Source organism: Pseudomonas asplenii, assembly GCF_001293465.1.
In the GTDB taxonomy this organism is placed as follows: domain Bacteria; phylum Pseudomonadota; class Gammaproteobacteria; order Pseudomonadales; family Pseudomonadaceae; genus Aquipseudomonas; species Aquipseudomonas fuscovaginae_B.
The window spans coordinates 1-56,332 of record NZ_JSYZ01000005.1 but is presented as its reverse complement, the minus strand read 5'-3'; the positions used below and the strand labels follow the sequence as shown (position 1 = coordinate 56,332).

The following is a 56,332-nucleotide window of genomic DNA, read 5'->3' as shown; positions in this document are numbered from 1 at the left end:
ACCACCGGTGTCAGCCAGATCAATACCGCCATGAGCCAGTTGAGCGAGATCACACAGCAGTCGGCCTCGTCCTCCGAAGAACTGGCTGCCACCGCCGAGGAGATGAGCAGCCAGGCCGAACAACTGCAACAGTTGATGGATTTCTTCAAGGTCGGCTCTTCGGGCAAGGCCAGCCATGAAGCCGGCGCCAAGGGTAAGGTCGGCATCGCACGCAAGGCTCCCCGCCGCGTCGTGGAAAGCAGTGACGACGACCTGTTCGATGACGCCGTACCCGCCGGGTTCGTCCGTTTCCAGCACTGATTCAACCCCTCGATCCCGTGACCGGGGCACCCGCCCGTGCCCCCAGGAGCGCAGCATGTCCAGCTTCTTCAGCCGCTCCGGCGACGCCGCCCTGCCGGATGCACCCCAGCAGTACCTGACCTTCACCCTGGCCAAGGAAGTCTTCGCCGTCGGCACCCGTAGCGTACGCGAGATCATCGAGTGCGCCAGCCTGACCCCCGTCCCCATGATGCCGTCGTGCGTTCTCGGGGTGATCAATCTGCGCGGCGGCGTAGTACCTATCATGGATCTGCGCCAACGCTTCGGTGCCGGGCAGACCACCCTCAACCGGCGCAGTTGCATCGTGATCCTGGAGGTGGAACGCGATGATCTGCGCCAGGTGATGGGTATCGTTGTCGAGGCGGTCAATGCCGTCATCGAGATCAATACCCAGGACATGGAGCCTGCTCCCAGCTTCGGCGCCCACATCCGCACCGACTTCATCCACGGCATGGCCAAGCTCGACGGCCGCCTGGTGGTGATGCTGGACATCGGCCGGGTGTTGTCCCTGGACGATCTGCAGGGACTGGTCGAGGTCGGCCGGGCCGGCAACATGCCGCTGTCGGCCTGACCAGGAGCCCGCCATGACCGAACTCAGCCTCTCCAACCCCGAATTCCACCAGTTCCGCGCCATGATCCACGAGATCGCCGGCATCGCCATGTCCGAGGCCAAGCGCCAGTTGATCGCCGGTCGGCTAAGCAAGCGCCTGCGCCACTTTGGTCTGGGCAGCTACGGCGACTACTACCGGTTGTTGATGAAGGACAAGGACGAGTTGCAAATGGCTGTCGATCTGCTCACCACCAACGAGACCTACTTCTTCCGCGAGCCCAGGCATTTCGACTTTCTGCGCGAGAAACTGGGCACGGAGCTGCAGCGTGGCAGCGGTCCGCTGCGTATCTGGAGTGCGGCCTGCTCCAGCGGAGAAGAACCCTACACCCTGGCCCTGCTGCTGGCCGACACCGTTCGCAGCCGGCCCTGGGAAATCCTGGCCTCGGATATCAGCACCCGCATCCTGGACAAGGCCCGCGCCGGTCTCTACCCCCTGGACGATGCCCAAGGCATTCCAAGCGACCTGCGCCAGCGCTTCTGCCTGCAGGGCACCGGTCGCAACGACGGCCTGTTCACCCTGGAGCCGGCGCTGAAGCAGCGCGTGCAGTTCCGCCAGATCAACCTAAACCGCACGCTGCCGGAAGTCGGAACATTCGACGTGATCTTCCTGCGTAACGTGATGATCTACTTCGACGCCGACACCAAGCGCCAGGTAGTACAGCGCCTGTGCGCGCGCCTGCGTCCGGGCGGTTACTTCCTGATCAGCCATTCGGAGAGCCTCAACGGCATCTGCGATGAGTTGCAGTCGGTACGCCCTTCGATCTACCGGAGGTCCCATGCGTAAGCCCAAGGGCATCATCGAGGTGTTCCTGCAGCCGGGCGAATTGTATTTTGGCGACCGCTACACCCGCTTGCGCACACTGCTGGGCTCTTGCGTCTCCATTGTGCTCTGGCACCGCGCGGCGCTGCTGGGCGGGATGTGCCACTACCTGCTGCCGACCTGCAGCCATCCGAATCAGAAACCGGATAGTCGCTACGCCGATGTCGCCCTGCATCAACTGCTGCAGGAAGTGCGCATGAGTGGCACGCACGCCAGGGACTACCGGATCAGCCTGTTCGGCGGCGGCAACATGCTGGAAAGCCGCAGCCGCCAGCACATCGGGCGCAAAAACATCGAAGCCGGCCTGGTACTGCTGGCCGCCCATGGCTTGACCTGCCACGCACGCGATGTGGGTGGCGAAGGCTACCGCAGCCTGATCTTCGACGTGTGGAGCGGCAACATCGCATTGCGCCAACCCCATCCTCAACAAGTTGCCAGTCGGCATGACGAGGCCCGCTCAACATGAAAAACATCAAGGTGATGATCGTTGACGACTCAGCAGTCGTGCGTCAGGTACTGACCGCCAGTCTGTCAGGCCACAATGGCATCGAGGTGATCGGTGCCGCCGCCGACCCGCTGTTCGCACTGGAGCGGATGAACCGGAACTGGCCGGACGTGCTGGTGCTGGATGTGGAAATGCCGCGCATGGACGGCATTTCCTTCCTGAAGAAGCTGATGGTCGAAAGGCCAACCCCGGTGGTGATCTGCTCGACCCTGACCGAAAAGGGCGCCGCCACCACCATCGAGGCCCTGGCGGCCGGCGCAGTCGCCATCGTCACCAAGCCCCAGGGCAACCTGCGCCAGTTCCTGATCGAGGCCACCGAAGAGCTGGTGAATGCCATCAAGGCTGCGTCCCAGGCGAGCCTGGGGCGAATGGTCGGCACGGCAGCGCACACCTCGGCCGCCGTCCCCCCCAAACTCACAGCCGACGCGATCCTGCCCGAGGGTGGATCGGCGGCCATGATCCGCACGACCGAACGCATCGTCGCCCTGGGCACCTCCACCGGTGGCACCCAGGCCCTGGAATATGTGCTGACCGCCCTGCCGCGGGTCTGTGCCGGTATCGTTATCGTCCAGCACATGCCAGAGAAGTTCACCGCCGCCTTTGCGGCACGCCTGAACAGTCTGTGCCAGATCGAAGTGCGCGAGGCGCGCCACGGTGACCGTGTGATTCCCGGCCGCGCCCTGGTCGCCCCCGGCGGCCGCCACATGCTGCTCAAACGAAGCGGCGCACAGTATGTGGTGGATATCGTCGACGGCCCTCCGGTATCCCGGCACAAACCCTCAGTCGATGTCCTGTTCCGCTCCGTTGCCCGTTCTGCCGGCGCCAATGCCACCGGCATCATCATGACCGGCATGGGCGACGATGGCGCGCGCGGGCTCAGGGAAATGTACGACGCCGGTGCCTACACCCTCGGTCAGGACGAGGCTTCCTGCGTGGTCTATGGCATGCCCAAGGAGGCTCGCAAGCTGGATGCGGTGCACCGGGAGATTCCTCTGGAGCAAATCCCGGCCTACATCCTCAAGGGCTACCATCCCTGAGTTCAACGCTCGGCGCCAGCCCCCCCCCAGGGTGGTTGAAAGCTGTCAGGAGGGTTGAGGCACCCCATCCGTCACGACTGGCAGCACGTCCATTCACTTATGCAGAATCGCCTGGTGAATGTCCTGCAGCGCCATGATCCGCTGCGCGGCATTGAGTTTGATCGCCTCCTTGGGCATCCCGAACACCACGCAGCTGGCTTCGTCCTGGGCCACCGTGGTGGCGCCGGCGTCGAGCATTTCCCTGAGGCCGCGCGCGCCATCGTCGCCCATGCCGGTCATGATGATGCCGGTGGCGTTCTTGCCGGCGAATTTGGCCACGGAGCGAAACAGCACGTCCACCGACGGACGATGGCGGTTGACCAGGGGGCCGTCGATGACCTGGGCGTGGTAAAAGGCACCGCTACGGGTCACCATCAGGTGTTTACCGCCCGGAGCGATCAGGGCCAGGCCGGGCAGGATGCGGTCGTTGTTGCGTGCTTCCCGGACTTCGATCTGGCACAGACTGTTGAGGCGCTCGGCGAAGGAGGCGGTGAATTTCTCCGGCATGTGCTGCACCACCACCATCCCCGGGCACACCCGCGGCAACGCCGTCAGTACGGTTTCCAGAGCCTGGGTCCCGCCGGTGGAAGTGCCGATGGCGACGATGCGTTCGGTGGTCTGTGCCATGGCATGGCCGGTGGCCGCGGGCAGGATCGCGTCCGCGCTGAGTTTGCTGGCGGGCACCGGCGCAGGCGTTACGGGGGCGCTGCGTTTGCCCAGGTTCCTGACGTTGGCATTGGCCGCCGCGCGAATCGCCCCGACCAGCTCGGCCGCCGAGTCGATCAGGAAGTTCTTCAACCCGGTGGTCGGCTTGGTGATGATCTCCACGGCGCCGGCCGACAGCGCCTGCAGAGAGGTTTCCGCGCCCTTCTGGGTCAGGGACGAGCAGATCACCACCGGCGTCGGCCGTTCGCTCATGATCTTGCGCAGGAAGGTGATGCCGTCCATGCGGGGCATCTCCACGTCCAGCACGATCACGTCCGGCCATTCCCGGGCGAGCTTGTCCATGGCGAAAATCGGATCGGAGGCGGCCCCCATGACCTGGATATCCGGCGTGTCGTTGAGGATCGTCAGCAGCACCTGGCGCACCACGGCCGAATCATCGACCAGCAACACGCTGATTTTTCTGTTAGGCATGTTCTAGAGGGTTCCCATTGGTTGATGCCGGACCCAGACGTTGCCGTTCCACAGGTCGAATACAATCGTGCGGTAGCCGGTACTGCCCATGTCCTGGGCAGCCAGGTGCAACCGATGCTGCTCGGCCAGGTCCAGCGCCGCGCGGATGTTCAGACGGGCCACGTCCTGCGTCGACACGGCGCGGCGCTGCTCGGGGAACATCTCGCCACCGCCGAACAGCTTGACCTGGTAATCCTGCGGCGTGGTGCCGTGGGCGCGCGCGTGCCGCAACAGCAGCTCGACCGCCTCGTCGGCATAGCGGCCGTCCAGACACTGGCCGCGGCGCAAGCGTGCCGGCAGCATGAAATGGCACATGCCGCCGATCAGCCGTTGCGGGTGCCAGAACGTGAACGCCACGCACGATCCCAGCAAGGTACGCAGGCGCGTCGCCCGGGAGGCAAAGCTGACCTGCCCTGGCGCCAATATCACTTCACTCACATCTACGGGCTTTTTCATGGTTTGCGATAAATCGACGGAGCCACCAGCTTGAGCGTGTCATTCACGCCGTGGAGGCTTTCCGAATGGCTGATGATGAAGTAACCACCGGACTTCAGGCGCGGCAGCAGGCGGGCCACCACTTGGCTCTTGGTCTTCTGGTCAAAATAGATCATGACGTTACGCAGGAAAATCACCTCGAACTCACCAAGCTCGGGCAGGCTTTCATTGAGGTTGACCTGGACAAAATTGACCCGGTTGCGCAGGGCCTTGTCGATCAGGAAGGTGCCCTCCTGGCGGCCAACACCCTTGAGGCAGTACTTGGTCAGCAGCGGCGTGGGCAAGGTGCCAGCGCGCTCCATGGGATAATGCCCGGTGCGCGCCCGAGCCAGTACCTGGGTGCTGATGTCCGAGCCGACCACCTCCCAGGGCGTGGTCCCCAGATGTTCGGCCAGGGTCATGGCCAGGCTGTAGGGTTCCTCGCCGGAGGAGCTGGCCGCGCTCCACACGCGAAACACCTTGCCTGACGCGGCCTTGGGCAGGACCTGTTGACGCAGGAAGTCGAAGTGCTTGGGTTCGCGGAAAAAATAGGTTTCATTGGTGGTCAGCAGATCCAGCGCGACCTGCCGCTCCCCCATATTCTGATCGCTCATGATCAGCCTGAAGTACTCGCCGTAAGTCTCCAGTTCGAAATGCTTGAGGCGTTTGAACAGGCGCCCGGCCACCAGGGCCTTCTTGGCGACCGACAGATTGATACCGGCCGCGCGGTACAACCAGGATTGGAACTGGCCGAACTCACGATCATCCAGAGAAGCGGTGTCTGACATGTTCGAACCTTAACGCGCGTCCAGGTCGAGCCCCGGTGCCTGGGCGACCTCGGCGAGGCTGGACATCTCGTCAATCGACAACACCTTGTCCACCGCCAGCACGATCACGAACTTGCCGTCGACCTTGGCCATGCCGCTGATGAAATCGGCGCGAATCCGCGCACCGAAGCTGGGTGGCGGTTCGATCTGGTCGGCCGGTATGTCCTGCACCGCGGAGACGGTGTCCACCAGCAACCCGATGTCCTGGGGCTCACCCTCCTCGCTCCGGGCCTCGATGATGATCACACAGGAACGCCGGGTGATCGTCGAGGTTTCCCGGCCAAAGCGGGCCGACAGGTCCACCACCGGCACCACGGCACCGCGCAGGTTGATCACGCCGCGCACAAAGGCGGGCATCATCGGCACCACGGTGAGGCTGCCGTACTCGATGATTTCCTTGATGCCCAGAATGCCGAGGGCGAACATCTCGCCGCCGAGTATGAAGGTCAGGTATTGCGCATCCTCGTCTGTCGCGATCGCAGTGTGGCGGGTGGTCATTACAGCGCCCATGTCATTCTCCCTTTGAGCCGGCCTCGATCCTGCGATCAGAAGCGGGTGAACTCCGATTCGTCCAAGGCTTCGGCCATGTTGTGGGCGAACGCCTTGCGCGGTGCCTGCGCCACTGGCCGCGTAGCCTGGCGGTCGGACACGTGGCCGGGGTTGTCGGGGCTGCGAACCTGAGCGGCCCTGGCGGTGGAATCGAGCACGAAGAAGCTCATGGCCTGCTGCAACTGCTCGGCCTGGCTGCTCATTTCTTCCGCGGTGGCGGCCAACTCCTCGCTGCTCGAGGCGTTCTGCTGGGTGACCTGGTTGAGCTGGGTCATCGCCATGTTGATCTGCGAGACACCGGCGGCCTGTTCCTCGGAGGCGGCGCTGATTTCCTGCACCAGGTCGGAGGTCTTGGTGATCGACGGCACCATTTCATCGAGCAGCTTGCCGGCCTTCTCGGCCATGTCCACGCTGCTGGAGGACAGCTCACCGATCTCCTGGGCGGCCACCTGGCTGCGCTCGGCCAGCTTGCGCACCTCGGCAGCCACCACCGCGAAGCCCTTGCCATGCTCGCCGGCCCGTGCGGCCTCGATGGCGGCATTGAGGGCAAGCAGATTGGTCTGGTAGGCGATGTCATCGATGATGCTGATGCGCTGAGCGATCTTCTTCATCGCCACCACGGTCTGCTGCACCGACTCGCCGCCCTCGGTGGCTTCCTTGGCAGCCTTGCTGGCCATGCCATCGGTGACCTTGGCGTTCTCGGTGTTCTGGTTGATGCTGGCACTCATCTGCTCCACCGAGGCACTGGTTTCCTCGACGCTGGCCGCCTGTTCGCTGGTGGCCTGGCTCATCGATTGCGCGGTGGCGCTGACCTGCTCCGAAGCGCTGGCCAGGTTGTCGGCCGCGTTGCGTACGTCGCCGATGATATGCGCCAGTTTGCCGACCATGTTGCGCATGGCATTGAGTACCATGCCGGTCTCGTCCTTGGCGCCCGGTTCGATATGGGCGTTGAGGTTGCCCTGGGCCAGATGCTCGGCGACAGCCGCGGCATGGCGCAACGGACGCGAGATGATCCGGGCGATGAACAGGGCCAGCCCCAGGCCGACCACCAGCGCCACGATCAGGGCCGCAACGATCGACAGGCGTGAGCTTTCGTACAACGCCGCCCCCTTGTCACCCGCCGATGTGGCGCCGGCGTCGTTGAGCAGGATCATTTTCTCCAGGCGCCCCGTCACCTCGTCAAAATGCACCTTGGACTCGCCGCGCAGCACGCCACGGGCCTGAGCCTCCTCATTCTGCCGGGACAGCTCGAACACTTTCTGACTGCCCGCCAGGTAAGTGGCCCAGGCGCTCTTGACGCTATCGAGAAGCTGACGGTCCTCGTCGTTCGAGACCAGTTTCTCGTAGGTGTCGAGCCTGGTTTCGAACTGCTGGCGCGCCTCGGCGGCTTCGCGTTCCGCCTGGGCCTTTTCCTCGGCCACCTCCGTGGAGATGTGGCGGTTTTCCTTCAGCCGGTAGTTGGCCGCATAAAAGCGCATGCCTGCCGCGGCGCGCATGGAGGGCATCCAGTTGCCCCGGATGTCCTGGGCCGCCTGGTTGACGCTGCCCAGTTGGACGATGGCGAAGGCTCCCATGGCCGCGGTCAGCGCCAGGACCACCAGGAAAGAGCTGATCAGCTTGATTGAAATTTTCAGATTGTAGAACCATTTCATCGGGGAACCTCCATGGAAATGCAAAGACTTCAGCGACCAACGACAGGAGACGACAAAGGTGCCTGGGCCGTACGGGCTTCCAGTTGTACGATCTGGCTGAGCAAGGCCGGTATATCCAGAATCAGGGCCACCGCACCGCTGCCCAGGATGGTCGAGCCGCTGATACCACGCAGTGCGCCAAAGAGCTTGCCCAGGGGTTTGATCACGATCTGGAACTCACCGAGCAACTCGTCCACCACCAGGCCGGCCTTGTGTTCGGCATAGCGCACCACCACCACGTTCTGCCGCCGGGCGGCTGGCCCCTCGTGCCTGAAGTGTTCGCGCAGGTCCACCAGGGGCAACACCTCGCCTCGCAGGTCCAGATAGCCCTGCCTGCGGCTGGATTGGCGCTGGTGCTCATCCAGCTCGACGCATTCCTGGACCATGTCCAGGGGGATCACGTAGGTCGCGTGGTCCAGGCCCACCAGGAAGCCATTGATGATCGCCAGGGTCAGCGGCAGGCGAATGCGCACCACGGTCCCCTCGCCAGGACGACTGTCCAGGTCGACGGTGCCCCGCAGCAGGGTGATATTGCGCTTGACCACATCCATGCCTACGCCGCGCCCGGACAGGTTGGTCACCGCCTCGGCGGTGGAGAAGCCGGCCTCGAAGATCAGGTTGTAGATTTCCTGGTCGGTGAGCACCGCACCGCTGGCGACCAGCCCACGCTCCTGGGCCTTTGCCAGGATGCGCTCGCGGTTCAGGCCGGCGCCGTCGTCGGCGATTTCGATGACGATGCTCCCCGAGTCGTGATAGGCATTGAGGCTCAGGTGGCCCTTGCTCGGCTTGCCGGCCACACGCCGGGCTTCGGCGCTTTCGATACCGTGGTCCATGGCATTGCGCAGCAGGTGCATCAGCGGATCGCCGATTTTCTCCACCACCGTCTTGTCCAGCTCGGTTTCCGCACCGTTGATGATCAGCTCGATGTCCTTGCCCAGTTCCTGGCTGACGTCGCGTACCACGCGCCGGAAGCGGTTGAACGTGTCGCCGATCGGAATCATGCGCAGGTGCAGCGCGCCATCGAGGATTTCCTCCACCAGCCCCGACACGCTCGAAGTGGCCTCCTGCAACGGATCGTTGTTGCAGGAGCGGGCCAGCAGGCTGGCGCCGGCGCTGGCGATCACCAGCTCGCCGACCAGGCTGATCAACTCGTCGAGCTTGTCGGCATTGACCCGCACATAGTTGCCATCCAGGGGTTTGGATTTACTGGCCGCCGGCAGGCGCTGGGGGACGGCAAGCGCGGCTTGCGGCTCAGACAGCGCGACATCCCTGCCAACAGGGTCCCCGGGGGCCTCATCAACCATGAAGATGCGCACTTCGCACTCGTCACGCACGAAGTCGAACACTTCATTGAGGGTGGCATGACTGGCGGCGGTGGAATACAGGTCGATCTCGAAACCCAGGTAGCAGCTCTCCGGATCCCAGCTTTCCAGGGCCGGGATGCCATCGGTCAGGGTTGTCACCTGGGTCATCCGCCCCAGGGTATCGAGGTAGCGCAGGAACGACAGGGGGTCCATGCCATTACGGAACACGTCCACGCCGAAGCGCAAGGAGATGTGCCAGGGCACCTCGTCGTGGGTGCCCGCATCCGCTTCGGCTGCAGCGACTTCAACGTGCTCGACGGCCTCGGCAGGCGCCTGGTAGACACTCAGCGCCGCCCGCAAGGCCGCTTCCCGCTCCAGCGCCGCCGGTTCGAGCGCCTCGCCGCGGTTGGCGACCACCTCGATCAGCTCAAGCATATGGTCGCCGCACTTGAGCAGCAGCGCGATCAGCGCGGCGTCCACGGCCACACTGTCATCGCGCAGGCGATCGAGCACATCCTCGACGATATGGGTAAAGCTGACGATTGGCGTGAGGCCGAACAGGCCGGCAGAGCCCTTGATGGTGTGCGCCGCGCGGAAAATCGCGCCGATGGCATCCTGATCGCCAGGCTCGCTTTCCAGTTGCAGCAGGGATTGCTCCATGGTCTGCAACAGTTCACGCGCCTCCACGATGAAAGTCTGCTGTGCCTGATCGAGATTGATGCTCACCTGGACGTTCCTTGTCGATCGATAAACGGTCGCGGCGCCGGCTACAAGGCGCTGCGGCGACAGAGTTGAAGCGTTTGCATGACCGTCTGACTCTTGCCGGTCAGGCTCAGGGCCGTACCGCCGAGGCCGGCTTCACGCTCGATTACCGCCAGCAACTGCAACCCGGCACCGTCCATTTCGGTGACCTGCGACAGGTCCAGCTCCAGGCGCGGCGCCGCGCCAATCTTCGGCAACAGCACAGACGCCAGCTCGGCGACCGTGTAGATCGTCAGCTCGCCTTCGATGCCGACACGAGCTGTATCGTCGACGATTTCATGGGTGACGGACATGGCAGCCTCCTCACGATCGGAGTGTCAGGGCAGGATCAGTTTGGAAACCGCCGCCAGCATCTGCGCCGGCTGGAACGGTTTGACCACCCAGGCCTTGGCACCGGCGGCCTGGCCTTCGGCCTTCTTCGATTCCTGCGATTCCGTGGTCAGCATGATGATAGGCGTGAACTTGTAGTTGGCCAGTTTCTTCACCTCCTTGACGAAGGTGATGCCGTCCATGTTCGGCATGTTCACGTCACTGATGATCAGGTGCACCTTCTGCCCGGTGAGCTTGCTCAGCGCGTCCTTGCCATCGCTCGCCTCGATCACCTCGTAACCGGCGCCTTTCAGGGCGATTCCAACCACTTGCCGCACACTGCTGGAATCGTCGACCACTAATACGTTCTTCGCCATGATGGGCTCCTAAAAGAAGGTAATGTCTTGTGAAGTCTGCTGAGTGGCGACCGCACCATGATGCGTGCGCCGCTGTTCGTCGGTGGCGTAGGTGGACTCCATGCTCGCCAGCCACTGCCGCACGTCGATGGCCTCGGCCCGTTCCGGCGCCTGGCTGACCTGCTGCAGGTGATCGTGCAAGGCGTTGATGTTGTCGCGCACGTGGCTGAGGATCTGGCTGACCCGGTCCTGGAATTGCAGGTTGACCAGCACATCGGTCAACTCGTCGCGAATCCCGTAGCTTTCCTGCTTGAGCAGGTCGGCGGAGTCGGCCAGGCGCCCGGTGATGTTCTGGAAGCGTTCGAGTACCAGCTGGATGCTCTGTTCGGACTCACCCACCGAATGGCTGTCCTGGTCGGCGCTGCTGGAAGCAGCCTCCACCAATTGGGTGATGGCGTTATTGATGATATCGACCTTGGCCGACATCTGCTGGCCGGTCTCGCTCGACTTGCTCGACAGGTTGCGCACCGCATCGGCCACCACCGCAAAACCTCGGCCGGCCTCACCGGCACGGGCCGCCTCGATCGCGGCATTGAGGGCCAGCAGGTTGGTTTGCGCGGCAATCGCCGCGACATCGGCGGCCATGGTGCGCAATTCGCCGGTATAGGCGGTAAGCCCCCGCACCTGGCCGAGCATCTGGTCCCGGCTGGTCTGGGTGGCCTTGAGCGAATCGATCACCTGGCTCAGTTCGCTGTCGCTGCGGGCCAGTACCTTGAGCGCGCCGTCGGCGGCCTGGCCATCGAGTTCGCCAGCCGCCTGCTGCGAGGCTTGTACCGTTTCCTCCAGGCGCGTGGCGATACCACTGAACCGATTGACCAGGCTGACAATCGCCTCCTCTGTCTGCAGGCGCGAACTTTCCACCTGCTTGGCCCAGATCGGCATGGCCCCCAGCAACACCTCATCCAGCTTCGCCCGCGAAGCCATGAGGTCTTGCTCTGCATTTTTGCTGCCCTGCTCCGCCAGGCCCCGCGCAGTGGAACGACGCAGCACCTCGCGCACCGAGCCGGCACTCCAGGCGCAGGCCCCCAAACCGATCAGCACCAGCACCGCGCAGGCCGCCAGGTTGGCCGGGGACGTTGATTGCAGAAGAATCCAGATAACGGCAGGTATCACCGGGATGAACGCGAACCAGCGAAAACGCGGATGACCAGAAACGGAACCAAGGCTGGACTGAGGTGGGGTCATGAGTTCGATCCTTGAATATCACTGCCGATGCAGACAACATAGAAGTTATCTGCGAGATATGCCTCCACTTTAGCCTTTTCCCTGTACCTTCCGTCTGGTTTATGGCCATTGGACAGCACGGCCGACTGCTCCGGGGCACGGAAGCGAACCTCGTGGCCGCCACGGCCAAGTCCTTGAAAACCTTGTACTGACGCGGTTGTCCGGCAGCCGGTAGCCGACCTGTGGAACGCCCTGTCAGGGCATCCAGCATGGACAAAATGCCAGTAACCGGCCTGAGCCAGGCGGTAGTAGCGTTATGCAGTCAGACATCATCATATGAGGGATCGAAAGATGGCCATGGCACTTCTGGGTGACTCGGACGAGTGGAATCTGAGCTACGAATTCGACGCTGCAGTCCCGGTCTCCGGTATCTATCTCTGCACCGGATGCGGCAAGGAACTGAGCGCCCGCAAGGGTGACCACTTCCCTCCCCGGAACCAGCACCGGCACTCGGACCACAAGGTGGGCGTGCACTGGCGCCTGGTGGTCAAGACCGCCCACTAGCCTGGCGGCTGCTACGGCCTGCGGCCGGGCAGCATGCTTGAGCAGAGCACCCACCGGGAGGCATCGGCAGGCCGGCCGGGTTCTTCGCCAGTGGATTTCGCCATGGGCCTACGCCCTCCTCCGCGGGGACCTCAAGCGACTGGCTATTGCACTCAACGGCCCGCCAGGTTTTCCCGAGCCCACGCCTCGGCGGTGGTGACTCGAATCGACTGCTGCTCGTTGAAAGTGCCCGCTTTGGGCCATGACACGCCCCTGCCCTGGGCGAACACCGCGCGGTACTTCTTGATGTGATGAGTGGGGTCTTTCTCCAACGCCTGAAGCAGGTACGGAACCGTCCACACGTTACGTTTGAATGGGCGTCCCAGTACGTGTTCGAGCAGACTCGCAAGCTCGGCGTACGTCACAGTGTCGCCGGATAGGTAGACGATCTGGTTGCGCAAGCGAGGTTCGAAGAAAACGATTTCCGCTGTCAGCGCACCAATGTCGTCTGGCGTCGTGAGCGTCACACTGTTGGCAAGACTGCCCAGCGCGTTCACCGTGTCGTTTTCGAAGTCGACCACCTCGAATACAGGCTCGAAAAGGAAGCTGGTGAACATGCCCGTCGAGATGATGACCCATTCCGTCTTGTCCTGGGCGCGAAGCAACTCGCGCACATCGAGCTGGGCATCGAACAGGTCCTGCGGGCTGCCCCGGCCGATCACCTCGAAGTCGACGCCAAACTGCCACGGGAAGTAGCGCTTCACGCCGGACTTGAGGGCTGCCGTCGCTAATTTCATCGGGGTTTCCCTACCTGCGACCATGCCGGCGCAGCCGATGACGGTATCGAACCGTGCGAACACTTCAGCCAACTGATCGATTGAATCATTCACCAGGTCTGCGGCGACCATCTGGATGCCCAGGTGCCGAAGCTCATCGATTTCCCGCTTTTTCTCAGCCACCTGGGTGTGGATGGTCGAATCCCTGAGCAGGACGCTGAGGGTGGAGCCGGGTTTACGCTTTGCCACTCGCGCGAGATTGCGCAAAACCGGAAGGCCAAGTTCGCCGGCGCCTAGAACAAGAATGGATTGGGGGGAAAGCTGGGTCACTTCGGTCATGATTTCTCCTGGGACCTGTTGCCTGTAGGATGCGCGAATGCTGCACGATTCAGGCAGCACTCGTAAGAAGGCACACGCGTGATACCAGGGGGGACGAATGACCGATCATGAAACTCTCAGCCGGGCAGAAGCTATCTGCCAGACCCTTAGAGAGGAGGATGACGGCGTCAGGCGGGAAGTCCTCGCTCACGCTGGGAGCCGCTGGTCATTGGGTATCCTGCATGCCTTGGGGGTGTACGGTAAGATGCGCCATGCCGAGCTCAAGAGGCAGATGGCGGGTGTGACTCAGCGAATGTTGACCAAGACGCTACGCGCCATGGAGCGGGACGGTCTGCTGATCCGGCGGGAGTTCGGTGAAATCCCGCCCCGCGTGGAGTATGAGTTGACACCGCTGGGTAGGGGACTGTTGCTGCGTATGTCCCCTATCTGGACTTGGATCGTCGAAAACGTCGAGGATTTCCGCAAGGCGCGTCGCCTTTTCGACAGCCAGGATGGCAAAAAACCTTCATGGCAGGTCCCCACGTCAATGCCATCCGATCCGGAAACATCCGAGTAATCATTTGCGTTACAAGCAACGGCTTACCCTGCCCCCATTTCTGCTCGGCCCGACCATTTGGATCTATGCCCGTGCTGCATAGATGGCTCATGGAGCCGTAACTGGAACAGCTCGATATACAGCTACCTGATCTGAACGTATTGTTTCGTTCAACACGTAGGTCGACCCCGTCTTGATGTTGATTTTCCACTGTTTGTCCGCCATGGACGCTCGTTTGTTAAAGCCCGCTTCGGGCACCTTGTCGAAGCTGTCGTAGCGGTACAGGGTGTACGTCACGCCAGGGCTGAGCCCCGACACCGTGGCGGTCAGGTTGACCCTCGCCGATGCAGGGCGGGTGTTCGAACCGGCGCCCATCACGGGCCTTTCTTCGTTCACGTCGGTGGTCAGACGAACCGGCAGAGTCTGTCCGTCCCGGTCGATGATTCCGGTAATGGCCACAGCATAGTTTTTTCCGCCGCGAGGCAAGGAATACACCGGTCGATTTTCATTATTGGCCTCCTGGCGGCTCGCCTGAAAGGCGCCGAACTTGAAGCGATAAAGATAGGCCGGCGGGCCGTCAGGCGACCAAAGGCCATTATCGCTGAACGTAATGATGTCATCGGCCTGGTAGGTAGCCGACTGGTTGGCTGGCCCTGTGGACGAAACACCGATGACGGGCACGATATGGTCGTACTCATCATCACCTGCCCGTTCATCTCCGGAGACGTCGAATTTGGAAAGATTTTCGTAAACGCCCATGATGACCGGATAGCCCGACAGCACATTACCCTTGATCCATGCCAGGAATTCATTGGCGTTCGGCGTGGTAACGCTGTCCCACTCGACAGACTTCAAGCGCATCTGAGCGGCGGTGGCCCCATCGTTCACGCCCAACAGGAGCTGGCTACCCCGTTTCGATTGGTTGATATTCGGGCTGGCAATTGCACGAGTATCGAACTGGGAAACGTACTGGCCATAGTAGAGCCCGGCGCTGATGAATGCTGTCTCGCCGCAATAGCCATAGTTCGCTGTCCACTGGAGGCGCGGTGGAATGTCGTTCATTGTGGAGCCGTCTTTGGTCGCGCCTGAATCGGCCAGAGCGGGCTGCGTATCCACTGCATGGGCACTTGAGAAAGAAGCATGCAGCGTCAAGACCGCTAACAGGCACAAGGGTCCAGGCCGCACGAATCGGCTCTTCCCGAGCAGGCTGAAGTCAAACATTCCTATCACCTTTACTGGTCTGTGAGGGGGGCTATTGATTCACGCTCCGGGATAAAAATCTGCCGCCTGGTCAAAGGGCGGCAGCATTATCGGCGATCAGCCCGCGCCGCTGGATCAGCCAGGGCCCTCGCTTGCGGCGGCGAGAAGCGGCACCAGGACATCGCTGATGGGCGTCGGAACACCGAGAGCCCGGCCGCGACGCGCAATGACACCGTTGCGGATATCCCATTCGAGTGGCCGACCCGCTTCGCGATCCGTCAGGATGGAGGTGCTCATGTCGGCGGGAGCTGCCTGAAACTTCTCGAGGATGGCCTGTGGCACCTCATCGCCCAGTTCGGCACCCTCGGCGCGTGCCACGGCCAGACACTCCTGCAGATAGTCCAGGGCAAGCCTGGCCATGTCGGGCCGGCTGAACATGCCCAAACGACGGTGCGTGAGCGCCATGAGGCCGGCCGCCGCGTTCTGCATCAGTTTGCGCCACGCCAGAGCCTTGAAATCCGGGGCCAGATCCACCGAGCATCGGGTGCCTTGCAGTACCTGCGCCACCCCGTGGGAGGCCGATGCGTCTGGCAGGCTGATGTGCACGTCGCCACGCAAGCGTACCGAACCATCGGCTTGCGCCTGGGCCGGGAACCACACCACCGCGGGAACGACGCGCGCCTGCGGGCAATGCGGGGTGACGCTCTCCAACTGCTCGATCCCATTCTGCAGGACGCATACGACGGTTTGCGGACCACTCAACGCCGCCAGCCATTGTGCAGCCGCCGCGGTTTGAGTCGCCTTGACCGCGAGAAACACCAGGTCGACCGGTCGATCCATCGGCGCGGGATCCGTCTGCACCGGGCCGGGCACGACGATCAGTCGATCGCCATCGTGCAGCGTCAGGCTGTCGCGGGGCGTACGTCCACACAGCAACGGCGTCCGGCCGACTTCGTGCAGCGCCGCGGCGATCGTGGTGCCGATCGCACCCGGCCCCAGAACAGCGACGGTTGTTTTGATGGTGGGGTTCATTGAAACGCACTCCTTCGAGTCTGAGGCGGAACACCGGTTCATACGGTGATTGTGCTATCAACCCGGCAACTGTAATATATTACGCATGACGAAGGAAAATAGTAACCACATTACAGGCGACGCCGAGCGTTTGGGACAATTGATCGGAAGCATTCAGGCCCGTAGTGGTGGCCTGGCTGCAAGCGAAGCGAAGGTCGTCGCGGTCCTGCTCGCCGATCCCCTGTTCGTCGGGGCCAGCACGACCGCGCAGGTTGCCGCCCGGGCCGGTGTATCGCCGCCGAGCGTGATTCGCGCGGTGCGTGCGATCGGGTTCGGCGGCTTCGCCGAACTGAAGATAGAGATCGCCCGCGCCCGCGGCACCACCAGGTTCTTCGCGCCGCCTGAAGCCCTCGCCGCGGACGCGACGTCGGCCGCCGTGCTGGAGACGTCCATTCGCGCCGGTACCGACGCCCTGACCGCACTCGGCGGGGCCCTCGAACTCGCTGCGCTCGACAAGGCGGTCAATACACTCCTGTCAGGACGACAGGTGATTGCATTCGGCGCCGGCCCCTCCTCCACGGTCGCCGCCGACGCCGTCTTCCGCCTGCGCGCGGTCGGCGTCACGACCATCAGCATTCCGGACTACCTGTCGGCGATGATCGCCACCCGCCTCCTGGGCCCGGGTGATGTCGTCATCGCCGTCAGTTCGACCGGACGCACTTCATCCACGCTCGCCATCGCCGATGCAGCCGCCTCTGCCGGGGCCTCGCTCATTGCCATCACCAACCAGTACGGCACGCCACTGGCGACCCTCGCGGATATCGCGCTGGTGGTCGGCGGAGCACCATTGCCGGCGCAGATTGCCGCAGCGGGAAGCCGGCTGGCCCAACTCGTGGTGATTGACGCGCTGGTCGCGGGCATCGCCCTGCGCGACCCGCAGCGCAGCCGTCGGGCCGAGCGGGCAGGCATCGACCTGCCCGACATCAACTGATGAACGCGGGCACTGTCGCGCTCGTCCTCGTCGCGGCGACAGCCCATGCGCTGTGGAACATCGCCTCCAAATACAAGCGCGAAGACACCTATCTGTTCGTCTGGGCCTATAGCTGCGCCTCGGCGCTGCTCTGCGTGCCGATTGGCATTGCGCTCATGGTCATGGGTGAGCAGGTGTTCGATTGGCGGTTCGTGGTGGGCTGCGCCGTCTCGGCGACATTGCACATCGCCTACTCCCTTATCCTGCAGGCCGGTTACCAGCGCGCAGAGCTGGGGGTGGTCTATTCCGTCGCCCGCGGCACGGGGCCCATGCTGACGATGCTGGTCGCGGTGCTCCTGCTGGGGGAGCGGGTCACCGTGGTCGCGATGTTCGGCGCATTGCTCATCGTCGTGGGTATTCTCGTCGTTGTCGGCAATCTGTTCAGAAGCGCAAACAGCCTGGCGCGGCCGGGGGTGCTCTGGGGAGGAGCGACGGGTGCCACCATTGCCAGTTACACCCTCTGGGACAGCTATTCGGTCACCTCGTGGCACCTGGCGCCGCTGAGCTATTACGCCGGCACACTCCTGCTGCAATGCCTGATGCTGACCCCCGTGGCGCTGCGGCGCCGGCATCGGATCCCTGCCGTCCTGCGTGCCGACGCGGTGCCGATCCTCATCGTCGCCGTGCTCTCGCCGCTGGCCTACGTCCTCGTTCTCACGGCCATGCTGAGCGCGCCGGTGGCCCTTGTCGCGCCTCTGCGCGAGTCGTCCATTGTCATCGGCTCTTTCCTCGCGTACTGGCTCTTTCGCGAGGGTAATCTCACCCGTCGCGTCACCGGGGCGGTGATCGTGCTGGCCGGAATCGTGGCGATCAGCCTGTGAGCAAGGCCCGCCAGGCTTTCTCGGGGCCAGTCCCCTTCAGTCCTGCAAAGACCGCCGGGGGCTGAAGGCATAGGCCAGTCCCCCAACCAGCATCAGCGCTGCCGAAAAGGCAAATATCTCGCTGTAGATCGACGCATCGGGCAGGCCGCGGTGCAGCCCATCGGCGGCAATCAGGCCATAGGCCCATGAGGCAAAAGCCGAACCGAGGAACACAAACCCATTGAGCAGGCCAAGCCCGCGCCCCCTGAGCGAAGGCTTGAGCAGGTTGCGGGCATGGGACATCACCAGTGGATGGAGCACCCCGATCGTCGCCAGCAAGGCCAGCAGGCCCACGTCGGTCATCACCCCAGCCTGCGGCCAGATCACCAGCGCGATCGCGGCGAGGAACGTCATCAGCGTCCAGTTCAAGACGGTTGAGCGCACCGCGTAGCGTTGGACCAACCAGGACATCAGCCCGGCCACACAGAAAGCCCCCACACTCAGAACGGCCAGGGCCAACCCTCGAGAACCGATGTCCAGCTCGAAGACACTGGCCAGGTAGGGGCCTCCCCAGGCGTTCCTGAATGAGGTGCCCGCCGCCATGGCGATGCACATCGGGATGATGGTCCAGAGCGCCGGCATGGCCAGCAGGCTCAGACTGGCCCGGAGCATTTCCGTCGGGCTCTCGCTGTGCTCCCGGGCTTGCCCCCGGTCCTGTACGCTTCGCCATACGCTCAGGGTGACGACGGCAAAGACCAGGGCCGCGATCGCCATCGATAAGCGCCATCCGATGCCCTGTATGAGCCAGCCCAGGGGGGCCGTGGCACACAGCGCGCCCAGCATGCCGAGCGCATTGGTACGGCTGACGAACGGAACATAACGATCAGGCGGCAGAACCTCGGCCGCGTAGTGCATCAGCCCCATGAAGATGGGGGCGCAGGCAAGCCCCAATCCGGCCTGCGCCACCATGGCGGTGAGGCCGCCAGGCGCACAGACAAACAGCACGGCGCTGAGCACCCCAAGGGTCATCAACAGTCGTGTGGGCCCTCCTACACCATAGCGATCAAAGGCTATGCCGACAGGGATCTGCGCAAACCCGAAGGCGAGAAAGAAGCAGGATGACAGCAGGCCGAACCCCGCCGGCGAGAGGTCCAGATCCGCCTGGATTTCAGGGGCCATGACGCCGAGGCAGGTACGGAAGAACTGGCTCAGCAGCAGCGCGCACGTCAGAGCCGTCAAACCACGTGTAGAGGCTGTGTTGTTCATCACCACCTGGCTATCGCCCCCCGGCATCGACCTGGCACACGCAAACGACGCGGTGAAGTTCTTGATATCAATCGTGCCCAAAACCCCATGTTATCAGGTGAAGGCGAACAGACAGAGCCAGGTGATCGTATTGACCTCAACTCGCCTACCGACTGGAAACGCTGCCCCCACGCCGACGAATTCAGCAGTGCGCACCGCAGCGTGCCGACAGACGGCCAGCCCCCAACGAAAAGACATGAACTAGATTCAACGCTACAGACGACGGGCTAACGCCCTTGCCGGTTACCAAGCCAACTTGCCAGGGAGGGTAAGCATGTCTTCGACTCCATACGACCCCAGCCGGCAGTCGCGCCCTCACCCCGAGCCTGGGCCAGCCCTGTTTTCGTCGTCTCCCATCAACCGCATCCGGGCCTTTTGGCCGTAGGAGGAAAGGATGTCCCGGCTGATGGCGCGCCCCCTGCTCGCCCCTCCTGATGAAATCAGGCTGTGGGTGGGACTGTTCGACACGACTCACCCGCCCAAGGTCAGCTTCCAGCTGGACGGAGCCCCCTGGCAGCCGACAGAGACCCAAGGGCTATTCCCTATTCGTGATGGCGCCCAGGTGAATCATCAGGGCATCTTCAGCTTCACCGCCCTGGGCCCGGGCATCGAACACCGCATTCGGGTAGAGGCTGGCAACGTGGCCGCCCCCTATTTCCTGCGTGTGCGCTCATTACCGGACAAGGTCCCCTCGGCTCCCCATGGCTCGTTCAAGATCCTGCTGACGTCGTGCTATTGCGTCGGCACCGACCCGGTGGATGTGGGTCGTTTCATTCAACGCCTTCCGCAGCAGCCGGACATGTCCCTGTTCGCCGGTGACCAGGTCTACCTCGACCAGCCACCACTGGACGACATGCCCTCCACAGCAGCCTGCCTACGCAGCGACATTTCTGCCAAGTACAGACGTAACTGGCTGTCGGAGCTCAGCGGCCAGAGTGGTTTGCAGCAGGCCCTGAGCAAGGCCCCGGCCGTGTGCCTGCCGGACGACCACGAGTATTGGAACAACTATCCGTGGGAGCAATTCTGGAAAAAAGGCACCCAACACGCCCCAACCCCTACCGGTCTGAACTTCTGGGACGACGCTGCTCGAGAGCTGTACCAGGATTACCAACAAGGCGGCTCACCCAACAACCATCGGACCTGGACGAGACTGGACATAGAGCCGCTGTGCATGCTGTTCATCGATACCCGCAGCCATCGCCAGCTCGACTTCGACAGCCCCGTGGGCCTGATGACCGAGCAGACCGAACAGGCCCTCAGGGACTGGGAACAGCAACTGATCGACCACAAGAAAGCCGGCACACCCCACATAGGGCTGCTGGCCACCGGGCAAACCCTGTTCTGCGAACCGGCACGGTTCGGCAAATTGATGGACGCCGAACTGCCGAACTATCAGCAACAGTTCGCCGTACTGATGAAGGTGCTCGAAAACCTGGCCGAATACGGCATCCAGGTGGTGTTCCTCACTGGCGACGTGCACTGGAGTCGGGTTGCCCAAGCGGTACATACCCGTACCGGCAGGACCACGCTGACCGAAGTCATCTGTTCCCCAAGCAGCCTGTGCGTAACGCCGGTGCTGGACCAGTGGGCCAGCCTCAAGGATGAAGTCAGGGGTATCTTCGGCCCCCACAAGGCCTGGTTTCGTCATGCCGCACCTGAAGCGCCAGCCGCGACCATTGGCGCGCAAAAGCAGTTCAAGCCCAGAGACAACGAGGACGACAAGCACAATCGCTGGAGCGGGAACCAGGTCGCCATTGTCGAATTTTCCCGCTGGGGCAGTGGCGTTCAGATGAAGGTCACCTATCACCCCATCACCTCCCCGGTCTCTCCCCCGACGACGACCCGCCCTTTCACCTTGCTCAATACCTGAGTAGCCTCGCCAGGAAGGTGTCCCATGCCCATGAAGTTCAACAAGGTAGCCAATCCCAATCCCGACTTCGTCGAGCAGCAGCGTCCGGCCAGAGAAAACAATATCGACTGGCTGGCACGCGCCATCGCCGCACTGGGTGGGGACGCACCACTCGAGCAATCCTACATCCTGCTGTTGGGTGCCAACGACACCTTGTCCTGGAGGCTGCGTATCGGCCAATCGCACCTGCGCTTCGACCTGCTACCGTCGTACTGGTCGTCCGCCGTGTTATTGAAACTTCATCAGCGCTCGCTGAAGGAATCGACCGTCATCCACGTGCCGCTGTTCCAGCCTGCCGATGGCCTGTTCGCCACCGAGCGCAACGGCGTCGTGGAAACCCCATTGTCCGAGTTTGGCAACACCCGCAAGTGGAAAAACATTGCACTGATTACCTTTCCGGTGCCACAGGAAACGGTGCTCAGCCAACTGCTGCTGTTTGAAAAGGGGCGCAGCTATATCGATGCCCTGGAGCACGTACTGCGCTGGCTGGCATTTGCCTGGGGCGTCGCCCGTACGCCCAACCCCATTCACGATGGGGTCGGGCTGCCATCGGCCTGCATGCTGGAAACCCTGTTTGCCTCTGCTGGCCTTGATATCACGCCGGGACTGGAGTCACGGGCCTCCAGCCCGGAGGCGATTTGGGCGACAGCCCTGTACTGGTATGAGCACTACACGACGAACCGTCTTCCCACACCCAAGGGGCGCTTCTTCACTCCTCACGATTACGAGATCAAGGATGGCAGGTGAAGTGCCTGGGAGGTGCAGGCCTCGGCCAGCCATTGTCCTACCCTGCTGGCCACTCACGATTAGATGATGAGTGAACTTTAATCCGGTTGACCCTCAGTCACCCATCATCTAAAGTCATTTACGGGCATATACCCGCATAATGAAAATTCATCCGTTTCAGCTGATTCGCGGAGACCGTCGGTGCGCATATTGATCGTAGGAGCCGGGGCTACCGGTGGTTTTTTCGGGGCACTGCTGGCCAAGGCAGGCAGAGATGTGACGTTCCTGGTGCGTGCGCAGCGTGCCTCTCAGCTTCAGGAGAATGGCCTGCGTGTAGTGACCCCCTCCGGAACGATTGAAATCCAGCCTCAACTGGTCACGGTAGACCAGATCAAGGCACCTTACGACGTCATCGTCGTGGCCGTGAAGGCCTACATGCTGGCGTCTGCCTTGACGGACATGGCCGGTGCCGTAGGCCCATCCACCGTCATCCTGCCGCTGTTGAACGGGATGCGGCACATGGACCTGATCGCCGAGCGCTTCGGGGCTGACCGGCTGCTCGGGTGCCTTTGCAAAGTGGCGACCAGCCTGGATGAACAAGGGCAAATCGTTCAGCAGGGCACCTTCAGCAACATGGCCTACGGCGAGCTGGATGGAAGCAGTTCCGAGCGGCTACGCCAGGTTCATCAACTCTTCGACCAGGCCGGTTTTGAAGCCAGAACCTCCCCTGCCATCCTTCGGGAAATGTGGGAGAAATGGACCTTGCTGGCCGCGATGGGCAGCATCAACTGCCTGATGCGAGGCAGCATTGGCGAGGTCGTGGCGGCCCGAGGCGGACTTGAGTTCGCGACACGCATTATCGATGAGGTCGTCGCTATCGTTCGCGTCGTTGGAGAAGCGCCCAGCGAGGGATTCCTGGCTGAGGCCCGGCGCATCCTGACCTTGAAAGACTCCCCACAGACCTCCTCGATGTACCGGGACCTGGTCGCCGGCCGCACGATAGAAGCCGATCAGATCATCGGCGATTTGCTGGCCCGTGGGTCCGCCGCCGGTGTGGCGACGCCGACGTTGGCGCTGGTTTACGCAAACCTGGATGTTTACCAGCGGCGGCTCTGTTGATTTCAGTGCAACCTGGTTGGAATGCTCTTGAGCTCACGCAGAGGACGTACTGTTCTTTCTTGCAAGGCACCTACGCCAGCAGCCTTGGGTTCGTCTTTGGTGTTTGCATTGCATGACCAGCACGCTGTACGAACGCCACATCGACACCCTTCCCAGCACCACCAAGCAGCATCCCATCCCCAGCGGCTACTGGAAGATCATCTTCACCGCCAGCACGCCAACCGAGGAGACCTTTGCGGCCTTCATCATGGACCAGGACACCCCTCGTGCGGCCAGCTTCTGCAGCTACCAAGTCACCGTTGAGGAGATCGAGCAGCGGTCTGGTCTGAAATGCCGGCGGCCGAGCAGGCAGCGCGCAAACCTGTTCGTGGACAGTTGGTGAAGGACATCGGCTGCTAATAACGGCATGGGGCTTGGTCATCTTCACCTTGACCCTGCCTTGCCTTGGCAACAACACGCTCTGCTTGAGCGTCGATCAGGCAACGATTCGCTGAGCGTTCGAATTGGCGCCTCAATTGAACATATGCCTTGCATATGCCTAACCAAAGCACTAAATTATGCATAGGTTGAACATATGCAGGAGTCGTCAGACATGCGTACCGTTTCTATTTTCAAAAATGGCAAGAACCAGGCCGTTCGCCTACCCGCCGATATGGCCTACGAGGGCGTGGGTGAGCTTGAAATTTCTCGTGAGGGTGACGTCATCACTCTGCGCCCTGTGCGGCCGTCCTGGTCGTCTTTTTCTGAAGTGGCAAAGGCTGATGCTGACTTTCTGCAAGAGCGCCCAGCTGTAATCGGGGATGAAGGCAGGTTCAATCTGTGACCACCTACATGCTCGATACCTGTATCTGCTCGTTCATCATGCGGGAACAGCCGGCGTCGGTCATACAGCGTCTGACGACCGAAGTTGAACGAGGCAATCGGATTGTCATTTCCGCCATTACGTATGCAGAAATGCGCTATGGGCAGATCGGCAAAAAGGCATCGGCCAAGCATAAGCAACTGGTCGACGAGTTTGTGAAACGCCTTGATGCGGTCTTGGCCTGGGATCAGAGCGCGGTGGATGCGACGATAGAGGTGAAACTCAAGCTTACCGAGTCAGGTACGCCCATCGGACCCAATGACACAGCCATCGCTGGGCATGCCATTGCTTCTGGCTGCAAGCTGGTGACGAACAACGTGCGCGAATTCAGTCGTGTTGCTGGACTTGATTACGAAGATTGGGTAGAGACTTCGTAAGGTCCAAGGGGTGGTCAACTGCTCGACCCAATCTTCAAGCCCAAAACATAGGCATGGTAGCGATGTCAGTCTACCAACCGTTCTCAGTCAAACCCCAAGCGCCCCGCGAGGTTGAACAACGCCTTATCGAGGCCCTTGTCAGCGATCATCCCGATCTGCACCTGATCAGCCACTTGAACCGCAGTGATTGATAGACGCTTATTTCAAAAGGAATCTGTCCCAATGCTTCACTCCATCAGTGCCACTCGTCATCAGGCAAAATTTTCTCGCAGTGCCTGCGCCTGGCTGATGGTCGATGGCATTGGCATCGAACAGTGGGCCGCCCAGCACCTGAATTACGAACTGGCGGCAATGCTTGGGCTGTCGCTAATTTGGTTACTGGAGGAAGAGGAGCAAGAGCTGGCCAAACGCCGCTTCGCTCCGGGTGAGGACGGCACCTCGACACTGGTACCCCTTCTCGTCTGCGCGGATGACATGGATTTCGACTGCACGGTGCTCATGGTTGAGCAGGTCGTCGCAAATGACGTCGTCACCTGGGCACGGTTTGGGCTGAGTGTTTCAGATGGGCTTGAAGTCGGAGCGCAAACACGGTGGATGGTGGACTGCCAGCCGGTGTCATTTGCCCTTTCGGATTTTCAGCAAGCGCTTGAGGACTTCGAAGTAATCCTCTCCAATCCAACCACCTGAGGGTTGGATGCGTCCAGTCCAGTGGGCACCGGCGGACGGGAACTGGGACCGGGAACTGCGGGAACTGCGGGAACTGGGACTGCGGGAACTGGGACGGATTTATTTTCTAGGACTGAGAAAATAAATCTGTCGCCGCCTCCGGTGAGCTTTTCTATCCAATTGATTTCATCGAAGCTAGAAGCAGAAGTTCTTCCAACCGATCAGGCGTGGCTTCGGCTTTTTGGCGTGGAAGGTTCACGTCCAGCACGTCGACGAGCGCATTGAGCCACTCTCTGGATTTTTGGGAGACCTTGGCGTTTGTTGGCAAGTAGTTATCGACAACATCCCACTTCTGCACTGGCCAATCGACCAGTGCAGCGATCAGGCCGTCTCTCAGGTCCTGGAATTGTTGGTAGGTGTCATTGGGTGCTTGGCTAAGGGCTGCTTTCATTGGGTTGAGGCGCTGTGGCATGATCGATCCTTGACGAGTTCAAGGCTTAACGCTACTACGATCAAATGGAGTTTCGCCACAGGCATTCCATTCACGGAAGTTTTTCATCGTCCATTACCCCGCATCCTGTAATCCCGCAGACGGCGGAGAGCGGCTAATGGGTGTCAGCGTTTTCCATCAGCCTCGAAGGCCTGTCGATCAGCTTCGAGCAGCACCTACAATGAGGCTGATGCTTAGGCTCTGTCTGAAATCCCAAGAAACTGAAATGTGACTCCAGAACAGCCTGGGCTCTGTACAGTCGCCGACCATCTACGGAAAGGAATTCTGTGATGGCAAAGCGTTATGAGCTCTCGGATGAAGCGTGGGCGGTGGTCGCCGATCTCTTTACGGCAGCTCACGTCAGGGGCCGGCCCCGCAGCAGTGATCGCTTGATGCTCGATGGTGTGCTCTGGGTACTTTGTTCAGGAGCAGCCTGGCGAGATATGCCCGAGCGTTTCGGGTCTTGGGCGACGGTCTATCACCGCTTCCGAGTCTGGCGAAACCGCGGAACATTCGATCAGATGCTCAGACGATTGCACCTCAGACTTAATGACAAAGGCTTGATCGACCCCCGCACCTGGATGATCGATTCGACCGCTGTTAGAGCAACCCGTGCTTCATCTGGAGCGCGGAAAAAAGGGGGGCTGACGAGCCTACCGATCACGCTCTAGGCCGCAGTCGTGGCGGCCTGACAACCAAAATCCACATGCTCTGCGACGCCAACGGGATACCGTTGCGCTTTCTCCTCTCTGGCGGTCAAGCCAGTGACACCAGCTACGCACAACCAATGTTGGACGGAGTCAGCATTCCATCGAGCCAACGTGGGCGCCCGCGCAAGCGCTGTAAATGGCTGCTTGCCGATAAGGGCTACGACGCCGAAGCGCTACGCCGCTACTGCGACCAATATCGAATGCAACCCGTCATCCCACTGCGTTCGATGAAGCGCAAGCCCAAGCCTGGCTTACCCAGACTGTTCGACCGGCCCAAATACCGACAGCGCAACATCATCGAACGCATGTTTGGCTGGCTGAAAGAGAACCGCCGAATCGTCACGCGCTTCGACAAGCTCGCAAAAAGTTATGCAGCGATGGTCTCGCTGGCTTGTGTCTTGCGGTGTATGCGACGGCTTTTTTCAGACAGAGCCTAGGAACGCTTACTGAAACGGGTTCTCACGCCCGATCGCTGATTGGGCAGCGATGGACGAACTAATTAACCAGTTTCGGCAGGCGCAAGGCGAAAGGATTTTCCAGGAAACTTCAGGCATTGAAAAGCGAATTGTCCTGGAAGCAGCTTTTCCAAGCACAAATAAAAAGCCCCGTAGACGCTAATCTACGGGGCTTTTGATATAGTGGAGGCCGAGGTCGGAATCGAACCATAACCTAAGCCATTGAAAAATATTGATATTTTTAGTTCGATAATTTTTCCTACCTCTATGAGTACCCTGAAGAGTAATTCATCTGGATTCAAGGCGTGGCGCTAGCCCCAACCTGTCTGAGAAAAGATTAAGACAAGACCAGCTTTCGATGATTTGTTTGTCAATGGTTGCAAACTGGAGAGGAAACGAGACCCGAAACAAGCCGCTATCTCCCTGAAAAACTTCAAGGTTTTAGATCACAGGGGAGCGGTTTTGTACTTGATTGTGTACTTGGTCAGCATGAGAGGCAAGCCAGGCGCGACCTGACAATGTGTCGAGTTGCGTCACTGGCCCAAGCCGTCTGCCAACCATTCAGGGATGTCCCGCGCTCCCTGCCTTGCGCTGGCTGCCTCGCCTACGTTTTTAGAGGTACCCATAAGGGGACGACCAAACCGGTGCCCAATGCTATCTTTGGGCGCAGCACTGCGCGAAGCAGTACTGGCCCTAAGACTTGCTCATATCGATAAAACACCGGTACAGATGTCCTTCTCGACCTCACACATTGCTAGGCTGGCACCTTGTCTCGTACGATTAGCATCGAATGATAAACATAGCCATCGCCCTTAATCTCACTATCGTATTGCTTTCCGCTGAGCTTATCGTAGGTGACAATAATTTCGTATTTATCATTTTCGACGCTGAGCTGGTCAATTTTATTGACCCCCTCATTGGTATCATAATATTGTTCCAAATCGCTCTGCTTCTGGGCAATCGCATTTAATGAATTAGTTCCCACAAAGGGAATATCGAACATACAGGCAAATTCAGCACCAACACTCCCCCCACCTGTTTCACGCAAAGACAAGTTCATTGCCAAGCCAATCCCCGTGACGGTACTATCGCTTTCAGAACGAATAGGAGAAGCACTGTACCACTTACCCAGCCCTTTCATATCTCGATAGCCCGGAATTAAAAACTCCTTCTTGGCATCTGTACCACCGTGCCCCATGTAGGGGGCAGACACCAGCAACTCCTTGGACGTGAGATTATAGATAGTGACTGTATGCTTAGTATCGTGCATTATGAGATACATAATTATCATTGCCGCAAGCACTAGCAACGCCCCCCACCCTGCTGCCCCCACTGCCCCCTCTTCCAGAGTCACAAATGCACTGCGCCATCCAGTGCCAGCAGCTGAAGCGCACCGCCCTAGCAACCCGTCAAACTGACGATTGATAAGCCCTGAAAGTAAGGTTTTTAGAAATCTAAAAGATGCATGCGCAGCACCTTTCAATACAGCCCCAACTACCTTCCAGAAGCTAACTACGGCCTTCTTCAGTGCAGTTTTAAAAGCCTGCCCCCCACATAACTCAATACCTCTTGCAAAAACACAGGACCAAGAACCCCCCAGCAAGGCTCATTGCAAATGTCGTACACGCCTTCGCCGTTCCATTCACACCAAAATTGAATAGAATATGCATGTCGACAAAGTAACGCTTACCATCGATTTCAGTGAGCGCCCCATCAGTCCCATCAAGATTCTTGCTGAATTTGAATTTGTGCTTTTTTCTAGCTTCAACTTCTTCAGGAGTAGCTTCTACCAACTTAAACGAGTCATAAATACTGTTTTCAGAAATATGAACATGATGTACTTCTCCGTCGACAGTCGTAGCAGCGACCAGCCATACATCGCCATCGTCCTGGGGCACCTCCTGAAAATCACTGATATCCATCTCGGAAAGGCGACGCATGAACGCACCTTGACGTGCTTGCTGACGGGCCATCTCAGATGTTTTCTGCCCTCCAAACATGCCTTTTCCCAAAAGGCCCTGCACAGTTTCTTCGACGAAGTTAGAACTAAAGTTAGTAAAACCCACTTTCTGGGCTGGATCGAACTTTACATCTTCGACTGAGAATAAGCTGGTCATGCTGAACTCCGTATTCGGCATACGACACATAATAGAAGGCTGGACTCAATGTCAGGCCATATGAATGGCTGTAGCAGTATTTCGCACCCAAGGATACGCAGATGACAACCATCGATAGCAGATTGACATCAAAACGATGTCATCCGCAACCGTCACGGCCCAAGTTCGACCGTAAGCGTCCGCCCAACTCACCTTGCGTAAGTCAGGCCGATACCCACTGATGCGGCAGCAGTTGCCCGATCTCACTGGCCCGCTGTGTCGGCAACCGCGTCCTCAAAGGCATGGAATACATTGCCAAGTACATCCTGGGGCAGGACGTGCCCTATACCCCCTACAGCAACAGCGACGTGACCCAGAACGTGATTGCGGCCAAAGGCCGCGGCGAGGTCCGCCCTGTCTGGGAGCTTTTCTACAACCACTACGTGGTACTCAAGGGCCTCAAGGCGCCCTACGTCACGGCAGCCGCCCAAAAGGTTCGGCCAGAGGGCGGGGGCGGCAACTACGGCCCCAACAGCGGTGGGTATGACCAACTGGGCTACGGCACCTTGACCTTTACGCTCAAAGCGAAACCATGAAGCCATGAAGCCACGTGCTCGTCATCCCCTGGCCGGTGACGAGCACACGACTGACACCCTGCTCGATTCACGGGAAAGAGATTCAGCCCCCAACTAGTGTGGTGTCTCGGAATTAGTTTTAATTATTTTTTCAGCCGCACGCTCAACTTTGGCCAGGATCGTATCGGCGCTTTTATGCCAGACAAAAGGCTTTGGATCTGCATTGTGCCGGTCGATATAGTCCCGAATTGAACGCTCGAGATCAGCCACGCTGACATGGGCGCCTCGCCTGATCCATTGCTCGGTAATCTGACTGAAAAAGCGTTCAACCAGGTTCAGCCAGGACGCCGAGGTGGGAGTGAAATGCACGTGAAAACGAGGCCGGGAAGCAAACCAGGCACGTACCTTTACGGTTTTATGAGTTCCGTAGTTATCCATGATCAGGTGGACGTCCAGATCCTTCGCAACCGAAGCCTCGATTGTATTGAGGAACGACAGGAATTCTTCGCTTCGATGGCGGCGCGTCAACTGGCTGATGACCCTGCCGCTAGCCACATCCAGCGCTGCGAATAGCGAGGTAGTGCCGTGACGCTTATAGTCGTGCGTACGCGTAGACGCATGGCCGAACGTCAGGGGTAAGCCGGGTTGTGTGCGATTAAGGGCCTGAATCTGGCTTTTCTCATCCACACTCAGCACCAATGCGCAGTCAGGCGGTGAGAGATAGAGACCTACGACATCACGGACCTTGTCGACGAAAAACGGATCGCTCGACAGCTTGAAGGTGGATTGCAAGTGAGGTTTCAGGCCGAAAGCGCTCCAGATCCGTTGCACTGTAGCGGGCGATACGCCCGTTGCAGCACTCATGCTGCGCACGCTCCACTGTGTGGCATTCTCGGGCAGGCTTTGAAGCGCCCGGTTGACAACGTTTTGCACCTGCTCATCCGAAACGGTACGTGGACGGCCCGGGCGGGCTGCATCTATCAGGCCGTCAAACCGGTACGCCTCAAATCGGCGGCACCATTTTGAAACCGTTTGAACAGTCGTGTGCAGACGCTCTGCAATGGTTGCACCACGCTCTCCGTCGGCACATGCCAAAACAATCTGTATCCGCATCTTTTCATCAGCAGGCGGCCTTTCGGATGGCCAAGCGGGCAAGTAACTCCGCCCGCTCCTCTGGCGTAATGATCAGCTTCCTGGGAGGGCGACCTGTTCTGGGCATGTATGGCTTCCATCAAGCGATAGCCACAAGAGTACCAGAAATCGATTTTATTAAAATTATATTTGAGACACCACACTAGGCAACTCGGCGCAGCCAAGGTAATAGAGAGAAGATGCTTTGGCATGACTAATTGACCGAGGCCGGTGTCTGCCCGTCGGCTCCAGCCACCTTTGGGGCTCACCATCCATCCAGATCATCACACCACCTCAACGCCAAGCACCCTAGCCAAGTTGCAAATCTGATCAATTTCCAACTTTGCCCCATCAAGATTCACTCTTCTAACATCAAGTGCCCCAAGGTCTGAGCTTCTCAAATCGCACCCTCTAAAATCCGCGCATTCCCACTCAAACGAGTTAAACTCCCCACCTGACAAGTCAGACCCTTTGAAGCTTGCACCTTTAATATTTGTTCCAACCCATCTGTTACCCCATAGCTCGCACTTCTCCAATACCACCTTAGAGAAATTTGCGTATGACAGGTTGCAATCCGTAATTATCGCCTGACAAAACCAGCTTTTGTGTGTAACCATATTCATGAAACTGGCGTTTGAGAAATCGGCACCTTGCAGCTTGCAGCTAGACATTTCTATACCTAATGCCTTTACAAAATTGAAGCTACACATCGTCAAGTCGCACTTTTTGAAAGAAGACCTCATTAAAGAAGCTCCCCTAAATCTACAGCCCAATTCAGCATCGTGATCATAAAACTTACAGCCAACAAACTCGGACTCAGTCAAGTCAGCTTGTGAAAAATCACAATTATAGAATTCCGCAGCCACAGTCTTTATTCCTGAAAATTCACTTTCCTCAACTTTCTTATCCCGATAGACAAGACCACTCATGATGAAATTTATCCTTTATCACTTTAAATCAACCCACCATTAATTCGGCAGCGAGCGACGGGTATAATCAAAAAATCATAAGTCACTTAAAACGCTGCCTGATAACTTATAAAATCTCAGCAATTCACTACTGCCCCCTAGCCGGCTCAGATATACGCGCTTCATGGGGCTCACGCTCGCATCTCATACGAATAAATCGAGACAGACGCTCGATGCCGTTCTCTATCTGCTCGAGGCTCACGGCGCTTATGGATAACCGTAACTGGTTTGCCCCCCCCTTACCCAGGTAGAAATGGGTCATGGGCGTCCATATTACGCCAAACTCTTGCGCGCACTGTGCAAGGGCTGCTTCGTCAGCGGCGAACGGTACTGTCAACACAAGAAAAAAACCGCCCGCCGGAATGTTCCAACTGACGGGTAAATTATGCCTCCCCAGCTTCTCTGCCAGAGCGACCAATACGGCCGCTCGATTGCGCTCGTAGATGCCGCGCAGGTCACGCGTCGCAGTCGAAAGGCTGAGTTGATGCTCGATCAGTTGCCCGCCGATGATGGCTTGAACAATCGGAGACGTGTTGACCGTTACCATGCTTTTAATCTTAGCGATCTGGTCAGCCAGTAAGCCGGCTTCGCCTGCGGATGCAATGAGTTGGTCGGCCACCACAAAACCGACTCTTGCGCCGGGGAATACAGTTTTCGAAAAAGAACCCAGATAAATAACCTGTCGGGCTTCATCCAGCGCCTTTAAGGTCGGCAGTCTGATGCCATCCCCATGGAAATAGCCGTAAGGGTTGTCTTCGATGAGCAACAGAGCTTCATCAGCAGCTAGTGCCAGTAACGCATTACGCGTATCTAAACTCATACTCGCCCCGGAGGGGTTTGCAAAGTCGGGCATTACATAACAGGCCTTGGGTTTGCGTCCCTGAGCGCGTAAACCATCGACGACCGCCTTGAAATCAGCCAGATCGACACCGGTTGCGTCGGTGGCAACCGGAACTACATCAATATCGAGCAGTCGGGCAGCTCCCGTCAGCCCGACATAAGTTGGACTGATGGCAAGAATCACATCATTGGAGTCACGGCAGAGTGCGCGTAATGTCAACAGGATTGCTTCCTGACATCCTGACGTGATCACTATAGCGTGCGGGTCAACCTGTAGGTCTTCATCAATGGCCAGGTGCTTGCTGACCAGCCCCTGAATAATGCCAGCGGTTGGCCCGTACTGGAAAATGGTTCGCCGTACTTTCTCCTCACTCATTTGGCAATCATCAACCAGATGTCGAGTAAACACACGAAGAGCTCGATGAACTGTTTCCAATTCAAAGAGATCCTCGTGAGGACGGCCAGCGGCAAGGGAAATGGCGTGAGGATATCGCTCGGCCACCTCATTCAGGAAGTTCATGGAGTTGAGCGCCGGGTCAGTAACGCTGAAGTGCAGATCGTCCAAATTGAGATTCATTGTGCAGATTCCATCTGTTGAAATAGAGCGCAAACAGTCGACTTACGCTACAGCTAGCGCTTTGGCGTCGGCGGGCGTCTGACATCCAGCCAGAGTCATGGCATCCAGCAGTTCACCCTTTAGTAACGCGAGAACCTGCTCCACGCCTGACTGGCCTTGTGCAGCCAAGCCCCACAGAACCGGCCTGCCCAGTAGCACACCATCAGCCCCAAGTGCCATGGCCTTCAGAACATCGCTGCCCGTTCGTACTCCACTATCAAAGAGCACTGAACATTCGTTCGGGGTTACCTCGACAATATTCGCCAGACCTTCCAACGCTCCGGGTGCAGCATCGAACTGCCGCCCCCCGTGATTGGAAACCACGACGCAGTCAGCACCACTTTCAAAAGCCAGACGCGCATCCCGAGAGTCCATGACCCCCTTGACGATAATGGGCAAGGTTGTCATAGCGCGTAGTTGCTCGACATGACGCCAGCTCAAGCCCGAAAGAAAGGCTTCCCGGGTGTGTCGTTCCACAGCGGAAGTGGCGGCACTACCAGTATGAGAAACAGCATGCAGATGCGCACCCGATGCCAGGTTGGCGGCATGCACATCGGCGGGCAAGGCGAATCCGTTACGCAAGTCACGGCTACGCCGCGCCATTAACGGCACGTCGGCCGTAATCATGATGCTTTTGCAGCCCACATCCTCTGCTCTGCTTATCAAGGATCGGACCTGAGCCTGATCCTTTAGCCAGTACAACTGGAACCAGAGATCAGCACCCACAGCGGCGATATCCTCAATCGAAACACTGCTCAGGGTACTGACGATTAGCGGTACACCGCTGGCTTTTGCAGCTCGTGCGGTGGCTAGCTCACCTTGCGGATTGAACAACTTGTGGTAGGCCATTGGTGCAATGGCGACAGGCATCTCACTGGCATGAGTGAACCATGTGCAAGCCGTGCTGTGCCCAGTGATGCCCGTCAAGACACGAGGCAACAGGGAAATGCGGTCCAGGGCAGTCCGGTTGGATCTCAGCACGGTCTCATCGCCGCTGCCACCACAAAGGAAATCCCAGATCGAGTCCGACAAGGCGAGACGCGCCAGTTCCGAATAATCGGCAAGGTTGACAGGAGCCAAGGTCATAACACCTCACTCATTTCTACAGAGTCGTACAACGCTTTGATGTTGCTGCTTCCAAAAGTCTTGGCCCCGACGCGCTCGATGATTTCAAAGAAAAAATGGCAATCGGGATCAGAGGGTTTGGCGAATATCTGATACAACTGGCCGGCATGGTCCTGATCAGCCAGCAGGCTCAGTTCCATCAGTTTGTCGACATCATATTTGAGGCTCTCAAGACGTTCCGGCAACCCCTGATAATAGGTGCTGGGAGACTTCAGGAAATCGACGCCCCTATCAGCCAGGGTCTGGACCGATTTGACGATGTCCGTTGTACGCAAGGCGATATGTTGCACACCTGCGCCATTGTTCTTCTGAATGAAACTGTCGATTTGCCCTGCTTCATAGCTCAAGTCAGGCTCTATCAAGGTTAACGTCACCCGACCAGACCTGTTCTGAACCACCTTGGAATTCATGGACTGTTTGCCCACAACGATTTTCTCCTCATAGAGAACGGAGAAATCCAATGCCAACATGTAGAACGCGGCCGCAGCGGCTAAATCACCAGCCTGCAGGCACACTGCAAAGTGATCGAATGCGTGCAAGCCGCTGACTGTCTTTCTTGACGGACCTTCTCCCGACACGCACTGATGTCCGGACGCTTCTCGCTGGACAAACGTATGGACAAGGTTCCCCGCGCCAAAAATCGAAGCACTGATGATGCCGTCTTTCTGCTGCACAGCCAGGTGCGGCACCGCACCACGTAACACCGATTGCGAGAACGCCTGCGTGGCATCCGATACCGTGAGGGCAATGTCGGCAACTCCTTCGCCATGTCGACGCAAAAACTCGGTGCCTGGGTGCGACAACGTCAGCGGCTGAGTCAGAACAATGCAGATATCATCTTTGCAAAAGCAGCGCGACAGCTCTGCTTCCTTAGAACTGGCTGGAAGTTCGAGATGACATGATGCGAGGCAGTATTTTTCGCCCAGAGTCAGTGAGGCCAATTCAAGATCACGCACATACAAGCGTATATGATCAATACTGACGTCATCGAAAAATAAATCTTCATCCATGTTACGATATCTCCCGATTGCTGATTTCTGCACTCAACCTGTTACGTTCATTGCGCTGACGCGACGCTAACAGCGTCGAGAAACTGCGCAGATAGTTCCTCGATATCAGTCAGTTCGATATTGAGCGGCGGTGCAAAAATGATGTTCCGACCACTACGACGGACCAGCACTTTGTTGTCCTGCAGGTGCTTCTTGATCGATAGCGCGCGCTGAACACTGTCGAGTTCGACAGCCATGAGCAATCCACGGCATCTGATCTCTCGGACCGTCGCCATCTCAGCGCACACACCGATCGCCTCGCGTAAAACCGTCGATGATTTATGGACGCGCGCCAGCACCCCATCGTTCTGCAGAATATCCAGTACCGCCAGGCCGGCAGCGCAGGCCGAAGCATGCCCGGAATGGGTATGTCCATGACTGAAACCGGACATTTCCTTTTCACGCTCAAATACATCGAAAATCTTGTCATGGGTGGTCACGGCCGCCAGCGACATATAACCAGCCGTCAAGCCCTTGCTGGTGATCAGGATGTCGGGGGTAACCTGCGCATATTCATAGGCAAACATCTTCCCGGTACGCCCGAACCCGGTCAGAACTTCATCCAGGATGAGATGCGCACCGTACTGGGTACAGAGCGCCCGAGCCGCCCGCAGATAATTATCCGGCAGGATGTAGCCGCCAATGCCTTGGACAGGCTCGACGATGAATGCCGAAATGTTCTTTCCATGTTCGGCAAAAAAGACTTCAAGCGCCTCGATGCCAGAGCGAGACACGTCCAGGCCTTCGCGGCGTACAACCTCCCAGTCGGGTCCTGATACTGAAACGAAACCTGCGGGAAGTAGCCCTTGTTCGTCGCCGGCAGAAGATATCGCACATGTAGAGGCGGCCAGAGTAGTGCCGTGATAACAGTTTTTTAGAGACACGATCAGTGATCGCTGATGGTCATTCAGCAACTTGTGGTAACGGCGCGAGACCTTAAGCGCCGTCTCGATGCCTTCCGAGCCACTGTTGCAAAAGAACGTCCTACTCAAGCCCGGTGAAGTCACCTGCGCAATCGCTTTCGCCAGCTCGATGGCAGGCGTATTGCCCCCTTCAACCATGTCGTAGGTCATCAGCTTTTCCAACTGAGCCGCTATGGTATTGATGATCTTTTTGTTGGCGTACCCCAGCGTGGCATTCATGCCTGACGCCTTGGCATCCAGGTAGCGATCCCCATTGGCATCCGTGATGTGGCTGCCCTCTCCAGCAACGGCAATGACCGTATTGGTGCTTATGCGATTAGGCGCCCAAGGATGCCAAACATAGGTAGCATCCTCTCGCAACAACGACTCGTGAGTCTCAGCCTGCCCTGCGTCGTTATGAATACGCATACCAATCGCCTCCGTGTAAAAATCATTTTTCAAAACCGAACCTGGCTTTACTCGCCGGTCATTTGATCGGGTAGTTATCGACCCAAGTAAACCTGAGCTCCGACGTGTATTTATTACCGGCATGATCGGTCAACCAGAGATCTTGGTGGTCCGGCAGCATCTCGACGAATGTCACCTCTTTGTTCTTGATCGCCTCGGAGGTTTGATTACGTCGTATCAACTTTGAAAGGATGTTGATAAAAATCGGACTTTCGAAATCAACATAAAATGGCTTTTCAGCGGTTTTCGACTTGACGAAAACAAAGCGTGGGATGTTTTGAGACTTCCACCAGTGGCGCGCCTTCACGAACCTCAGCGCCTCATCCTTTTCATTAGCGAACTCCAGCTTCTGCGCCTGGAAGCGCCAGCTTTCTCGCGCAATTACCAACTTGTCGATACTGACTCTGGGCATGTGCGCGCGATCCGAGAACAGCTGGAACTTGTCAATTACTCGGCCCATCAACAGCTCAGCGTAAACGTCGACCAGATCAAACGTTTCGCCATTGGGGATCCTGATCTTGATCAACCCGTCTTCTTCGAGAATGGTAGTGTCTCGACTCTTCACCAAGCGATCACGGCCCGCATCCACGGTGTGATAGTTGAGTTCAATCATGTAATCGCAGTCTCGCGAGAGTACCGGATGGGTGCGGACCGACAGCCGAGGTGGGCTTTCCTTGGGCAGGACATTGAGCAACTGCGGTTTAGGGAAGTCTTTGTCCACCTCTTTGAGTAACGTTGATTTATCGGGGTGCTGCGTGACAAAACATGAGCTTCTCATGGTGTTAATTGTCAGGTGGATTTCCCCCAGCACCAGTTTAAAGTCACCTGATTTCAGGTCATTGATGTCAACAGCAGAAAGCATCACATCCGGACAAAAGTAACGCGCGCCCTCCCAACCAACTCCTGGAGCGTCAAACTCTCGATTGACCTGCTCCTCCAACTGCGCGTATGTGAACTCGACTCGTCGCTCGCTATCCTCGACAGCAATAATTTTCGCCCACTTGGCCCGAAAGACCTGCTCAATGTTGTCCAGCGCCGCGTCGATGACCTTTGACAAGGGGCCCAACGACTCCAGCCACATGGTAGTCAGGTCAAATTGCGACCCATGCTTTTCGACGCAACGTTGATAGGTTTGCCTGAGCAGTTGCCGAACCTCAGTCCCCAATCGCCAACAAATCCAGCGCGCACTCTTGGCCAACAGGTACAGCGGCGCCAGACCTTGCTTGATATCTTCGCCGACAGATAACGCCATATTGCGTCGACTATCGTGGTAGACCAGCGTCCTTCCGCCGTAGGTACGGCCTTCGTTCCGGGTCGAACTGGTCTCGGTAAACCCGGAAAAAAGCGCATCCAGCTCGGACAATGCCTGGGTCAGTTCAGTAGCGTCGCCGCTCGATTCGATCTTGTCGCGCGCAGCTTCCATGGCATCGAGCCTGGCCAGCAACGAAGACTGCAGCTGCGTATCGCCAATGCCCAGCAAGAACTGGCGTAGACATATTTCCGGGTGGGCGCCGGCTGGCAACTCGATCTTCAATACGATCCAGCGCTTGGCCTTGAGCGTGTCGAGAATGCCAAGAATATCTATCAACGAAACGGAGTAGCTGCCTGACAACTCGCGTTCGATATCGTGAACGGACGTCTTGCCGTCACACATCGACAGCACAGCCGTCTCCAGAGCCGGCAGTTTGACTTTAAGGCCGGGACCGTTGAAGTTAATATCCCCTTCGATTTTTACGAATGTCAGCCGGCGTGGCTTCAACCATTCACGAATTTCAGGAAGCGCCTCGAATGATTCCGCCAAGCAATCGATCGCCCAGGATTCGAAAAACACTTCTCGGTGTTCGATCAAAGTTTTACCCGGCTTGTAGCGAGTGTCCGAGTCGTTACTGAAGGTTCCCCATCCCGATGGGCCAAAAAAACCGATGGTGTCATTCTTCACACAGTAACGTTGCCAATAGTTGGCGATTAACTCCTCACGCTGGCGGTGCTTGGAATGCCTTGTCTGAGTGTCCGGATCCCACTCGCAAAACGGACGCACAGCACCGTCCAGCAGACGATGATTCTGCCAGGAGACGGCCCGTAGAAAGTCGTCCTGCCGGGCAATGTCTTGCAGCTCCCGGGAAAGCTCGACAGATACCTTTGCAAATGAAGCGCGGTAGTCGCTCAAGTCCGCTTCGGAGAAAGGCTCATGCCCCATCCGATCAGCCTGGGCCGCCAGGCTCTCACTTGCCAGACGCAATACGCCACCAGCGCTAAAACCTGCACCGCGTACCAGCACATCGTCCCACCAACGCCAACTTTTGGAGTTTTCCATGTCGTCTCACATTCCTATCTATAACGATGCCAACTGCCCGGCAGTCACTGGTCATCCACCAACTCTGCTGCTTCGGTTTCAAGCAGCTTCACCTCAAGCAGATGCGCCTGTTTCGCTAGGGTCCTGTGGTCGAAAATATCTGAAACATTCACGGAGACGCCGAATCGACGCCCGATCATTCCGGCCAGAATAATGGCGGACAACGAGTTGCCGCCCAGTTGAAAGAAGTCATCATCGACACTGACCAGCGCTGTCTTGAGCCGCTGCTCCCATAGCGCGACCAACTCCAGTTCGATAAGGCCATCGGGCTGACGGCCCTCGGCCCTTTGTGGTCCATACACAGGCAGCGCATTGATATCGATCTTCCCGGATGGCAACAATGGCCAGCTCTCAACCGTGATGAAAACGTCCGGGATAGCCGCAATCAGGACACGCGACGATAAATGCTCGATCAACGAATCAGTCGTCGCCATATCAGCCTCTGCAGCCGGGCGAACATAGGCGACCAACACCTTTCGCCCTTCCGATTCGCGCTGTACGGTCAGTGCCTCAGCTACCTGTGCGTGGGATTTCAGCGCTGCTTCGATTTCCGCAGGCTCGATGCGGATGCCTCGAATTTTTATCTGCCGATCGGCGCGCCCCAATACATTCAAATCACCGCTGTCACTCAGCACAGCAATATCACCCGTGCGATAGACGCGTCCGCCATCATTGAGCAAAGAGGGCATAAATCGCTGTGCCGTCTGACTTGCATCCTCGAAGTAGCCCAAGGCGAGGATCTGGCCACCCACCAGTAGCTCGCCAGGTGTTCCTATCGGTGCGTAGCCGCCCCCCTCATGCTCAACCATCACATGGGCACCGGGGATCGGAAAACCGACCGGAGTCAGTAGAGCCGCAGCCTCCTGGACCTTGAACACCGTGGCGTCTGCACAGACTTCTGTCGACCCGTACAGGTTGATGAGATCAACTCTCGGCAGGTGTTGCCGGATCTTTTCTACCAACTCGCCTTTGAGCAACTCACCGCTCAAGTGCAGGCAGTCGAGCGTGGCCAATTTGACGCTCGCTTCGGCACCCGACTCAAACATTTCAGTTGCAATCGCAGGCACGCAGGTCAGCTTGGTAATCCGGTGGGTCTGGATGAAATTCATTAGTTCCACCGGGTCTTTGATCCGATCCGGCAATATCACGGTGGGTACGCCTCGGAGCAGCCCGTCGAACATTTCGGCGATGCCATCGACAAAACCAACCGGCGTTCTCAGCACGAAAACGTCCGAGGGTTTATTCAGTTCATGGCTACGTGACCACTGCAGGCGCGTGAGAATGGCCTCATCGTGCAACAGGACACCCTTTGGGGTTCCCGTACTGCCAGAGGTGTACATTAAAACCGCCGGATGCGATGCACTCAGTGGCCATCTGGCTGTGGAACGCCACTCATCGACCGGTACTGCATCAACCGTCACGGTACGAATCTCACCGGGCACTTTGCCCCGGGTTGACTCAGACACAATCAGCAACCGGGCTCGTGATTGATTCAAGATCATCCCCAAGCGCTCGGTTGGACTGGTATGGTCCAGAGGCATGTAGGTTGCAGCAAGACGCAACGTTGCCAGTACTGCGACGACATACTCTGCAGAACGCTCGACGCAAATACCGATAATGGAGCCTGGTTCCACCCGCTCTTCGCACAGCGTTTCGGCGAACTTATCGACCCACCGAGACAGGCTCGCATAGCTGACCGATCTACCCTCACAAAGCAATGCCAGTGACTGTGGTGAGGCCTGGCATTGCTCATCAAAAGCGGCGATCAGACTGGTGACTTCCAGCTTTACCGGTGGTGATACCAGAAGTGAATAAGCGTTGCTGCCTGCGAGTTTGTCCAGAGGGCAGACACTGACCCCAGGGTTTGTCGCAAGTTGTAATAACGCCGCTTCATAGTAAGAAGCAATTCGCTTCATCTCGGCGTCCGACAGCGCCGTGTTGGAGAACTCCACGAACAGACCGACGTCCTGAGTTAGCACATCGAGCCTGAATTGAGCGGTCAGCGAGTGATAAGTCTGATCAGTGGCCCTAATGGACTTCAGCGCCAGCCCCTGGTTGTTCGCGAATTGCTCGTAAGGTCTGAAATGGGTGTAGTTGAAGGTAGAGTCGATGACGTTATCGATACCAGCATCACTCAACATCTGTGCAAAGGGGTAGTTCCTGAAAGGCAGCGCCTGCGCCTCAAAAGCGTGTACGGCCTGAATCAGTTGACGACGTGTCAGGCCAGCTACGTTGATACGCAACGGCAACGTGTTCAAGAACATGCCGACTGCCGACATGCCTGCCGTGGTTTCCGGACGACTATTGGACATCAGGCCGGTGATGACTTCAGTGCGGCCACTGATGAAAGCAATGACTTGCAAATGGGCGCTGAGCAGAACTGCCTTGATCGACACACCCAGTGATTGTGCGAGACGTTTGAGGTTGTCTGAGGTTGTGCTGGAGACCGGCACGTTGAGTGTGCGGTAATCGCTGCCTTTCACAAACGGCAACTGTCCCTGGTGAGGGTAGACTAACTGTTTAGCCCAGAACGCTTTGTGATCTGGATCATTCAGCGCATTGGTCTCTCTGAGCAAGAACTCGCCCTGTGCACTTACAGGCTCCAGAACGGGGTCTGAGTTCTCTAGAAGCTGCTGGTACAACTCAAGCAGTTCACTGATGACCAGCGTGACACTCCACCCGTCAAGATAAGGCTCGGCAAGCGTCAGAGTGAATCGCGAGGCACTGTGACGATGCACGGTCATGGCGAACAACGGAGCCTTGTCCCATTGGAACCTGAAAGTTCGTTGTTCATCGAACCAAGCCTTGAACAAAGCAGCCTGATCTGCCGGATTGATTTCGCTGATGTCGACAACCGCGAGCGATACCTCCACGTCGCGATGAATCAGTTGCAAAGGCTGTTGGTAAGAAGACACATCAATCGAACTTCTCAAGAAAGGATGGCGCCTCATCAGTAACGCGACCGCATGCTTAAAAACAGACTCGACAAACGCTCCCTCAAGCTCCACTGCTGTTGTATAAATGTGATAATCCGGACTGGCCACAGATTCGTAGTAAAGCCCAGTCATCAGCCGGGACAAGGGAAAGGCATCTTCGATGCCCTCAGAAAGCTCTCGCTGTACGGCTGCTGGGATCAGCCCGAATGGAGCAATGGCCGTCAACGCTGGGCCTCTGAGCGACGTGGTAACCTGGGCCATCCGGCTCAGCGTGGAGTTCTGGAAAATCTTCTCCACACTCAGTTGCAGGCCTGCTCGCCGGGCCGCCACGACCAACTCAATACTGCGAATTGAATCTCCGCCCAAATGAAAGAAGTCTTCATCACGGTGGTTGACCGCTCTGCCTAGTACGTGTGCCCAGGCGGTTGCCAATACTTGCTCAATGCCACTCAACGTCGTTTGCTCAAGCGGCCCTATATCGCCAACTGCATCGGCATAAGCGGTGGGTGTTGGCAAAGCGGACCGGTCGACCTTGCCTGACTGCAATCTCGAGAACACTTCAACAACAGACCACAGGGATGGAATCATGTATTCCGGCAAAGAGGATGACAGCGCTTCGCGAGCACGGCGTATCACTTGCGCGCTGACGTCATCACTTGCCAGGAACGCTGCTAGCGTTGCGTGGCCTAGCGTGTCTTGATTGAGTGTCACTACCGCTTCGCGAATGATTGGTAGACGCATCAGCGCCGTTTCAATATCACCCAACTCAATACGGAAACCCCGCAGTTTGACCTGGTTGTCGTTGCGACCCAGATACTCAATCTGACCATCCCAACGGTGTTTGCCCAGATCACCTGTCCGGTACAACCGAGCGCCCTGGTCACTGAAGGGTGAAGGAATGAATTTCTGTGCAGTAAGTGCCGGTTGATTGATGTAGCCACGCGCCAACCCGATACCGCCAATATGGATTTCTCCAACCACGCCGGGAGGGACCAGATTAAGATTTTCATCCAGGATGTATATTTCCAGTCCATCGATGGCACGCCCGATCGGCACACTGCCATCCTTCAGGCTACTTTCGGTCACCGTGTACCAGGTGACGTCAATGGCCGCCTCGGTAGGCCCATACAGGTTGTGCAATTCGGCTGCACTGGTTTGCTTGACGGCCTTGGCCAATCGCAACGACAGCGCTTCACCACTGCAGATCACCTGCTTGAGATGTGTGCAGGACGGCAACACTTCGGCAGCCACAAAAGCGCTCAACATAGAAGGGACAAAATGGGCGACGCTCACTTGCTCCCTTGAAAAAAGGGCCCCTAGGTACTCGGGATCCTTGTGCCCTTCGGGTTTGGCCATCAACAGTGTTGCGCCATACATAAGCGGCCAGAACACTTCCCACACAGAGACATCGAACGTCAGCGGTGTCTTTTGCACAACGACATCGCTGGTTTGTAGAGGGAAGGCCTTTTGCATCCAAGCCAGACGGTTCAGCAACGCCTCATGGGTGTTCATCACCCCTTTGGGCCGCCCCGTGGAACCCGAGGTGAAGATCACGTAGGCTAGATCCTGGCTCGCCGGGCCGTGCGCAATCACCGCACTGCCTGAATATGCCGGTGCCTGAGGGAACAAGGAAGAAAGAGTGGCCCAAGGCTGCCCCCCAGCAGGCGCAATGGCACTGTCCTCGACAATCAAGACACGTGGGCAACAATCATCGAGCATTTCCCTCACTCGACCCTGCGGCGCCAACGGATCCAACGGCATATAGGCAGCGCCCGCCTTGAGAATCCCGAGCAGACAGATCGGCAACTCCGCTGAGCGTTGCAACTGCACCGCAACAACATCGCCCGACTTCACACCCTGATCGATCAGGGACCGTGCCACCTGCCACGAAGCCGCATCAAGCTCGCGGAAAGAGATCGACTGTCCCTCAAATCGCACAGCAACCCGGTCTGGAAAAGCGCGGCACGTATAAGCGATCTGTTCAAGAATCGTGGTGCATGCCTGGAGCGGCTCGCCCCCCCTCGCCAACCTCAATAGATCCCCGGACTCCCGCTCAGAAAGCAGCGACAACGATGAGATCTTTTCTTCGGGGGCCGCGAGCATACCCTTCAGGATATTTTCCAGGTGGGCGAGCATCCTAGCGGATGTCTCCGGCCGAAAAAGATCATCTTGCGCCCAGAGCATCATGACGGTTTCGCCACCTTGGGGACGAAGGAACAACTCCAGATCGAAACGCGCCGCCCCGGTGTCCACTATGTAGGGCTTGACCGAAACGCTGGTTGGTTTTACAGCGTTTGCCTGTTGTCCGTAGTAACCGATGAATGCCTGAAACATCGGGTGGTAACTGGCGCTGCGTTCTACATCTAGTGCATCCAACAGCTTGTCGAATTGCAGTCGATGATGCCCCGTCCCCAGCAGAATCTCGCGCTTTACTCGAGTCAAGAACACACTTGTGACGGGATCATCACTGACTTCAACACGTTGCAGCAACGTGTTGACAAACAACCCGACAGTATCGGTGTCCTCGCGTCGAATACGATTGCCGAAAGGGTAGCCCAGGGTCACTTCACTCTGACCCGAATACCGTGCAAGCAGGATATGAAACGCCGCGCTATAAAGCATGAAGGGCGTGACATGTTGCTTCTTTGCAAAGTCAATGAGCTCGTTAGTCAGCGCCTCATCAAGCACACGTTCAACGTAACGGCCTCTGTAGGAAGGCGCAACAGGCCGCGCCTTATCGGTGGGCAAACTGAGCATGGCGGGCTTGCCAGCCATGCGCTTGATCCAATAATTCAAGTGCCGCTCGGTCTCCTTTCGGGACCGCTCGGAATGCTGAAAATGAATAAAGTCAGCATAGGTTGAACTCGGAGTCGGCAGGTTAGCGCAACCAGAAGTTCGATAATTCTCATAGGCTGATAACAGACTGTCGTTGATCACGCGCAGAGACAAACCATCAGCAATCAGATGGTGCAACGGCAGCAGCAAAACATGCTCTTCGTCACTGAGCTTGACCAGTACCGGGCGCAACAGCACGCCACGGTCGAGCTGAAAAGGTCGACGCATGATGTCCAGTGAAAACGCGGCCAACTGTGCTTCTCTTGAACCCGTCGACGTGTGCGACAGATCCTCGAACTCAACTGTCAGTTGAGCCGTTGGCGCGACCCATTGAAAGAGCACTCCATACATTTCATGCACGGACGTCCGGAGCATCGCATGCGCCCGCTGTAGGTGGAGTAAAGCTTCACTTAAAGCCGCTCGATCCAACTTGCCGCTGAAGCGCAGCGCATGAGGCACTGTTGATGAAACTTCGGCACCTTCGTAGCGGGTGACAAAGTAATGCCGGCGCTGAATCCACGACAACGGCATTAGCATACCGCCCTGTAACGGTCTGCCGATTTCTTCCTGCAGTAGGCTGTGCAAGTGCGTTTGAAGCTCCGGTGTCAGCGCTTCCAGGAGCTGCGAGGCTGAGGTCTCCATGAACTGCAATTCGAATCGGTCGGCAGCAAAACTCAGGCAGACGCCATTCTCAAGATAACGAGATAGGAGATCGAGCGCGTGATTAGTTTCGTCAAAGGTACTGTTCATCACAGCCCCTCGGCCGACAGCGCCTTGGCCGGCTCAATATTGTTGCGCAGGGAGGCGGGGCGCTGATCTATCCAGTTCTTTTGAATCCAGTTCAAACAGAACTTCTGAGAGCCGGTCACACCAATGGAGGTCCATCCACCCGGTACTACCCGGTCGCTACTCCACAAGGAGTATTGCTCTTGCTGATTTATGACAACGACATATATGCTTTTGCTATCCATGCGCAATCGACTCCCGTCTCACCAAGGAAAACTTGAAAACTAAAACGACACGAGGAAAACCCTACAGCAGACTCGATATATTTTAATGATCTACGTGAATCAGCGCGGGAAGGTCTTCAATGTCTCTTGTATTTCGTAACACCGAAAACACCACAGGAAGAGATGAAACACACATCAACACAGTCGCAATAAATATACTCGCAATAGGACTTACAAAACTCCCCAACCACCCGCCGATGACTGCTCCACTCGCCGCTGCAATGCCGATACAAGTTCTGATACTTGCTGTTACCTTGCCGAGGCTTTCCAGCGGACAAGAAGACTGTCGATAGGAATACTGCGCAATATCAAACAACACAAAGCGAACAGACGTTAAACACAGATAGAGTGTAGGCAAAAGCAGCGGATAACTTTTCGCCTCACCCAGAAGGAAACCAGCAGGACTGAGAAAGACCACCCACCACATTATCTTTGCACTTCCGACCGAGCGCATCAGAGCACTCGCGAAGACAGCTGCCAAAAGCCCACCACCTTCGCCTATAAAAAAAACAACACCAACCATTTGTGGCGAAAGCTTCAAATCGTTAATTAAATAATATAAAAAAACCGCATTCATCATAGCCAGACAGAACATCGAGCCAATGGTGGTCACCGCAGTTCTCGCCAATACAGAGTTGGCGTATAGCAGCTTGAATCCATCACCTATTTCCTTCAGCACAGGAGGCCTTTTGATCGCCTTCTCCTTGTTCGGCTCATCAGCCCTGGTAAAAAATAGAAGAACAGCGCTGGCGATATAGGAAAAGACATCGAACAAGAGTGTGAGAGGCGCCCCGATCCAGCCTGCCATGAACGTGCCGATCCCTGGCCCCCCAACCCGTGCAGCGGATTCCGTGGTTTCGATCTTGCTGTTCGCTTCGGGTAAATCCTTGCGCGCCACAAAAATCGGATAGTAGGAGTGATAGGCGATGCCGAAGGCGACAGAGAACACAGAACACAGGAAGGATACGGCATACAGCCAGTAGATGGAGAGCTGATCGTAAAAAGCAAATAACGGGACTGTAACCAATATCGCCGCCCGCACAAAGTCGCAAACAATCATCAAGCGGCGCTTGTTGAATCTATCTATGTATACACCCGAGGGAATTGATGCAAGCAATACAGCGATGGAGGCCATGGCGCGAAGTAAGCCAATCTCCTCCGGGTTTGCACTCAGCGCAGTAATGGCGAGCAGCGGAAGGATAATATTTGTGATAGACGATCCCATCTCGCTGACGGACTGCCCTACCCAAAGGCACATGAAATTCCTGTCCCGCCAGAGGGATCTTTTTTCAGTACTCAAGCAACGCCTCCAACATTCTTCCGCTTTAAAAACGGAGATATATTCCATTATTTCCCTGGCAAGCCTTAATTAATCCGAGCATCGGATTTAATTTCCAGAAATAATCCTACAGCTTTCCCAGCAGCTTTTATTGGTAACACAGGATAAACAGAGGCGTAAAGATTTTTTTCGCGATCGTTGACAAACACTTTCACGTCTACACAAGCCGCATAGTTCGATTCAGATCGAAGAAAAGCCAGCGCCACCGTCCTTTAATCAGGTTTTTCACTCATACAAATGATGATGCAAGCGCTATTTTCCCTTCATGTCCCCCATTACCACCACACAACCCCAATTCCATACCGGGCATGAACGAACAATCGCATACGGCCCATTACAGACGCAACGCCAAGTAATATGGGGCCTACAGAGAAATATAGCCATACGCCACTATTTACACGATTGATAAAATTCATTTTTTGCTCTTGACCCTACCGTAAATAAAACTCTATGGTTATTCGCAGGAGCTACTCGACTATGGATGGTATATTGAATGGATTTTTGTTCTAAGGCCGATGTACATAAGGACCAAAGATCAGCGGCCGAGAGAATTCTCGCCAAGCGTATGAAGAGCGAACAGAAAAAATCTGAGCCTCACGCGCAACTCGATATTGATACATCCGCCCTGTCTTACGGCCAGAAACGTATGTGGTTCCTGCACCTAATGGACCCGAGCAGTGCGGCCTACAATATTTTCAGCATCGCCAAATTGCATGGCCACGTTAACGTGGATGCGCTACGCGCGGCATTGCAAGCGCTGATCAAAAAGCACCCCAGCTTGCGCACTTCTTTCCACGCCAACGACAACGGCAAGCCTGAGTCGGTAATCCATGAAACTGTCGACGCTGACCTGACTGTTCTCGACAATCCCGAAGCGCCAGAACAATGTCTGGATAGTTTTATTTGGCAGCCATTTGACCTAGGCTGCGCTCCACTGCTCAAAGCCGTTGTCATTCGCACTGACGACGAAACTTGCCTGATGGCTCTAGTAATTCACCACATCGTCGCCGATGGCTGGTCGCTGGGTATTCTGCACAAGGACCTGCAACGCTTTTATGCTGCTGCACTGACCTCGCAAGCCTTACCTACTAATGGCTACATCGATTTCAGTTCCTTCGTCGCAGCCGAGAAAGCCTGGATTGCTAGCGAAGCAGGTATCGGCAGCCGGCATTTCTGGAAGACCCAGCTCCACGACCTCGCACAAATTGAATTACCAATGGCAAATCCCCGGCCGGCCATTGCCAATTTCCGGGGCAAACATATTGACCTGACGCTTCCGCTGGGGCTGGTGCAATCACTAGAAGCCCTAGCCAAGCAGTATGACAGCTCGCTTTACATGGTCCTGGGCGCCGCACTCAAGGTGCTGTTGCATCGGTATTCAGGCCAGACTGACATTGTCTTCGGCACCCCTGTCGCCAACCGACCGGTCGAAGAACTGGAGAATGTCCTGGGGCTATTTGTGAATACGGTCGTGCTGCGCACCCGCATTCCTTCACAGGCCAGCTTCACCACCATCCTCAAAGCATTCAGAGACACGACGTTGCTCGCGCTGGAGCATCAGCGAATGCCATTCGAGCAGGTGGTAGAAGACTTAAACCCTGAGCGCTCACTCAGTCATAACCCATTGTTTCAAGTTCTTTTCACTCTGCAGAACGTCGAAGCAGGAAAAGTCGAGTTGGAAGGTACGCGAACCGAACTCCTGAAGATCGATCTGGACGTCGCCCGGGTCGACCTGGAATGGACGTTGTGGCGACGCCCGACGGACGCGCGCCTGCGGATCAACTATGCGCTTGATCTGTTCGATGAGCAGGTGATCCGAGAAATGGCCAGCCATTACGAATGCCTACTCAACTGTATCGTGCAGACGCCGCAACAGGACATCTCACAACTCCCTCTGTTCCTCAATTTGTCCAGCGCAAAAGGCACACCTGACGAGCAGCCCTGGCCAGACTGCGGACTGCATGGCTTGTTTCTTAAAGCGGCTCAAATCTCACCCAACGCTGGTGCGGTCTCGGATAAGCGCGGACTATTGACATTTGATCAACTCAGCCGCCAGTCAGCCGCGCTGGCCGTGCAGTTGGTGCAAAGTGGCGTGCACCAGAGTGACACCGTCGCGATATGTGTCGAGCGCAGCGTCGATATTGCCGTAGCCACCCTAGCTGTCCTCCGAGCGGGTGCGGCATTTGTACCGATTAATCCTGCAGACCCCGAAGATCGACGTGCCTTTATTACCTCGGACTCCAATGCCCGGGCGATAATTGTGTCTTGCGCAGACAAGGGCTGCGATACGATTCCGAGTATCGTCATCGGTAAAAACCACGAGCAGCCCACGCCAGAGCAATTGCGCACGATTGACGCGAAGGTTGTGCCCGGATCGCCTTGCTACATTCTGTACACCTCCGGCACCACCGGCAGGCCCAAAGGCGTCATGGTTTCCCACGGCAATATCGTCAACACCATGCGCGCCTGTCAGTTGCTGCATGAATGCTCGCCTTCGGATGTTGGGCTGGTACTCGCGGCAAGCACTTTTGACGTTTTCTACTTCGAGCTGTTTATCGCCATGCTGGCAGGCGGACAAAGCCGAATCGTGACACAGGAGGAAATCTTCTCGCCGCAAGCGATTAACGAATTGCTTAAGACCGCGACTATCTTCCAGGCGGTTCCCGGACTGATGGAAAACCTGCTGACGTCAATGTCGCAATCCACCTCACGCATTCATGAATCGCTTCGAGTGGTAATCACCGGCGGCGATGTCGTACCTGCCGACCTGCTGTCAACTTTGTCTCACGCCTTCCCCAGAGCCAAGGTCTTCGTCGCATACGGCCCCACCGAAGCGACCATTTTTTCCACGTTGTATTTGTACGATGCACAACACCCAGTCACCGGTTACCCGATAGGGCAACCGCTCGAAGGCGTTGAAGTCGTAATCGCCGACAAGCACGGCAATGTGCTACCCGACGATGTCACCGGAGAGATCTGGATAGGCGGTCGAGGCGTGGCCACCGGCTATATCAATCGTGAGGCAGAAACCTGCGCCAGCTTCATCGAATTTAGTGGACGCAAGTTTTACCGAAGTGGTGATCGGGGCCGCTGGAACAGAGCGCTGAGAACCTTTGAGTTCCGCGGGCGTTTGGACAGTCAGGTGAAGGTGCGAGGTTTTCGCATTGAGTTAGGCGAAGTCGAGGCGGTACTGACCAGCCTCCCCAGCGTCCACAATGCAGTGGTGCTGGCAGTCGGCGAGCCCGGGAGCAATTGCCGGCTCGTGGCCTGTGTGACAGCACATGATAACCACCTCGAACAGGAACAGGATAATTTCGACGCCGATGTTGTCGCCCATTGGCGCACTCTCTTCGATCAGACCCATGAAATTTCTGCACCCGGGACGAGGGACTTCACAGGCTGGAACTCCAGCTACGATCAACAACCCATAGCGCCATCCATCATGAATGAATGGCTTGACGGAACCGTTGAGAACATCTTGCGCTGTATTACAGAAAAGCGCTCGACACTCCCCAATGTTCTTGAAGTCGGGGTCGGCACGGGATTGCTTGCTCAAGAGCTCGCACCGCATTGCGCACGCTATGTAGGCACAGACTTTTCTACCTCGGTCATTCTTAAACTGCGCCAGAAACTTCGGCTTTCACGACTCACGAATATCGAGTTGTCAGTGGCCGAAGCCAGGAACCTGCCCGCGGACGACACGCTATTCGATGTCATTGTGGTCAACTCGGTCAGCCAGTACTTTCCCGATATTACCTATTTGACCGAAGTACTGGACACCTTGCTCGGCCGGCTCGCTCCGGACGGCGTGATCTACCTGGGGGATGTCAGGAATTACTGTCTGCTGGAAACGTTCCATGCCTCGGTACAGTCGGCTCGGGCACCGCAACTAACGAACGAAGAGTTGCTGTCTAGAATTGCAAAGGCTATCCAAGATGAGCCAGAACTGAACATCAACCCGCGTTTCTTTAACAACTATTCAAAAAGAACCGGGCTGATGCTGCGTATCGAGCCCCGTCGCGGACGGCACGCCACGGAGATGAACAAGTATCGATATGACGTCACGCTCAGGCGCCCCAAGGTCATGTGCAATGATGACTTGCCAGCATTGAACTGGCAGGAATGGCGTGCTGAAAACTGGACGTTTGAGAAGCTGGCCGAACATCTATGTTTGAAAGCAGACACTACTTTCGCATTCACCGGTGTACCTCACGGACTATTGATTGAAGATCTGCGCCGGCGCGATGAACTCTACTCAACCGATACTCCTTCGACGCTGCCTGATGGTGTGATCCCTGAAGCGCTTCGTGAGCTCTCTGCCGAGTGCGGCTACAACGTCTCGTTCAACTACTCGGATCATCCAGACGGGTATTTCGACATGGTGCTTTCGACATCGGCGCATCCGGACAATTTGTTCGCTACGCTTGCCGGACGCAGCTTCCGGCCAGAACAGTCAGCCGACGGTAACAATCCAGGGGCAAGACTTAAGAAGGTTCAGCTATCTAATTTGATCAAAGAGGCGCTGTCCAGACGTCTACCCAACTACATGCTGCCGTCGGTGGTTACCGTCTTGGACACCTTGCCAATCACCAACAACGGAAAAATTGACCGGAAAAGAATACCTACGGTCTTCAGTACAATCACCGACAGTCGGCCCCCTTCAAGCCCTTCGGAGCTATTGATCGCACGCATCTGGCAGGACGTACTGGCCTATAAAGTAGAGGCAGTGGCCGATGACTTCTTCGAAGTCGGTGGGACCTCGTTACTAGCGATCGCTATCACCGTTCAGTTACGACAGGCTGGCATCAGTCTGATGCCTCAAGTGGTGTTTGAACACAGAACAGTGGAGTTACTTGCCCGCTGGATCGACACCGTGCAACCCCATCACGAGCAGCCGCAGACCATCATCAATGAGGTTCCCGCTGCCGCTGAGCCCGAAATCGATTTCACACGCATTGATGCTAGCCTCGACACTTGGCGTGATTGCAGGCAGGTGCTGCTGACCGGGGCCACCGGCATGCTCGGTGTACATATTCTGCATGAGCTTCTTTGCATCTATCCGCAACTGGAAATTGTGTGCCTAGTACGTGCCCAGAATGATCAAGCCGCCCAGGATCGGCTCGCCAGCCAATATGCCTGGTACTTCCCGCAGTCCGAGATCGATGCATCAGTATTTTCCCGACGAGTACGGTGCATTAGGGGAGACTTGCGTGAAAGAAACTTAGGCATTGGCAAGCGGACGCATTCGGCTCTGATTGCGACGTGTGACAGAGTCATACACGCAGCAGCGGACGTGCGCCATGTTGGCTCAGAGCGCGACTTCTTTGCTGTCAACACCGATGGAACAGAGCGCGTGATTGAGCTGTGCTCACAGCTAGTCAAGCCTAGTCTCTGCCACATTTCGACTATCGGGGTGGCGGGGCGGAGTCTGGATGGCGTGGCGAGATCCATCAACGAGTATCAGCTTGAAGTTGGGCAGACACCGACTGAAGCCTATTCGGCCAGCAAAATTTTCGCGGAGCATTTGATCGCCGACTTCAATAAATCCGGCGACTACGCGACCGTCTTCAGAGTTGGCACTGTTTCGCCTAACTCCGTGAGCGGCAAATTCCAGCGAAATATCGATGCGCACTTTTTCAGTCGCTATGTACGCGCAGTCATGGGTCTGGGCGTTGCTGCCGACTGGACGGAACGGCGTATTCAACTCATTCCGGCCGACACCATGGCCCAGGCGGTTCTGCTGCTCAGCGGCCAGCCTCTGGCTGCAGGTCGCACATTTCATATTCAGACCCCCAACGCACTGCCCTATGGTGAGTTCATCCGAATCCTTAACGAGCTGGGGTATGGCATCGACCTGGTATCGGCTCAGGAATTCGAAGAGACGTTGCCGATATTGGGGCGCGACAAGGCACGGATGGAAGATGTCGGCCGGATTCTACCGATGACCTACCGAGGTGCAGGTCGCCCAGTTGCACTCAAGCATGCCGTGACTGACGCCTGGCTCGACAAACTGGGTTTTCAGTACTTCAAGCCCACGAAATCATGGATTGAAAACTTCGTGGCCCATGGAGTGGAGCAAGGATTTTTCCCGCCCGCGGACGGTTTTCGTTGACGTTTATCAACCGTTTGAGAGCTGGACAATCCTGTTGAAATTTCGCTGTTAAGGAAGACCTGAACATGCAACTCAGCCTATTTTACTTTGCGGATGCAGCAACCGGTAAAAAGTCCACCGGCAGCACCTATCAATTACTACTGGATGGGGCTCGCTACGCTGACGCCCACGGTTTCGCAGCCGTGTGGATCCCGGAGCGGCACTTTCACCCCGTGGGAGGGCTCTACCCGAACCCAGCAGTACTCGGTGCGGCAGTAGCCACGGTGACTGAACGGGTGCACATCCGCGCCGGGAGTGTCGTCGTGCCTTTGCATCACCCCTTACGCCTGGTTGAAGAGTGGTCCGTCGTTGACAATCTGTCGAACGGCAGAGTGGGTATTTCACTAGCATCAGGCTGGAATCCTCGTGATTTCGTGCTGGCACCCGGGGCTTATGAACACAGACGCGATTCAACCTTTGAGACCGTACAGACCCTCAGGGATCTATGGTCAGGCCAGTCTTTCGGCGACGGGGCTTCGAAAGTCTCAACCTTCCCTCCTCCTGTTGCCCCTCTACAATTATGGATCTCGTCGTCGGGCACACTGGACACCTTTGAAGAAGCCGGTCGCGCCCAAGCAGGGGTCTTGACCCACTTGGTCAAACAAGACATTCCCGAGTTGGCGAAAAAAATCAGAGCCTATCGCACAGCATTGGCGAAAACCGGCAGCTCCTGGCGCGGACACGTGACGCTGATGCTCCATACCTATCTAGCCCCCAGCCGTGAACAGGCACTACAAGACGCTCAAACTGCACTTGAAGACTATCTAATCGGTTCCTTGACGCCCTATCGAACTGGCGCCAGTCAACGGGTGGCCCCTGACACCCACGAGACGGTACGCGCACAAATAAAGGACAGCGCACAGCGATACCTGAACGAGGCAGGCCTCATCGGTGATCTTAATCACGCACGACAAGTGATTAATCTTTGCCATGCGGCAGGCGTTGACGAGGTTGCATGCCTCATTGACTTTGGGCTCAAGCACGAGCGTGTCATAGAAGGTCTCGACCAGTTGAGCACCTTGCAAAAGTACATGTCCGAGTTGGAACAACCTGTTGTCCGCACGGCCCATGCATAACGAAAACCCCGAGATACCAGCCAAAGGAAGTGGTTATGACCATCGAGATCCAACCCCTAGAAGATAAAATCTTAGAAATCTTTCGTTCAGTAACTCAAGTACCATCACTGACCGCAGATGACGACTTCTTTAACTCCGGCGGCGATTCATTATTAGCGGTAGAAGCCGGATTCCAAATTTCTCAGGTTATTGACCAAGAAGTTGACCCAATGGTGATTTTCGTTTTTACAACCGCATCCACCTGCGCGGTTGCAGTATTGGAGCAGTACCTGACAGCCTAACTCGTGCTTAAGCCATTACCCAATCACAAGTCTGCGGCTCCCTGCTTAGGTGAGCCGGCGTGGGGGCTTGCATCTGCGGCAAGGCGCAACACGGAAAGAGCGATGCTAGCGGCTTAACCATGAGAATGGCGGCCAAGCGGCTCTGTAGCTCTGTAGCTCTGTAGCTCTGTGCGACCTTGTGCGTATAGGGAAGCCATGTAGTGGTCAACAATTCCCGGACACAGAATTGAGTTTTTATTCTGCAACCGTCGAGGGCATCAGAGCTATCCAAACCAATCCACCGTCCGCGCTCTCGACATTCAAAAGAATAGCGTCCAGACAAAACCTCGATCTCATGACCCTATCTCAGTCATTTAGTTGGATGATATCCCTGCGACTGCCCAAGCTCGCCCGTCGCACGAGCCCAGAACAGCCGCCCAACCAGGAGTTCACTCCATGACCTAAGCCCCTATCATGAGGGTCCCCCCATGCGCCATTCATCCACGCGACTCATCAAGGTCTATTACCGCCCGATCGAGGCCGCCATCCGCTGGAGCAACCTGCACCGTTTCGAGTATCAGATACTGGCCTGTCTGAGGGACCGACCACGGCCGACACCTGAGGACTTCCCGCGCTGGCCCGATCTGCTGCTCAAGGCTGACCGAATCTTCGACGCCCTGCTCAACGGTGACCTCCCCTACGGCAAGGCCGGCATTACCTGCGATGACCCCACCCTCCTTGATGACCCGGACCTCACCGTCCGCCATGTCGACCTGAGAACCTGGCTGGAAAAACACTACCCGGATGACCGACCGCGGTTCCTCTTCAGTCCGCCGGGGCGCCGTTGGCTCAGTCAGGCCACCATCCAGGAACTGCTCAATGATCACCGCAACCTCGCCCAACGCTTGAACGACACCACCACGCAGTGTCTGGCCCTGAAACAAGAGAACACCGCACTCACCCAGCAAGTCGCCGACCTGCAACAGCAACTGCAGCCCGACCACCTGAGCGATCGCAGCCGGTCCACCTTGCTGAACATCATCGGCGGTCTGCTGACGGCATTGCGTGGTCGCTCACCGACCGGGATGCCCTTCACCCGCTATGAAAGTGACAGCGCCATCATGGAGCTGATCATTGCCCACCACCTGGGGCACATCGGGATCTCCGAACGCTCCATGCAAAAGCACTTCGCGGCAGCCCGGCGCAGCCTGGCCAGCTGACCCGCCCACCGAACGGCAACTGCGGCCGGACGCCCGCAGTTGCCTGGCGCTCTCAGGCCAGAGGCTATTGAATCCTTATCACCCTTAGAAACCCTCAGGAGTGATCCTAATGACGGCCTCTCTCGACGCCCCCGCCACACCGCTGCTCGAACACCGCGTCCTGCGCCGCGATGAAGTCGAACAGAAAACCGGCCTCAAGCGCGCCCATATCTACGCGATGATGCGTGCCGACCAGTTCCCCAAAAGCTTCCCCCTGGGCAAGCGTGCGGTCGGGTGGGATCTGCTGGAGATCGAACAGTGGCTCGCCGACCGCCGCGCCCTGCGAGACTGAGGGAGGTGGTCGATGCAGGTCGTGGCACTGGCCTCCACCAAGGGAGGCGTCGGCAAGACCACCCTTGCCGCCAATCTCGGCGGCTTTGTTGCCGATGCCGGTTTGCGGGTGTTGCTGCTCGACCTGGACGTGCAGCCCACCCTGTCCAGCTACTTTGCCCTGAAGCAGCAGGCGGTTGTCACCGCCAATGTAAAACT

The 56,332-nt window shown here is 57.5% G+C and carries 47 protein-coding genes and 3 pseudogenes; 24 read left to right on the top strand and 26 right to left on the bottom strand.

Annotated elements, in window-relative coordinates; genetic code table 11:
• The 5 genes and pseudogenes from PF66_RS31875 to PF66_RS08690 all read left to right on the top strand — a co-directional run.
• Positions 1–300: pseudogene (locus PF66_RS31875) on the top strand (methyl-accepting chemotaxis protein); the annotation flags it as partial.
• 55 nt (positions 301–355) lie between these two features.
• The gene (locus PF66_RS08705) at positions 356–889 is read left to right on the top strand and encodes a chemotaxis protein CheW (RefSeq protein ID WP_054062470.1); all 534 of its coding nucleotides are present in this window, start codon (positions 356–358) and stop codon (positions 887–889) included.
• A gap of 13 nt (positions 890–902) precedes the next feature.
• A complete protein-coding gene (locus PF66_RS08700; protein ID WP_054062469.1) occupies positions 903–1,712 on the top strand; it encodes a CheR family methyltransferase in 810 nt (269 codons plus the stop codon).
• The gene (locus PF66_RS08695) at positions 1,705–2,214 is read left to right on the top strand and encodes a chemotaxis protein CheD (RefSeq protein WP_054059327.1); all 510 of its coding nucleotides are present in this window, start codon (positions 1,705–1,707) and stop codon (positions 2,212–2,214) included. Before PF66_RS08700 ends, PF66_RS08695 begins: the two co-directional genes overlap by 8 nt.
• Positions 2,211–3,290 (top strand): protein-glutamate methylesterase/protein-glutamine glutaminase, encoded by a 1,080-nt coding sequence (locus PF66_RS08690; protein ID WP_054062468.1) that lies wholly within the window; start codon positions 2,211–2,213, stop codon positions 3,288–3,290. The genes PF66_RS08695 and PF66_RS08690 overlap by 4 nt, the downstream gene beginning before the upstream one ends.
• A 93-nt stretch (positions 3,291–3,383) precedes the next feature.
• Here PF66_RS08690 and PF66_RS08685 read toward each other — a convergent pair whose 3' ends face one another.
• Genes PF66_RS08685 through PF66_RS33870 form a run of 9 tightly spaced genes read right to left on the bottom strand, consistent with a single transcriptional unit; the run spans position 3,384 to position 11,473 of the window.
• A complete protein-coding gene (locus PF66_RS08685) occupies positions 3,384–4,466 on the bottom strand; it encodes a protein-glutamate methylesterase/protein-glutamine glutaminase (RefSeq protein WP_054059325.1) in 1,083 nt (360 codons plus the stop codon).
• A 3-nt stretch (positions 4,467–4,469) separates the two neighbouring features.
• Positions 4,470–4,961, bottom strand: a complete 492-nt coding sequence (gene cheD, locus PF66_RS08680) for a chemoreceptor glutamine deamidase CheD (protein ID WP_054062467.1) — start codon at positions 4,959–4,961, stop codon at positions 4,470–4,472.
• Positions 4,958–5,767, bottom strand: coding sequence for a CheR family methyltransferase (locus PF66_RS08675; protein WP_054062466.1), 810 nt, complete (start codon positions 5,765–5,767; stop codon positions 4,958–4,960). Before PF66_RS08675 ends, cheD begins: the two co-directional genes overlap by 4 nt.
• Positions 5,768–5,776: 9 nt before the next feature.
• Positions 5,777–6,316 carry a chemotaxis protein CheW gene (locus PF66_RS08670; protein ID WP_054059322.1) on the bottom strand — a complete coding sequence of 180 codons (540 nt, stop codon included), beginning with the start codon at positions 6,314–6,316 and terminating at the stop codon, positions 5,777–5,779.
• Positions 6,317–6,351: 35 nt separating this feature from the next.
• Positions 6,352–8,007: a methyl-accepting chemotaxis protein gene (locus PF66_RS08665; RefSeq protein ID WP_054059321.1), complete on the bottom strand. Its 1,656-nt coding sequence runs from the start codon at positions 8,005–8,007 to the stop codon at positions 6,352–6,354.
• A 29-nt stretch (positions 8,008–8,036) separates the two neighbouring features.
• Positions 8,037–10,076 (bottom strand): chemotaxis protein CheA, encoded by a 2,040-nt coding sequence (locus PF66_RS08660; protein WP_054059320.1) that lies wholly within the window; start codon positions 10,074–10,076, stop codon positions 8,037–8,039.
• Positions 10,077–10,117: 41 nt separating this feature from the next.
• Complete coding sequence (locus PF66_RS08655) at positions 10,118–10,405, bottom strand: STAS domain-containing protein (RefSeq protein ID WP_054059319.1); 288 nt, start codon at positions 10,403–10,405, stop codon at positions 10,118–10,120.
• Positions 10,406–10,429: 24 nt separating this feature from the next.
• Entirely contained in the window at positions 10,430–10,798 is a 369-nt protein-coding gene (locus tag PF66_RS08650) for a response regulator (RefSeq protein ID WP_054059318.1), read from the bottom strand.
• Between the two features lie 9 nt (positions 10,799–10,807).
• A complete protein-coding gene (locus PF66_RS33870) occupies positions 10,808–11,473 on the bottom strand; it encodes a methyl-accepting chemotaxis protein (RefSeq protein WP_425357889.1) in 666 nt (221 codons plus the stop codon).
• 879 nt (positions 11,474–12,352) lie between these two features.
• Between PF66_RS33870 and PF66_RS08635 the strand changes: the two genes are divergently transcribed.
• On the top strand, positions 12,353–12,565 hold the full coding sequence (locus tag PF66_RS08635) for a hypothetical protein (RefSeq protein ID WP_054062464.1): 213 nt from the start codon (positions 12,353–12,355) through the stop codon (positions 12,563–12,565).
• Positions 12,566–12,717: 152 nt separating this feature from the next.
• Here the strand turns inward: PF66_RS08635 and PF66_RS08630 are convergent, their stop codons facing one another.
• The gene (locus PF66_RS08630) at positions 12,718–13,659 is read right to left on the bottom strand and encodes an aromatic alcohol reductase (protein ID WP_054062463.1); all 942 of its coding nucleotides are present in this window, start codon (positions 13,657–13,659) and stop codon (positions 12,718–12,720) included.
• 97 nt (positions 13,660–13,756) lie between these two features.
• On the opposite strand from PF66_RS08630, the gene PF66_RS08625 reads away from it, so the two are divergent.
• Entirely contained in the window at positions 13,757–14,215 is a 459-nt protein-coding gene (locus tag PF66_RS08625) for a winged helix-turn-helix transcriptional regulator (protein ID WP_054062462.1), read from the top strand.
• A gap of 87 nt (positions 14,216–14,302) precedes the next feature.
• Here the strand turns inward: PF66_RS08625 and PF66_RS08620 are convergent, their stop codons facing one another.
• Entirely contained in the window at positions 14,303–15,415 is a 1,113-nt protein-coding gene (locus PF66_RS08620) for a hypothetical protein (RefSeq protein ID WP_241494303.1), read from the bottom strand.
• Between the two features lie 114 nt (positions 15,416–15,529).
• Positions 15,530–16,426 carry an oxidoreductase gene (locus tag PF66_RS08615; protein WP_054059313.1) on the bottom strand — a complete coding sequence of 299 codons (897 nt, stop codon included), beginning with the start codon at positions 16,424–16,426 and terminating at the stop codon, positions 15,530–15,532.
• An 85-nt stretch (positions 16,427–16,511) separates the two neighbouring features.
• Here PF66_RS08615 and PF66_RS08610 point away from each other — a divergent pair, with 85 nt between their 5' ends.
• Entirely contained in the window at positions 16,512–17,396 is an 885-nt protein-coding gene (locus PF66_RS08610; RefSeq protein ID WP_054062461.1) for a MurR/RpiR family transcriptional regulator, read from the top strand.
• Positions 17,396–18,256, top strand: coding sequence for a DMT family transporter (locus PF66_RS08605; protein WP_054062460.1), 861 nt, complete (start codon positions 17,396–17,398; stop codon positions 18,254–18,256). The genes PF66_RS08610 and PF66_RS08605 overlap by 1 nt, the downstream gene beginning before the upstream one ends.
• A gap of 36 nt (positions 18,257–18,292) precedes the next feature.
• On the opposite strand, the gene PF66_RS08600 is transcribed toward PF66_RS08605, so the two are convergent.
• Positions 18,293–19,582: an MFS transporter gene (locus PF66_RS08600; protein WP_206542423.1), complete on the bottom strand. Its 1,290-nt coding sequence runs from the start codon at positions 19,580–19,582 to the stop codon at positions 18,293–18,295.
• Positions 19,583–19,934: 352 nt separating this feature from the next.
• Between PF66_RS08600 and PF66_RS08595 the strand changes: the two genes are divergently transcribed.
• The 7 genes from PF66_RS08595 to PF66_RS08565 all read left to right on the top strand — a co-directional run bounded on the left by PF66_RS08595 (position 19,935) and on the right by PF66_RS08565 (position 25,220).
• A complete protein-coding gene (locus PF66_RS08595; RefSeq protein ID WP_054062458.1) occupies positions 19,935–21,410 on the top strand; it encodes an alkaline phosphatase D family protein in 1,476 nt (491 codons plus the stop codon).
• Between the two features lie 30 nt (positions 21,411–21,440).
• Positions 21,441–22,196, top strand: coding sequence for a hypothetical protein (locus PF66_RS08590; protein WP_152972991.1), 756 nt, complete (start codon positions 21,441–21,443; stop codon positions 22,194–22,196).
• A 180-nt stretch (positions 22,197–22,376) separates the two neighbouring features.
• Entirely contained in the window at positions 22,377–23,294 is a 918-nt protein-coding gene (locus PF66_RS08585; RefSeq protein ID WP_054062456.1) for a ketopantoate reductase family protein, read from the top strand.
• Between the two features lie 112 nt (positions 23,295–23,406).
• Positions 23,407–23,676: a DNA/RNA non-specific endonuclease gene (locus tag PF66_RS08580; RefSeq protein ID WP_054062455.1), complete on the top strand. Its 270-nt coding sequence runs from the start codon at positions 23,407–23,409 to the stop codon at positions 23,674–23,676.
• 210 nt (positions 23,677–23,886) lie between these two features.
• Positions 23,887–24,117 (top strand): type II toxin-antitoxin system VapB family antitoxin, encoded by a 231-nt coding sequence (gene vapB / locus PF66_RS08575; protein WP_054059308.1) that lies wholly within the window; start codon positions 23,887–23,889, stop codon positions 24,115–24,117.
• Positions 24,114–24,533 carry a type II toxin-antitoxin system VapC family toxin gene (locus PF66_RS08570; protein ID WP_054062454.1) on the top strand — a complete coding sequence of 140 codons (420 nt, stop codon included), beginning with the start codon at positions 24,114–24,116 and terminating at the stop codon, positions 24,531–24,533. Before vapB ends, PF66_RS08570 begins: the two co-directional genes overlap by 4 nt.
• A 222-nt stretch (positions 24,534–24,755) precedes the next feature.
• Complete coding sequence (locus tag PF66_RS08565) at positions 24,756–25,220, top strand: hypothetical protein (RefSeq protein ID WP_054062453.1); 465 nt, start codon at positions 24,756–24,758, stop codon at positions 25,218–25,220.
• Positions 25,221–25,371: 151 nt separating this feature from the next.
• Here the strand turns inward: PF66_RS08565 and PF66_RS08560 are convergent, their stop codons facing one another.
• A complete protein-coding gene (locus tag PF66_RS08560) occupies positions 25,372–25,671 on the bottom strand; it encodes a hypothetical protein (protein ID WP_054059306.1) in 300 nt (99 codons plus the stop codon).
• A 308-nt stretch (positions 25,672–25,979) separates the two neighbouring features.
• Here PF66_RS08560 and PF66_RS31870 point away from each other — a divergent pair.
• A protein-coding gene (locus PF66_RS31870; protein WP_193394195.1) for an IS5 family transposase occupies positions 25,980–26,836 on the top strand; the annotation gives its coding sequence in 2 pieces (ribosomal slippage) (positions 25,980–26,334 and positions 26,334–26,836; 858 coding nt in all).
• A 772-nt stretch (positions 26,837–27,608) separates the two neighbouring features.
• Here PF66_RS31870 and PF66_RS08550 read toward each other — a convergent pair.
• Complete coding sequence (locus PF66_RS08550) at positions 27,609–28,067, bottom strand: hypothetical protein (RefSeq protein ID WP_152972990.1); 459 nt, start codon at positions 28,065–28,067, stop codon at positions 27,609–27,611.
• Positions 28,068–28,413: 346 nt separating this feature from the next.
• Positions 28,414–28,971, bottom strand: a complete 558-nt coding sequence (locus tag PF66_RS32645; protein ID WP_152972989.1) for a hypothetical protein — start codon at positions 28,969–28,971, stop codon at positions 28,414–28,416.
• A 263-nt stretch (positions 28,972–29,234) separates the two neighbouring features.
• Between PF66_RS32645 and PF66_RS08540 the strand changes: the two are divergent.
• Positions 29,235–29,546: pseudogene (locus tag PF66_RS08540) on the top strand (alginate lyase family protein); the annotation flags it as partial.
• Between the two features lie 93 nt (positions 29,547–29,639).
• On the opposite strand, the pseudogene PF66_RS08535 reads toward PF66_RS08540, so the two are convergent.
• From PF66_RS08535 to PF66_RS08495, 10 genes and pseudogenes are all read right to left on the bottom strand, one after another.
• Positions 29,640–30,744: pseudogene (locus PF66_RS08535) on the bottom strand (IS630 family transposase).
• Between the two features lie 196 nt (positions 30,745–30,940).
• A complete protein-coding gene (locus PF66_RS31865; protein WP_081009823.1) occupies positions 30,941–31,585 on the bottom strand; it encodes a Qnr family pentapeptide repeat protein in 645 nt (214 codons plus the stop codon).
• A 127-nt stretch (positions 31,586–31,712) separates the two neighbouring features.
• Positions 31,713–33,041 carry a PLP-dependent aminotransferase family protein gene (locus tag PF66_RS08530; protein ID WP_054062448.1) on the bottom strand — a complete coding sequence of 443 codons (1,329 nt, stop codon included), beginning with the start codon at positions 33,039–33,041 and terminating at the stop codon, positions 31,713–31,715.
• 42 nt (positions 33,042–33,083) lie between these two features.
• Complete coding sequence (locus PF66_RS08525) at positions 33,084–34,166, bottom strand: alpha-hydroxy acid oxidase (protein ID WP_054062447.1); 1,083 nt, start codon at positions 34,164–34,166, stop codon at positions 33,084–33,086.
• Positions 34,163–35,215: a 4-hydroxyphenylpyruvate dioxygenase gene (gene hppD, locus PF66_RS08520; RefSeq protein WP_054062446.1), complete on the bottom strand. Its 1,053-nt coding sequence runs from the start codon at positions 35,213–35,215 to the stop codon at positions 34,163–34,165. The genes PF66_RS08525 and hppD overlap by 4 nt, the downstream gene beginning before the upstream one ends.
• A 47-nt stretch (positions 35,216–35,262) precedes the next feature.
• Positions 35,263–36,585 (bottom strand): aspartate aminotransferase family protein, encoded by a 1,323-nt coding sequence (locus PF66_RS08515; protein ID WP_054062445.1) that lies wholly within the window; start codon positions 36,583–36,585, stop codon positions 35,263–35,265.
• Positions 36,586–36,643: 58 nt separating this feature from the next.
• Positions 36,644–38,938, bottom strand: a complete 2,295-nt coding sequence (locus PF66_RS08510) for a lantibiotic dehydratase (protein WP_054062444.1) — start codon at positions 38,936–38,938, stop codon at positions 36,644–36,646.
• Between the two features lie 44 nt (positions 38,939–38,982).
• The gene (locus PF66_RS08505) at positions 38,983–45,498 is read right to left on the bottom strand and encodes a non-ribosomal peptide synthetase (protein WP_054062443.1); all 6,516 of its coding nucleotides are present in this window, start codon (positions 45,496–45,498) and stop codon (positions 38,983–38,985) included.
• Positions 45,498–45,719: an MbtH family protein gene (locus PF66_RS08500; protein ID WP_054062442.1), complete on the bottom strand. Its 222-nt coding sequence runs from the start codon at positions 45,717–45,719 to the stop codon at positions 45,498–45,500. Before PF66_RS08500 ends, PF66_RS08505 begins: the two co-directional genes overlap by 1 nt.
• A gap of 82 nt (positions 45,720–45,801) precedes the next feature.
• Positions 45,802–47,058, bottom strand: a complete 1,257-nt coding sequence (locus tag PF66_RS08495) for an MFS transporter (protein ID WP_241494301.1) — start codon at positions 47,056–47,058, stop codon at positions 45,802–45,804.
• A gap of 604 nt (positions 47,059–47,662) precedes the next feature.
• On the opposite strand from PF66_RS08495, the gene PF66_RS08490 reads away from it, so the two are divergent.
• The 6 genes from PF66_RS08490 to PF66_RS08465 form a co-directional block, all read left to right on the top strand.
• The gene (locus PF66_RS08490; protein WP_241494300.1) at positions 47,663–53,209 is read left to right on the top strand and encodes a non-ribosomal peptide synthetase; all 5,547 of its coding nucleotides are present in this window, start codon (positions 47,663–47,665) and stop codon (positions 53,207–53,209) included.
• Positions 53,210–53,274: 65 nt separating this feature from the next.
• On the top strand, positions 53,275–54,324 hold the full coding sequence (locus PF66_RS08485) for a MupA/Atu3671 family FMN-dependent luciferase-like monooxygenase (protein ID WP_054062440.1): 1,050 nt from the start codon (positions 53,275–53,277) through the stop codon (positions 54,322–54,324).
• A 35-nt stretch (positions 54,325–54,359) separates the two neighbouring features.
• Complete coding sequence (locus PF66_RS08480; protein ID WP_054062439.1) at positions 54,360–54,605, top strand: phosphopantetheine-binding protein; 246 nt, start codon at positions 54,360–54,362, stop codon at positions 54,603–54,605.
• A gap of 467 nt (positions 54,606–55,072) precedes the next feature.
• Positions 55,073–55,804 carry a hypothetical protein gene (locus PF66_RS08475; RefSeq protein ID WP_054062438.1) on the top strand — a complete coding sequence of 244 codons (732 nt, stop codon included), beginning with the start codon at positions 55,073–55,075 and terminating at the stop codon, positions 55,802–55,804.
• 109 nt (positions 55,805–55,913) lie between these two features.
• Positions 55,914–56,135, top strand: a complete 222-nt coding sequence (locus PF66_RS08470; protein WP_054062437.1) for an AlpA family transcriptional regulator — start codon at positions 55,914–55,916, stop codon at positions 56,133–56,135.
• Between the two features lie 12 nt (positions 56,136–56,147).
• Positions 56,148–56,332 (top strand): ParA family protein (locus PF66_RS08465; RefSeq protein WP_152972988.1); only part of this gene is annotated, 185 nt, incomplete at its 3' end.

Coding starts and splice junctions, on each gene's coding strand:
- PF66_RS08685 (WP_054059325.1), bottom strand. CDS start 4,466: ATGCCTAACAGAAAAATCAGCGTGTTGCTGGTCGATGATTCGGCCGTG.
- PF66_RS31865 (WP_081009823.1), bottom strand. CDS start 31,585: ATGAGTGGTCTTGTCTATCGGGATAAGAAAGTTGAGGAAAGTGAATTT.
- PF66_RS08620 (WP_241494303.1), bottom strand. CDS start 15,415: ATGTTTGACTTCAGCCTGCTCGGGAAGAGCCGATTCGTGCGGCCTGGA.
- PF66_RS08530 (WP_054062448.1), bottom strand. CDS start 33,041: ATGAATCTCAATTTGGACGATCTGCACTTCAGCGTTACTGACCCGGCG.
- PF66_RS08490 (WP_241494300.1), top strand. CDS start 47,663: ATGAAGAGCGAACAGAAAAAATCTGAGCCTCACGCGCAACTCGATATT.
- vapB (WP_054059308.1), top strand. CDS start 23,887: ATGCGTACCGTTTCTATTTTCAAAAATGGCAAGAACCAGGCCGTTCGC.
- PF66_RS08700 (WP_054062469.1), top strand. CDS start 903: ATGACCGAACTCAGCCTCTCCAACCCCGAATTCCACCAGTTCCGCGCC.
- PF66_RS08580 (WP_054062455.1), top strand. CDS start 23,407: ATGACCAGCACGCTGTACGAACGCCACATCGACACCCTTCCCAGCACC.
- PF66_RS08650 (WP_054059318.1), bottom strand. CDS start 10,798: ATGGCGAAGAACGTATTAGTGGTCGACGATTCCAGCAGTGTGCGGCAA.
- PF66_RS08500 (WP_054062442.1), bottom strand. CDS start 45,719: ATGGATAGCAAAAGCATATATGTCGTTGTCATAAATCAGCAAGAGCAA.
- PF66_RS08690 (WP_054062468.1), top strand. CDS start 2,211: ATGAAAAACATCAAGGTGATGATCGTTGACGACTCAGCAGTCGTGCGT.
- PF66_RS08560 (WP_054059306.1), bottom strand. CDS start 25,671: ATGCCACAGCGCCTCAACCCAATGAAAGCAGCCCTTAGCCAAGCACCC.
- PF66_RS33870 (WP_425357889.1), bottom strand. CDS start 11,473: ATGCTCGGCCAGGTGCGGGGGCTTACCGCCTATACCGGCGAATTGCGC.
- PF66_RS08655 (WP_054059319.1), bottom strand. CDS start 10,405: ATGTCCGTCACCCATGAAATCGTCGACGATACAGCTCGTGTCGGCATC.
- PF66_RS08610 (WP_054062461.1), top strand. CDS start 16,512: ATGACGAAGGAAAATAGTAACCACATTACAGGCGACGCCGAGCGTTTG.
- PF66_RS08625 (WP_054062462.1), top strand. CDS start 13,757: ATGACCGATCATGAAACTCTCAGCCGGGCAGAAGCTATCTGCCAGACC.
- PF66_RS08515 (WP_054062445.1), bottom strand. CDS start 36,585: ATGCGTATTCATAACGACGCAGGGCAGGCTGAGACTCACGAGTCGTTG.
- PF66_RS08475 (WP_054062438.1), top strand. CDS start 55,073: ATGCGCCATTCATCCACGCGACTCATCAAGGTCTATTACCGCCCGATC.
- PF66_RS08510 (WP_054062444.1), bottom strand. CDS start 38,938: ATGGAAAACTCCAAAAGTTGGCGTTGGTGGGACGATGTGCTGGTACGC.
- PF66_RS08695 (WP_054059327.1), top strand. CDS start 1,705: ATGCGTAAGCCCAAGGGCATCATCGAGGTGTTCCTGCAGCCGGGCGAA.
- hppD (WP_054062446.1), bottom strand. CDS start 35,215: ATGGATGAAGATTTATTTTTCGATGACGTCAGTATTGATCATATACGC.
- PF66_RS32645 (WP_152972989.1), bottom strand. CDS start 28,971: ATGACCAGCTTATTCTCAGTCGAAGATGTAAAGTTCGATCCAGCCCAG.
- PF66_RS08485 (WP_054062440.1), top strand. CDS start 53,275: ATGCAACTCAGCCTATTTTACTTTGCGGATGCAGCAACCGGTAAAAAG.
- PF66_RS08470 (WP_054062437.1), top strand. CDS start 55,914: ATGACGGCCTCTCTCGACGCCCCCGCCACACCGCTGCTCGAACACCGC.
- PF66_RS08705 (WP_054062470.1), top strand. CDS start 356: ATGTCCAGCTTCTTCAGCCGCTCCGGCGACGCCGCCCTGCCGGATGCA.
- PF66_RS08670 (WP_054059322.1), bottom strand. CDS start 6,316: ATGGGCGCTGTAATGACCACCCGCCACACTGCGATCGCGACAGACGAG.
- PF66_RS08525 (WP_054062447.1), bottom strand. CDS start 34,166: ATGACCTTGGCTCCTGTCAACCTTGCCGATTATTCGGAACTGGCGCGT.
- cheD (WP_054062467.1), bottom strand. CDS start 4,961: ATGAAAAAGCCCGTAGATGTGAGTGAAGTGATATTGGCGCCAGGGCAG.
- PF66_RS08565 (WP_054062453.1), top strand. CDS start 24,756: ATGCTTCACTCCATCAGTGCCACTCGTCATCAGGCAAAATTTTCTCGC.
- PF66_RS08605 (WP_054062460.1), top strand. CDS start 17,396: ATGAACGCGGGCACTGTCGCGCTCGTCCTCGTCGCGGCGACAGCCCAT.
- PF66_RS08615 (WP_054059313.1), bottom strand. CDS start 16,426: ATGAACCCCACCATCAAAACAACCGTCGCTGTTCTGGGGCCGGGTGCG.
- PF66_RS08590 (WP_152972991.1), top strand. CDS start 21,441: ATGAAGTTCAACAAGGTAGCCAATCCCAATCCCGACTTCGTCGAGCAG.
- PF66_RS08595 (WP_054062458.1), top strand. CDS start 19,935: ATGTCCCGGCTGATGGCGCGCCCCCTGCTCGCCCCTCCTGATGAAATC.
- PF66_RS08630 (WP_054062463.1), bottom strand. CDS start 13,659: ATGACCGAAGTGACCCAGCTTTCCCCCCAATCCATTCTTGTTCTAGGC.
- PF66_RS08505 (WP_054062443.1), bottom strand. CDS start 45,498: ATGAACAGTACCTTTGACGAAACTAATCACGCGCTCGATCTCCTATCT.
- PF66_RS08665 (WP_054059321.1), bottom strand. CDS start 8,007: ATGAAATGGTTCTACAATCTGAAAATTTCAATCAAGCTGATCAGCTCT.
- PF66_RS08480 (WP_054062439.1), top strand. CDS start 54,360: ATGACCATCGAGATCCAACCCCTAGAAGATAAAATCTTAGAAATCTTT.
- PF66_RS08675 (WP_054062466.1), bottom strand. CDS start 5,767: ATGTCAGACACCGCTTCTCTGGATGATCGTGAGTTCGGCCAGTTCCAA.
- PF66_RS08635 (WP_054062464.1), top strand. CDS start 12,353: ATGGCCATGGCACTTCTGGGTGACTCGGACGAGTGGAATCTGAGCTAC.